Genomic DNA, 56,198 nt, shown 5'->3' on the forward strand with positions numbered 1-56,198 from the left:
GTTCCTGGTCAGGGCATTGCATGCAATGCCCTGACCAGGAACCCCGACCCTATTCACCCAAAAATTTTAGGTAGTCATTGCTCATTTCTTTGACGGCAGCGGCGTAAAATTGCTGGCCATGGTCTGGGGTGGCCAGATCTGGGTTAGATCCCATGCGGCCATCGGTGTAAAACCGGCGAAAGTCCGTAGCGCCATAGATGCGATGGCCAGATGGTGCCACCTGAGGGTCCAAAGGCGCAGATTTGATGTGGTCGGGATAGGCGTATTGGGTCAGGGCCACTTCGCTGGGGGTGGCGTGGGAGCCTTCTTGATCACCGTAAAGTTCTTTGGCTAAGGCATATACGGAGCGACACATAAACCAATTGGCGAGGTGACAGCGCACCTGATCGGCCCCAGGGATCTGGAGTTCCTCCAAGGTGGCATAGGTTTCAGAAAAGGCGGCTTTGAGGGTGGCCATGTTGCCCCCGTGGCCATTGATAAAATAAAACCGGGTAAAACCGGCCCTAGCTAAGGGTTTCAGGTAGTCCTGGATCAGGGCGATCAGGGTACTGGGGCGCAAACTGATGCTGCCGGGAAAGGCGGTGTGGTGTAGGGCCATGCCCACATTGATGGTTGGCCCGACTAAGGCCCCGGTTTGCTCGCCGACGCCTACTGCAATGGTTTCTGCACAAATGGCATCGGTGCCAATCAGCCCGGTGGGGCCATGCTGCTCGGTGGAACCAATGGGGAAAATAATGCCTTGCGATCGCACCAAATAAGCCTCGACTTCAGGCCATGTGCATAGTTGCAGTTTCATAATTGATCTCCATCACCAACAACTGGCTATTTTTGGGTGGTCAAAATCCATGCCCCTCCCTTAAGCTGTTATTTAAGTTATGGCACTAGTGGATAACCATGGATTAACCCCAAGTTATGGCGTTCATCCATGACCTGAAATCCGATGGCTCTAGTGCCACAGTAGTCGCTTAGATGACGGGTAGATTTCTATGCTACATCGCAAGATATACCAACTCTCGTGCGACGGTCGTGAAGTGTGGATATTTTTGAGAGATCAGCACCGCTGGATTGAGCGGGCTCAGATTTTAAATATCGAAGGCGACCTGGTCACCCTACGCTACCAAACCGAAGAAGAGGATGAGTGCTGTGCGTGGGAAGAAATGGTCCGATTGGAGAGTATAGGGTCGATTCAGCAAAAGATCGCCACCGTACCCAAGGGCGATACGGAACTGATGATATCCAACGACTGCCCCACCTCGGAACAAATCCAGTAGGGTCGTTGCCTGCAACGCCCTACCGAACCACAAATTCTGGGCAGTGGCCATCGGGGGCCACTAACCGGCCGAACAGGGGCGACCGAGACTGCTGACAGCTGCGCTGCCGATAAAACCGACAGTTATCACAGACGGCTCGATCGGGAGCTAAACGATTGGTAATATTAGCCAACTCAGACGGGTCCACCCCCCGCAGCACTAAATTTTCGCCCTGCCAACGGGCTTCGATAATGCCGGTTTCAGCGAAGCTTTGCCAACGGACATCAGTGGTCAGGGTGGGCGGCAGCCGGAGGGAAACCTGGTCCAGGGATTCGTTCACGGTGCCTTCAAAGGTGGGTTCACGGGGCGGTGGCGGCGAGGCAAACGCCGTATCTAACCGCAGGGAGAGGGGGTTTCCCGGTAGGGGAATATGCACCTGGTAGCGACTTTGGAGCGAGTCTAAATTTGCCAGGGCAGTGAGGTGGTCCAACTTGCCATGGATCAATACCACGTGACGAGGGCGCAGGTTATGGATCAGTTGGGTGGTGCCATCACCATCGCAATGGTCGTAGAGCTGGTAGGTTTCTAGCTGGACAGTGCCCGAGGGGGTGGCATTCTTAAAGCTATCAAACCAATCATAGGGGGGGCCATGGGGGTTGATCTGGGCCTGCCAGGCTCGGAGGTTGGCCTGCTCTGGCAAAAAGACACTCCAAGAGCCTCGATAGCGCTCACAGTAAAGGGCCACCGGAGTAGCCGGATGGACCAACAGGACCGCCGGAGCCTGCAGCGTTCCGATGGGGCCATCGGCGATGGGCAGCCCATCAGTGGGTAACTGGGGTAAACGCTTAATGGTGGGATAAATCCGATCGTCCCAAAAAATGGACTGGTGCTGGGCAAAATTCTGCACATTGCGCGGAAAAGCTGCGGGCATCTGGTCCAACAGCTCTAGATAGGCATCACAGGTGCGGGCCAGGGCAGGATCTACCCAAATGGTTAAGGGCTGGCCAGTAAATTGATAGTGGCTACGCCAGAGCATGAGCAACTCTTGACCCAGACCGATGAGGGGCACCGGAAATACCACGCAGCGGGATTGGTCTAGGTGCGATCGCAACCGTTCAATCAGCTGGTTTTCCTGCTGTCGTCGGTTGGGATATCGGGCCGTACCCAGGCTCCCCTCCGTGATCAGCACATCTGGATTTAGCCCCCGCAACGCCGCCAGGGGAAAACCCTCCACCAGCCGAGTGCTGGAGAGAAAACAGTCACCCGTGTAAAACAGTCGATAGCGTTTGGCCCCCTGGGTGTAGGTCAGCAAGGCACAGGCCGCCCCGGGCAGATGCCCCGCTGGCCAAAGCTCCAGGGTAAGGTTATCCGCCACCGCCACCGGGATACGCCAAGGCAAGGGACGGATGGAGTTGGCAAGGGACCGATTCGCCATCAGCGCCACGGTGGCTGCGGTGGCATAGATGGGCAGCTGGGGCCACCGTTGCAACAACAGGCTTAAGCCACGCCCATGGTCATCATGGGCGTGGCTATAAAACACAGCAGCGGGCGGGGGACCATGGACTAGGGAGGCTAAGTCTTCTACCCCACAATCGAGCAAAATCCGATGGGGACCAATGGATAGCCCTAAGCTAACCCCCTCTTGGCCATGACCGACACCATAGGGATAACAGACGACGGCTTCTCCATCGGCAATATCGGTTGATCCCAGCGGTGGTAAAACAACATCGGCCCCCATTAGGTCAGTAGGTGCGCCCTTTTAAAGTAAGCACGACCACCCCAATCAGGGTTTAGTGAGCAGAGCCGTTGCCATGGTAATCGTCAGAGTCATAGAAGCCATTTTGGGTGCCGAAGAATAGGCAGGCAATGGAAAATACAACGGCTAGAGCTGGCAAAATTGTCTTGATATCCACGGTGGGTTATTCCTTTGGTTAAATCTCTGGATGGTTTAGCGATGGGTCATTTTGCCCAACCCGTCCATGGATCGTAGCAAGTCCCTTGGGGAATGCAATCATAGACGCCAGGACTGTTACATAACTGTTATTTACTGCAACATTACTTGCCTATCGCCATGGCATTGATGATTAGGGCTGATTGGTGCGATCGCAACCCTCTCCACGTCGCCCCCGACCTCATTGGCTGCAGCCTCATCCGCCAGCTCAACGGCGAAACAGTCAGGGGCATCATCGTCGAAACCGAAGCCTACTGCCCCAATGATCCCGCCTGCCATGCCCATCGTGGTAAAACCCCCAGCAACGCCGCCATGTTTGGACCACCGGGGCACAGCTATATCTACTTTATTTACGGCATGTACCACTGCTTCAACGTGGTCACCGAAGCAGTCGACATCGGCAGTGCCGTCCTCATTCGTGCCCTTGAGCTACCTCACCTGCCCCAAGGGCTGGAGGCCAAGTACAGCCAACAGGGCAAACGGGTGGCAGCCGGTCCCGGCAAGCTATGCCGCACGTTGGAGATCAACCGCAGCCAAAATACGCTGCCCCTGATCCCACAGCATCAGCTATGGCTCGAACATCGGACAGCTGAGTTTCAAAAGCAGTTAGATCAAGGGCAGCAAGCGTTAGTTCAAACCACCCGCATCGGCATTTCCAAAGCCATCGAGCAGCCATGGCGCTGGTATCTAAAAGATAGCCCCAGCGTTTCTAAACCGTAGGTTCTTAGCATCCTGTAAAAACGTTACAGGACAATTTCTGCACCACGGTTGGTAAACTCCACCTTGTCCACTTGCCAGGCAGAATTTTTAGTTAAGGTTTCTTCTAACCCACCAAATAGGCCCTGCTGCTCACAGCTAGTCAGGGACAAAAACTGACGCTCAGAATCTTCCGCTAGACGGAGATCCACAACCGCCTTACTATCCTCAACATTGACCCGGTAGCCCGACAGCTTAAACGCCTCAAACTTATGGCGATCAAGCACCTCACCCACCGCCTCAGTGATCGCCTGATCAGCAGGGACCTTCACCGATTCAGCCTGAAAATTACTACAGCTGTCATCCATTACATAGATGGAAACAGCTACCATTTCAGTATCGGCAGCCCCATCAGCCCCATCAGCCTGGGACGAGACTGGGGGCTTAGCTCCATCCACTGGCTCAGGCTCCACCTCAGGTGTGGCATCCCCACCATCTTCGGTTTCCGCAGCAGGCTTTTCCACCGGTGTCCCAGCAGGGGGTTCAGCCACGTCGGTCGGCCCCGTGCCATTACACCCAGCCAGGGTCAAACCCACAGCTACCAATAAACCTAAGAATACGTTTGGGAACCGAACCATCGGATGAAATACTAAATAAAGTTTGTGCTCATATCCTACAAACTGAAGCTACCCTTTATCCCTAAAGTGTAACAGTTTGCTAAAGCTCCAGTCTGGCGCTGGAGTCTGGCACCGAGTGTGACGGCTTACTCAAGCTCCAGTCTGGCACTGGAGCTTGGCACTGAAAGTGGTAGATTACTTTCCCCCAGCCCCTTATTAAAACTTTGGTCAATCCATGGCCGACAATACCTGGAGTCGTCGACACATCATTTCCCTCGAAGACTTTACCCCTAATGACTATCAAACTATTCTGCAAACGGCGACTAGTTTTCGTGAAGTCCTCTCCCGTCGGACCAAAAAGGTCCCAGCCCTCCAGGGTCAGGTAATCACCAATCTGTTCTTTGAACCCTCCACCCGCACCCGGAGCAGTTTTGAATTAGCCGCCAAACGGCTATCCGCCGATATCCTCAACTTTTCCCCCGGCAGCTCATCCCTGAAAAAAGGAGAAACCATTCTAGATACGGCCAAGACTTACCTGGCTATGGGCACAAACCTGATGGTCATTCGCCATCAAGAGGCTGGAGTCCCCACCATCATTGCCCAGGAAATGGACCGGATTAACTCGGGGGTGGGGATCCTCAATGCCGGGGACGGTCAGCACGCTCACCCATCTCAAGCCCTGCTGGATTTATTCACCATTTGTAATAGTCTCAATCCAGCCAATCCCCACATCGAACAGCTCCAGGGCAAAAAAGTGGTCATCGTGGGGGATATTCTCCATTCGCGGGTGGCCCGGTCCAATATTTGGAGCCTGACCACCTGTGGGGCAGAGGTTCATCTGGTGGCCCCACCCACATTGCTCCCCCAGCATTTTCTAGGGGCATTTAAACAACCCATTCCCCAAGACGACACCGCCGCCGCTCCGCCAGAACGCAAACTCCATCTCCACTGGCAATTAGAGCCAGCCTTAGAAAACGCCGACTTCGTCATGGCCCTGCGGTTACAGCATGAACGCATGAGCCAACATTTACTACCCAGCCTGCGGGAATATCATCAGCAGTTTGGCATCAACCGGGAGCGTCTAAAGCGATGCAAACCCACCGTCAAAATCATGCACCCTGGCCCCACCAATCGCGGTGTGGAACTAACCTCGGACTTAATGGATGATCCCGAATTGAGTCTGGTCTCCATGCAGGTAACCAATGGAGTCGCCACCCGCATGGCACTGCTCTATCTAATTGGCGGCGTCAAGTAACCGCCTCCTCAGAGCCCGTATCCTTCAAAAATTGACGATAGCCATAGAGTTTTGTATCGTCAGAAATTTCTTTGGCCGTGTGAAAGGTAAACCGCCGTTCTTCGCTGGACTCTTGCCAAGCCTGCTGGATTTTTTGGGAGGGAAACGTTCCCTGGACAAGCAGGGTCATCATTTTGGCCCAGCGGGGCTTGAGTTGGTGGGATTCACCCACGTAAAGGCGATATTTACCAATGGTCGCTACAGCAAAGATTCCAGAACTCATAGTCGTTGCAATCGTTATCCGTAATAATTAAGCAGCCCTGTCCTCTAAAGCATGCAAAATTCAGCACATTTTGCTGTTAATTTTCCCCCAGAGCCGTTGCTTTTCACCATATCGTTATGTTTTGCAACGCCCCAGGGACTGCCTACAATGGATAGTAAGCAATTGGCTGAAGGATTTTAGGCGATTGCACCGCCCATAGCTGTTGTTATCTCTATCCGCTAACACTCACCCCTATGACTATTGGCCTCCCATTTAACCTCAATGTTCAGACCCAGACGAATGAAGCTGATAGTTTCTCGATTACCTTTGCACCGCTCTCTCTAGAAGAGGTGTATCGTCTAGCGGAGGATCAGGCCAATGGCGCGATTGTTGTGATGAGTGGCATGGTGCGCAACAACACCGAGGGGAAAGCGGTGGTTGCGCTGGAGTATCAGGCCTATGAGCCCATGGCCGTGGCAGTGTTTAAGCAAATTTCTGCGGAGATTCGTCAGCAGTGGACGGATGTAACCCATGTGGTGATTCACCATCGCACGGGTAAACTCTCTGTGGGAGAGATTAGCGTACTGGTGGCGGTGGGCTGTCCCCACCGGTCGGAGGCATTTGCGGCATGTAAATATGCGATTGATACGTTGAAGCACAATGCGCCGATTTGGAAAAAAGAGATTTGGCAGGATGGTTCCACTAGCTGGGTAAGCATTGGAGCCTGTGAAGATGAAAATGAGCAGTGATCTGTTCAGGAATGTTCTGAAAAAGTTGTTGTTTCCCCACTTTTACCAAAGGCAAAAACAGTATAGGGTTCAACGTAGTCACCTGATTCCATCCCAGGCGAACCCATGGGCATACCGGGTACGGCAATGCCCGCAATATCTGGCTTCTCGGTTAGTAGGCGAGCCACATCCTCTGCGGGGATATGACCTTCCACGACATAACCATTGACAACAGTGGTATGGCATGACGTTAGGTTCTCAGGGACACCGTACTGTTCTTTGACAGCAGCCATGTCTTCGGTGATTTGATCGTTCACCTGAAAGCCTGCGTCACGCATATGCTCGATCCACAGACCGCAACAACCACAGGTAGGGCTGCGAAATACATTGATTTCGCTGGCCAGGGCTACCTGGGATATGGGAGCGGGACCTTGAGCCAGGGTACAACCAGTGAGGATCAGCCCCAGGGTAATGAGGGCAATGCTGCCAATTTTCTTAATGCGATCGATCATGGTTGTTTAACCCGGCAAGATATGACTGAATGGATTTCAGAAGTTGCATACATGGAGATACATGATTCCCCGTTGTCCCCATAATGGCAGACGATAGGGAAATAATGGCTAGTGCTCTGTCACAGCTTAATTTTAGGGTAAATGGAAATCAGCTTGTATCGTGCATCATCGATCTTCAGGCGATCCCATGGCTGGAGGAAAAACCGACCTTGCCCCAAGAGTTGGGGAGCCTATTGGTCATGGGTTACTCCTACTGGGCGATCCGTTTGCCCAGGGTTTAGATGTGATCCCCGGTCAAAGACACCTAGTTTTGAGATGGGCGTTTTGAGGTGGGCCAGCAATCAGAGGGTTTTGCCCTAGAATTTCATCTTGATTTGATATTTCCCTGCCACACTAATCGCTATTAGCATTGAAGGCTTCTCTTCCTAGGACCTTTAATGCTTTGGTGCCGCCCTACTGTTCTCGCAGCATATCCCGATGACTTTTACTTTGAAGTGTGGCGATAAAACTTCCGTGATAGGCATCGGTCTTACCCTGCTATTACTAATGCCTGCGGTAAAAGTCCTAGCCCATGCAGGTCATGGTAACGAGTTCAATCATAGTCAATCTGCCCAGACTAAAGGTGCGATCGCAGTAGACGATACCACCGCAGACCGAATTGGATTGAAAGTTGAGCCGGTCACTCGTCAGTCTCTAGCCTTTGGGGTACAAGCAACAGGGCAAATTGAAACGCCTCCCAGTCGTAGTGTTGAAGTCACAAACCCAGTGGGTGGAACCGTTGTCCGGCTACTGGTGGAACCCGGCGATAGGATTGAGGTCGGACAAGCCCTAGCCGTGATCACCAGTGGCGAACTGGCAGAACTGCGGGTTACAGCCCTAGAAAATGCCGCCGAACGCCAAGGGGATGTACAACAGGCTGAAGCCAACGCACGATTAGCTCAACAGAGCTATGAAAGACAGCAGAAAATTGCCTTGACCGCGATTAACCAGACCAGAACCGAGCTGAGAGTGGCCCAGGAGCAATACGAGCGCGATCGCAATCTCACCGAAAAAGGGGCACTCCCCAGGCGGGAACTTTTGGAATCGGAAGCAAATTTAGCATTGGTCCAGCAAGCTGTGACGGAGGCAGAAAGCCAGTTAGAGGTGTTAGCAGCCCAGACGGAAGTGGAACGCACTCAAACCGCCCTTAAGGTAGCTCAATCCCGGGCCCAACTCAGTACCAGAACGTATCAAACCCGACTAGAACAATTAGGGGCAGAAGCCAATCCAGATGGCACAATTACGATCAAAGCACCGATTTCAGGCACAATCACCAATCGGGCAGTGACCCTCGGACAGTCAGCAGAGGATGCAGGGGAAACCTTGATGACGATTGTGGACGATCGCACGGTGCTAGCCACTGCCAATATTTACGAGAAAGATTTGAATCAGGTGTCTCAAGGTCAGCGAGTAAGAGTTACGACATCAAGCCTGCCGGATCAACTCTTTGAAGGACAAATTACCAACATTGGCTCATTGGTAGAAGGAGAAAATCGAGTCGTCCTCGTCAGAGCAGAGTTGGACAATACAGATGGCACCCTGAAGCCAGGTATGTTTGCCGAATTAGAGGTACTGACCGATCGCACCCCAGAACCTGTTGTGGCGATTCCTCAGTCCGCGATTGTCGAAGCCAATGGTCAGCCGATTGTTTTTGTGCAGAATGGCAATTCGTTTCAACCGGTTGAGGTAACGCTGGGTAGACAGGCTGGAGACTTGGTGGAGGTAGAGAGCGGATTGTTTGAAGGCGATCGTATTGTCACCCAGCGCGCCAATCAACTTTATGCCCAATCCTTACGAGGTGGCTCCGCCGAACCAGAGGAAGCCGAAACAACGGAAGTGACGGAAACAAGCGGTGCTGGTGGAACATTGCCCTGGTGGGTTTTGCTTTCAGGGAGTGGAGCACTGGCGATCGGCACTTTTGCAGCCGGAGCTTTTTGGTCCAATCGACGAAACCGGAAGCAACTCACATCGGCAATGACTGCCCTGGAACGTCTAGAAGATCCCCACAATATGTATCATGCGACACCCGACAATCAGCCTGCTCTGCTACATCCAGCAGACCCGCACCATCGAGATGGTGAAATCCCTGCCCCCCCGCATCAGCACCATTAAGTCGCTGTCTAAAACTATTTCACCCATCGATTATTTGAGAGGAATTAAATCATGAAACTCAGCAAATCTCTTGCGATCGTTCTCATTAGCCTGGGATTCATTTTAGGAGCCTGTGCCAGTGGCGGAGAGCAAACGGCAACTTCAGAAAGTCCTGCTACCTCTCCAGAAACATCTCCTGCTGCTGAATCTCCCGCCAGCCCTACCACATCAGCTCAAGCTGATGCCGCTCACGATACAAGTGTCTCGAAAGGTGGACAGGTCGTTGAAGCAGGTTCTTATCATCTGGAACTGATTACCCTAAAAGAATCCAGTGGCGTACACCTCGATTTCTATCTACAAAAAGGAGATACCCACGCAGCGATTCCAGATGCAACAGTAACGGGTCAAATTCAGCTACCGGACGGAACACAAAAGACGGTCGAATTTGAGTACGACGCTGCCGGAGAACATTACGCTGCGACCTTGCCGGATACAGCAGTCGGAGAGTACAACGTTGCAGTTTTGACCGATATCAATGGTGAGAAGGTAAACGGGCGTTTCAACTTCATCCAGTAGTTGGGCTGGAGAAGCGATCGCCAGTTAAACAGGAACGAACGACATGGTTGAAGTAGTGGTTCAGCAGCAATATGATCACCTTGCCAAAATCTATGATCAACGTTGGCATAGTTACGTTACAAACACCCTCAACTTCTTAAAGCAGTGGGCGCAAATTTCTCCACAGGCGATCGTTCTAGATGTCGCGTGTGGAACAGGGGAGTTTGAGCGATTGCTGTTACAAGACCATCCCAATCAGCAGATTGTGGGGATCGATATTTCAGCAGAAATGCTAACCATGGCGAAAAGAAAACTCCAACCCTATGCTTCTGTTTCCTTTCACCAGGTTAGCGTAACAGCAATTCCCTTTGCCAATGAAGCCTTTGATTATGTCATTTGTGCCAGTTCTTTCCACTATTTTGACACTCCCTTGGATGCATTGGCAGAAATGAAGCGAGTTCTCAAACCAGGGGGAAAACTAATCATTCTAGATTGGTGCAAAGACTTTTGGCTGTGCCGTTTTTGTGATGCTGTACTAAAGGTGTTTGATCCAGCCCACAAACAGTGTTTCACACAACAAGAGTTTCACAATTTTCTAGCTACATCCCAATTTGACATTCAGGCTGCAAAGAAATTGCGGTTTGGATGGGTATGGGGATTGATGGTTGCTACCGCTACTAAACATTAAACTGCTATGCTCGATGCAATTTTGAAGGGGTCGATTGTCCAACGCTGGTTAGTAGTGATTGGAGCGGTAATTGTCACCGTTTTAGGCATCTACAACCTCACCCAAATGCCGCTGGATGTATTTCCTGACTTTGCGCCACCTCAAGTCGAGATCCAAACCGAAGCCCCAGGATTGGCTCCTGAAGAAGTGGAGTCGTTGATTACGCTACCGATCGAAAGTGCAGTGAATGGAACACCTGGGGTGGAAACGGTGCGATCGTCATCTGCGGTCAGCATCTCAGTGGTCAGGGTCATTTTTAATTGGGGAACTGATATTTATCGCGCCAGACAGCTAGTCACAGAACGATTGCAGCAGGTACAAGAGAAGTTACCAGAGGGGGTCGGAACGCCACAGATTTCTCCGGTTTCATCTCCGGTTGGCACGGTCTTAATGTATGCCTTTACCGCAGAAACAACTTCGTTGATGGACGTGCGACGGCTTGTGGATCGAGATGTGACAAACCGGTTGCTGGCGGTTCCAGGAGTGTCTCAAGTGATTGCTTACGGTGGGGATGTGCGGCAGTATCAAGTCTTAGTTGATCCAGCAAAGCTGACTGCTTTCAATGTCTCGCTGCAAGAGGTGACAGAAGCCGCAGAAGCCGCTAACGTCAATGCCGCTGGAGGGTTCTTGACGACTCCCGATCAGGAAATGATCATTCGAGGGGTAGGACGACTGGAATCGATCGATCAGCTAGGAGAATCGGTTGTCACCGCTCGTGATGGACAGCCTATACTACTGCGCGATGTGGCACAGGTGGAAGTCGGAGCTGCTTTAAAGCGGGGCGATGGTAGCTTCGACGGTCAACCTGCCATCATTGTGGTGATCAATAAGCAGCCGATGAATGACACGCCTACCGTTACACGGGCGATCGAACGCGCAATGGCAGAGGTCAAAGCTGGACTTCCTGAAGATGTAACGGTGACCGAAACGTTTCGTCAAGAAAACTTCATTGAAGCCTCGATTGAAAATGTTCTCGGTTCATTACGCGACGGCATCATCATCGTCTCAATTATTTTGCTGCTATTTTTAATGAACTGGCGAACCGCCGTGATTACCCTCAGCGCCATTCCCCTGTCGATTTTGGTGGGGATGCTAATTTTGAATGCCTTTGGTCAGGGTATCAATACGATGACGTTGGGTGGCTTAGCAGTAGCGATCGGGTCAGTGGTGGACGACTCGATTGTGGACATGGAAAATGCCTATCGGGGATTGCGAAAGAACCAGTTAGCAGGCACGCCAGAACACCCGTTTAAGGTGGTCTACGATACCTCTGTGGAAGTGCGGGTCAGCGTCATCTTCTCGACGGTGATCATTGCGGTGGTCTTTGCCCCGATTTTCAGCCTCACAGGTGTCGAAGGGCGCATCTTTGCCCCGATGGGGGTTGCGTATTTAGTGTCAATTTTTGCCTCAACCTTTGTGGCGATGACCCTTTCACCTGCTTTGTGTGCCATCCTGCTGGCAAACCGTCCTCTTCCTAGCGATGAAACCTGGGTCAGTGCCTTTTCTCAGCGGCTCTATCGCCCTGCCCTTGCTTTTGCCATGCGTCGCGCCAAGGTTGTGCTGATGATTGCAGGCGCTTTGTTAGTTGCATCCCTGCTTGTGTTCTCCAGTCTGGGACGAGTGTTTTTGCCAGAATTTCAAGAGCCTTCCTTGGTGAATGCGATGTTGCTCTATCCCGGTGTTTCTCTGGAAGCGACCAATCAATCTGGGCTAGCAATGCAAAATGCACTCAAGGATGATCCACGCTTTGCCACCGTGCAGTTACGCGCCGGACGTGCGCCCGGAGATGCCGATGCAGGTGGGGTGAACCTGGGGCATTTAGATGTGGAACTGAGCCAGGAAGGGTTGAAAGATCGGGAAGCATCGGTTGAAAAAGTCCGCGAGGAATTTGCTCGGATTCCAGGGATTGCGCCAAGTGTCGGTGGTTTTATTTCACATCGGATGGATGAGGTGTTATCAGGAGTGCGGAGTGCGATCGCCGTTAAAATCTTTGGTCCTGATTTAGATGAACTCCGTTCCATTGGTAGCGAGGTCGAAGCGGCTATTCGGGATATCAATGGATTGGTCGATCTGCAACTAGAACCCCAAGTCCCAATTCGGCAGGTACAGATTCAGTTCGATCGCTCAGCCGCCGCTCGGTACGGTCTAACGGTGGGTCAAATTTCTGAGATTATCGAAACAGCGCTTAACGGTCGTGTGGTCTCGCAAGTATTGGAGCAACAACAGCTATTTGACCTGCTGGTATGGCTGGAAGACGGATCTCGGAACAATCTCGATACCATTCGCAATCTGCTAATTGATACCCCCACCGGTCAAAAAATCCCCCTGGTTCAAGTGGCTCAGATTGACTACGGAACCGGACCGAATACGATTAATCGTGAAAATGTCTCTCGTCTCCTTGTGGTGTCTGCAAACGTGGCTGGACGTGATTTAGGATCTGTTGTCAATGAAATCCAGTCCAAGGTAAAAGAAACCATACCGCTGCCCTCTGGATATTTCATTCAGTACGGTGGGCAGTTTGAGTCAGAACAGCGGGCAAGCCAAAATTTGCTGGTGTTTGGTGGATTGGCGATCGTCGTGATTTCCATTCTGATGTATTTTGCTGTGAAATCTGTTGTCGGAATGCTGATGATTATGATTAACCTCCCCCTTGCCTTGGTCGGAGGCATCTTTTCAATCGCATTAGGCAGGGGGATCGTTTCCGTTGCCTCATTGGTGGGCTTTATTACCCTATTTGGAGTTGCCACTCGCAACGGCTTGTTGCTGGTTGACAATTACAACAATAAATTGGCGCAGGGATTACCGCTTCAAGAGGTAATTGTCGAAGGTTCAATGGAGCGATTGGTTGCTATTTTGATGACGGCACTCACCTCAGCCTTGGGCATGATTCCCCTGGTCATTGGTACAGGAGCGGGGAAGGAAATTCTACAACCGTTGGCGATAGTCGTTCTAGGTGGTTTATCTACCTCTACAGCGTTGACGTTGCTGGTATTGCCTGCCCTCTACTCGTTGTTTGGACGATATCTAATTCCCAAAGCAGCAGCAACATCTGTACAAACTGATGTTTTTCAGGGTTATGCGCCTGACAAAGTTCCGATCGCTTAGTACTGCCAATTGTTATTCATCCGTTATTCATCTTAAAAGGTCAAGATTATGAAATTGAATCGACTTTCCTCCGTCATCATTGGTCTGGTTTTCCTATTGGGAGCTTGCGCCAGCAGTGAAAGCCCCACAGCAAGCTCAGAAAGCCCTGCGGCAAGTCTATCTGTCGCTGATTCTCCTGTTGCCGATGCCGCCACATCTCCTGAAACAACCACCACATCCCCTGAAGCAACCGATCATTCTGCTCCTCAGCAAGGCGGACAAGTCGTTGAAGTAGGTAACTACCATCTGGAACTCGTCGCTTTACCAGAAGCCAGCGGAACCCATCTCGATCTGTTTTTGCAAACCGGGGATACCCATGCAGCAATTGAAGGAGCAACGGTCACAGGTCAAGTTCAACTACCCGATGGCGCTCAGAGGCAAGTCGATTTTGAATATGATGCCGAAGGCAAGCACTACGTAGCTTTGTTGCCTGAAACCGCATCCGGTGAGTATAAAGTTGCTATCTTAACGGATATTAATGGCGAAAAAGTGAATGGACGTTTTACTTTTACCAAGTAGTTAGGCTAGATACAATGAGGGTTCTGCTCGTTGAAGATGAACATGACCTGGGGGCAGCTCTAGAGCGATCGCTCAAACGCGAAAAATACGTCGTGGATTGGGTGAAGGATGGTATAGAGGCTTGGCAATTTCTAGAAAACGATTGGAGTCAATACACCGTTGCCATCTTTGATTGGCTACTTCCAGGACTGTCTGGAATTGAGCTGTGTCAACGGCTTCGAGCGAAACAAAACCCTCTTCCAGTCTTGATGCTGACAGCGCGCGATCGCATGGAAGATCGGGTCATGGGACTCGATGCCGGAGCCGATGATTATTTGATTAAGCCCTTTGGCATGGCGGAATTGCTAGCCCGGTTGCGAGCACTCCAGCGGCGATCGCTGCAGATTCAACCACCCCAACTTCAGGTTGGCAATTTGCTTCTAGATTACGCCACATCAACCGTTTCGATTTCCACAAACCCAGGCAACCTGCAAAACATTCCTCTCACTGCTAAGGAATTTCAATTATTGGAATACTTTATGCAGCACCCTAATCAAATTCTGTCGCGTGACCAAATTATTGGTCGTATCTGGCGAGCAGAAGCAGACTTTAGCAGTAATGTGGTTGCAGCTCAAATGCGCCTGTTGCGGCGGAAATTAACCGAGTACGGCTACGATCATCTCATTGAAACCGTTTACGGCATGGGCTACAAGCTCAACGCCAATGAAACATAGCCCATGAAGCATAACAAGGTTTTTCATACCACTCGACTGCGCTTGGCAGGGCTGTATGCTGGCACAATGGGATTTATTCTCACCCTTTGTGCTGTAGGTTTCTATGAAGCGATGGCATATAGTCATGTCTCTGAGTTAAATCATCGAATTGAGTCGGTAGCAGGCACACTGCATGACGGGCTAGAAGCCTCATTGCAGCAACCGGGCAAGCTAGAACCGATCGTGCAAAAGTTTATTCCATCGCTCTGTATTGCTGGGACAACTTGTGCTTACAAATCTACAGCAGCTCACTATTTAGGGGTCTTTCAAGAACATGGTTATTACATTCGCTTTGTCACCTTACCTGGGCAGTTGTTAGCCAGTGCAGGGGAGGCAACAACGGACTTACCTATACGCGTTGAAACCGATCCCTGGCAAATATTAGAAGCTCCTGATGGGACTCGTTATCAGCAATTATCTCTGCTGCTAAAAACAGCTAACCAAGATGCTTGGGGATATATGCAGGTGGGGCGATCGCTCTCTGACATTGATGGACACATGGTTTGGGTGAGGCTAATTTTGCTGATTGGCTTGCCCACGGCGATGATTCTCGTTGTGGTTGCCAGTTGGTGGCTGGCTGGGCAAGCGATGCTGCCCGTATACAGGTCTTACCGCCAGATGCAACAGTTCACGGCTGATGCTGCTCATGAACTCCGAACCCCATTAGCAACAATTCAAGCAAACTTAGAATCTACCCTCATACCGGATGCAACGGATGCCGATGCTTGGGATACCCTTCGTACTGTGGAGCGCCAAAGCGGTCGTCTATCCCGACTTGTCCATGATTTACTGGTTCTTTCCTGCGTGGACTTACAGGGACTTCCTGCCAAACAAGAGTCTTGTCATCTCAATGATTTAGTCAGTGATTTAGTCGAAGAATTTTCGGCCCTAGCAATTGCCTCTAATATTTCACTAACAGCAAACATTCAGGTGACTACGCCGATCAATGTCCTCGGCAGCGAGGAACAACTCTATCGTCTGGTTGCTAATCTCATCACCAATGCAATTCAATACACCCCTGCTGGAGGTAAAGTTACTGTTTACCTCCAGCGAAAAGACCATCATGCTCTGATCCAGGTTCAAGATACAGGAATTGGTATTGCACCCAAAGAACAGACCCGTATTTTTGATCGCTTCTATCGCGTCAACACCGATCGCTCCCGCCATACCGGAGGAGCAGGATTAGGCTTAGCGATCGCAAAGGCGATTGTCCAAGCCCATCAAGGCACCATTCAAGTCCAGAGTGAGCCAAACCAAGGCAGTGTTTTTAGTATTTATTTACCATTAAAGAGCAATCAAAAATAGAGGCCCTTGCAGTCTATAGAATCTATTTCTTCTTATGGCAAAACCCAAGGATGCCAAGCGTGTTCAGTTGAGTGAGCACGCCTGGCATAACGGATAACCGAAATCTTCCCTTAAAAAAAATGAGGTAAAATAGATAGGAGTAAAGTGTTAGAACCCTAAATCAGGTTTAGCTGTTGATGTCGAAGAATTGGGTTGGGTCAAGGTACTTTGTCAGTCGTTCAAAAACGAACCGTGCTATGGCATACTGTCCAACCCAATCTAGAAACTCTAAAATAACAAACATAAGCTGGTTTTAAGCAAGAAGCTGGTTTTAAGCAAGTTCATGACGCTCATTAGCAGATCGAGTGTTTTTATCACGCCTACATCCCAAGCCCTAGCTGATTCCAGGTGCTCTACAGCAATCGCTTACTCCTCACCTTTTCAGACTCCTTTACACCCACACATCCCATCATCATGAATCACAAACATTTTCGCTATAGCTTTCTTAGCTTATGTATAGCCCTCACCACAGCGGGTCTGACAGCAGCTTGCAGTCACATCGGCAAACATTCCAGTCCCCATGGAGACCATGCTAGCCATTCGATACCCGTGACCTCCACGACAGACGGGGCATCAGAAACAGATGGGCAATCCCACGACCACCATAATCACTCTAAACCCGCGACAGACGAGGCATCAAAAGCAGATGGGCAATCCCCAGGCCACAATAATCACTCTGCCCCAACGCCACAGGCCAACAAAACCAAGGCGAAGTTGATTACCTCTGGTCCAGTCGCGCCAAATCAGCTCGCTAGCTTAACGATTGAAATCCAAGATCAGCAGGGGCAAGCTATTCCCAAATTCGATGTCTTTCAAGAAAAGCTGATGCATTTGATTGTAGTCAGTGATAATCTTCAATCCTTCCAACATATTCACCCAGAGTATAAAGAGAATGGCCGTTTCGATGTCGCAGCAGCCTTCCCTGAGAGTGGTACCTACACCCTATTCAGCGACTATAAGCCGGCTGGACAAGCGGAAGAAGTTTCAGCCCTTAAACTCCAAGTGTCAGGTGTAGCGCCTTCTCCTCCCGCCGCCGAGTTCAGTCGGAGTAAGACAATAGGCGATATCCAAGCCAATTTGGATATCTCTCAGCCTCAGGTCAAAGTTGGGGAAGAAGTCACCTTAACGTTCACCTTACAGAGTGCTGAGAGTCTTGAACCCTTGACGGACCTAGAGCCTTATCTAGGTGAACTGGGACATTTAGTGATTGTGAAACAATCTGCTGACCTGTCTAGAGCGGACTATATTCACGCCCATGCGCTTCCAGGGGCGAAGGATGGAACGGTTCAATTCCATACGGTATTCCCTCTAGCAGGTAAATACAAACTCTGGGGACAATTCCAGCGCAACGGTGAGATTGTTACCAGTGATTTTTGGCTTGAGGTTTCTTGAAGCCCAGGTATCGGCCACAGCGCTTCTCGCGGCGGCGGAAGCCAGCGAGTTTGAGCGAGAAGAACAACAGCAGAAAATTATCCACATTTAAGCGGACCTGGTTGATCTCACCCTCAAACGGGATCGCTTTGAGACTCTGACGACAACAGGGGCCACATCCCAATCTGGGTATGCCCAATCTCAGTATGATTTAGCGATATCCCAGGCAAATGCCAAACAGGCCATGGTGGATGGGGCTAAGGCTAAACTGCCCCGTCTGCAATCCAAGGTGGCCAGCGATCAGGCTCAGGTAGAGCGTGCCCATTCGGGGAGCCCTAGCGAACAGGTGCACTAACCGATCTGACTGCGGGTCACGATTCTATTCCATGATTCATGTTGGAATTAACCTCGATCAGTGAGTAGAACTGTAATGTTCGATATGGGGTTGATACATATATGGGATGGATCGTCACTGATATTTATGAGGGTATCGATAAATTTTATAGCGGCTGGATCTGGTGGAACCTATTTCTGGCCTTTATTCCAATGCTAATTAGCTTTAAGCTGTTTCGCCGCAAAGCCATTGCCCCGTTCTGGTTTGCGGTGGCCTGTTTTGGCACTGGCCTAATTGGGCTCGTGGGTCTGGAGTCTAGGCTCCCCAGACTTAGACGGTTTGCGCTAAGTGTGGTGCAGGGTATTCAGACGGCGGATCCGAGCACCTTACTGCAGCTGCTGTGGCTAGCTGGGGTGATGGTGATTGCACTGGGGATTAGCGTTTGGCTATCTAAACACTCCCACACGCGGAAGCTGTGGCTTTGGTGGATAGGTCTGGTGACGTTTATCGCCTTCTTGCCCAATGCGCCCTATATTTTGACTGATATCCTGCACCTGATTCGGGGCACCAGTGCTGGCACGATCAAGATTTGGGTAATTGCTTTTATATTTATTCCGATGCACATGGCGGCAATTATTGTAGGGTTCGAAGCCTATGTGATTGCTCTTTTAAATGTGAATTTCTATTTGCAACAGAAGGGATTGGCGGCGCTCACTGGGCCGGTTGAGCTGGGCATCCATGCCCTATGTGCCTTTGGTGTCTATTTGGGGCGTTTTCTTCGGTTTAATAGTTGGGATGTTGTTGTGGATCCGTCTAGTGTGCTAGCGACTACTCTGAACACGCTGACGTCAAAGCGACCGGTGGCGGCCATTTTCTTTTCATTTATGCTGCTGACGGTGCTCTATTGGATTATGAAGCAGGTAACTTTAGGTCTGAAGCTAAGAATTCACTATATTCGGACAGGGCAGAATGCCCTTGAGTAAACGTGAGTAAACAAAGTTGACGGAGATAGCTGTGTCTCCCAAAAGGGACTCTGAAGGAGAAAAACCAATTTTGGCGGTTTGGTGCAGATCCAAAACAAACGTCGCGAGTTCCTATGGGTGCATCCCCAGTTTGTCGATGAATATTAATGCTCTAGCCAGGGGAGCATTTTTCGTATACGTCATTGATTAAGACATTGTTGGCAATTCTTCAGAAAGTATTGAGCCATAGCAAAGCCAGTTTTCCAAACTTATAATTGTGTAATGCACAATTTAAGCCAAACAAACGCTTTGGTCACACCAGCTTATGCTGGTATAAATTCGTCATTGGAATCAAGGAATGCTTTGCCCATGAAAGTCGTTTATGACCCAGATACAGACATCCTACAGATTGCTTTCGTCTCGACTGTAATTGAGGAAACTACGCAAATCTCGCCTGGATTAATACTTGACTATGACGAAGATGGCCAGGTAGTTGGCCTGGAAATTAGACGGGCATCCATTAGAACAGAGAGCCCTTACGCTATTTCCTTCAATATTGGTCCAGCTAATCTGAATAAGCCGTTAGCTGGTGGCAAAGAGTTGGCAGAAACCAAAGAGTAAGGAGCACTGACAGTCCGATCTAGTCGTAAAATCAAAATGCGATCTGTTTTTTTATGGTTTATTGGATTGGTGATGTCTGGCTACTCCCCTTCCATAAAGCCATTCATTTATTCAGAACAACCTATGCAAAAAACGCATGGTTTAAATTCTGAAATCGGCTAAAAGTCATAGAACTGTGACTTTTCAACCCCTATTTAAGACCATAAAAAACACGTCAGAACAAAAAAATTGTTGTAGCCCCTCAATCATGAATAATTGGGTGACGAGTGTAGAGGTCTCTTCTCCTCACGGATTGTTTTGGCTTTAGGTTCATTTGAGGTGCCCATGACGGAGTCTGTACGAATTTTGATGTGTGCCCCGCAGCACTACGACGTTGATTATGTAATCAATCCGTGGATGGAGGGTAATGTCCATCGCTCGTCGCGCGATCGCGCCCAGGAGCAGTGGAACGGTCTGCATCACATTCTCCAAGACCATGCCACCGTGGACTTAGTGGAACCCCAGCTCGGATGGCCCGATATGGTCTTTACCGCCAATGCCGGACTCGTGCTTGGCAACACTGCTGTGCTCAGCCGCTTTTTCCATCCCGAACGGCAGGGGGAAGAGCCCTATTTTCAAAAGTGGTTTGCAGATCATGGCTACACCGTTCACACATTACCTAAGAGCCTGCCCTTTGAAGGTGCAGGAGATGCCCTGCTGGATCGGGCCAGTGGATGTCTGTGGGCTGGATATGGGTTTCGTTCAGAGCTAGACTCCCATCCCTACCTGGCAAAATGGCTGGAGGTGGAGGTACTTTCCCTCAGACTGATTGATCACCGTTTTTATCACCTGGACACTTGTTTTTGTCCGTTGGCCAATGGGGACCTACTCTATTATCCCCCCGCCTTTGATACCTATTCCAACCACCTGATTGAGCGTCGCATCCCGGCAGAGAAACGGATCGCGGTAAATGAGGTGGATGCGGTACATTTTGCCTGCAATGCGGTGAATGTGGGCCAAACCATTGTCATGAACAGCGCCAGCGATGGTTTACAGGAGGCCCTAGCATCCCGTGGGTTTACTGTGATTGAGACCCCACTGACCGAGTTTTTGAAAGCGGGTGGGGCAGCTAAATGTTTAACGCTAAGGGTCACCGAAGCCCGTCAAGCGTCTCCCCAAGCCTCCTCCATCCAAAGTCGCATAGTGCGATTGGAAGGTCATTTGCTGGATTCGGGTTTGGTGAATCGAGCCTTGGATACGATTGTGTCCGGCGGCGGCAGCTTCCAGGTTTTGAGCTTTGACCTGGGGGAACAGCGGCAGGATATTTCCAAGGCGGAGGTGAAGGTCTCTGCCCCTGACTTGACGGTGATTGAAGACATCCTGGGGCAACTGGTGGATCTGGGGGCCATGATCACCTCGGACGATACGGCGGCGGCCCACCTAGAACCTGTGGTGCAGGCAGGGGTGGCACCGGATGATTTCTATGTGACGGCGATCTATCCCACGGAGGTTTCTGTCAGCGGGCAATGGATTAAGGTCCAGGGCCAACGCATGGATGGGGCCATTGCCATCACCCATACCCCCGACGGTCCAGTGGCTCACTGTAAACTGCTGCGGGAGCTACAGGTGGGGGAATCCGTGGTGGTGGGTAGCGCAGGCATTCGCACCAAACGTACGGCGAGTACTCTACAGAAAAAATCCACGGAAGAGTTTAGCTTTATGGGAGCGGGTGTCTCCAGTGAACGGCGGGTGGAACTGGTGGTGGAACAAATTGCCTGGGATTTACGCCGGATCCGTGACCAGGGTGGCAAAGCAGTGGTCACGGCGGGTCCGGTGGTGATCCATACTGGCGGTAGCGAGCACCTGCAGCATCTGATTCGGGAGGGTTATGTGCATGGGTTACTGGGGGGAAATGCGATCGCAGTCCACGATATTGAGCAATCTATGATGGGCACCTCCCTCGGCATGGACATGAAGCGCGGGGTTTCAGTCCACGGTGGACATCGCCACCACCTCAAGGCCATTAATGCCATTCGCCGCTGCGGCAGCATTGCCAACGCAGTAGACCAGGGCATTTTACAAAGCGGGGTGATGTATGAATGCGTGAAAAACAACGTACCCTTTTCCCTCGCTGGCTCAATTCGGGATGATGGTCCGTTGCCAGATACCCAAATGGACCTGATCCAGGCCCAGGAGGACTATGCCCAATTAATCGCAGGGGCAGACCTGATTTTGATGCTCTCCACCATGCTGCACTCCATTGGCGTAGGAAACATGACTCCCGCGGGGGTAAAAATGGTCTGTGTGGACATTAACCCAGCAGTGGTAACCAAATTGAGCGATCGGGGATCGCTGGAATCCATCGGGGTGGTAACGGATGTGGGGCTGTTTCTCAGTCTGTTGGTTACTCAGCTGAATAAGCTCACGGGGGAATATGCTCGGGTTTAAGGCAAACAACATCCGAGGGGAAAACGGTCGGTGTAGAAGACTGCGATGAAGAAGGCTAATGAATCCCTATAATGAGGACCGTTACTGATTCTGAAAACGCCGAGTTCAGCTGTTTTGAGCCAAATTTATTTATGTCCACGCCTGAGCACGGGTTCCCCAAACAACCATCCCAACCATCTACCATTCGGCCCATTGGTGTCTATGCCCTATCAGGTCTAGCAGCCGATGGGAAGCATCTCTTTTCCATCGATACACTCAGGGGCTATCTAGTAGCCGTTGATCCTGGGACTAACAACACAGTTATTCTCAACCCGCATCAGCTAGAAGATAAAGAATGGATCAATGCAGTGGGTCTCTCCCTCTGGCAGGATACCTTTTGGTTTGCCAGGGACCAGGAGGTGTTTTGGTGCGACAGAGACACCCTAAAAACCACCTTATTCACCCGCCTGCCCTACCCTATAGCCGGTGTAGCCGTTTGGGAAAATACCGTCTACGTCAGCTGTCAAAAATCGGGTTATATCCATCGGTTTGATCGCAGCACGGGGGAGCCCCTAGGGAAATTCCCCCAACCTGGAGTGGGGCCAGAAACCTTAGCCACCAATGAAGACGGTCTGTGGGTATGCGACCAGGCCGAACAAACGGTCTACTGCCTGGATCGCACCACGGGCAATATTCAGCTGAGCACCCTGACGCCCCACAGTTCCCCCACCGGCATCGCATTTTATCAGGCTGACCCAGACCAAGCAGCCATCTGCTACATCGTGTATGCCTACGAAGAACCCTACATTCGCGATAATCCCAACAATGCCGAGTCGCCCCATGAACTGACATTTCGCGATCTCACCTTCATCCATCCCCTATATCTACACCCAAACCCGACCGAGCAGTACACCCTCTCCAACGGGTACCTGGTGGAGATGTCCTATGTAGAAGAGCTAGTCCCCCTAGAAGCCGTCACCCTCAACAACGTAGAGTGGCGCATGGCCCTACCCGCCAATACCCTGCGTCAGCGCGTTCGCCAGGTGGAACCCATCGGCCATCCCTTCACCATCGAAGAACAAAATGGGCAACAGGTAGCTGTCTTCCAGTTCGATCAGATTCAGCCCTTCCAGGGGGGGCTGTTTGGCTGGAAGGCCCTGGTCGAAATGTACAGCATCAAGTATTACCTGACCCCCGACGATGTTGATGGGGAGCAAACCCTACCCACCGAACTCCAGCACTACCTGATCGATGACGATGAGCTGGATATGGACAAGGCCGCTATCCAACAGGCCGCCCGCGAAGGTGCAGGCACCGAGACCAACGGGTTACGAAAAATGCTCAGGATTCGCAACTATGTTTACGATCGCCTCTCCTATGGCATTCAGCCCACCATCGACACCCCGGAAGTTGCCCTGGTCAGGGGCACAGGTTCCTGTGGTGAGTATGTGGGACTCTTGCTGGCCCTCGCCCGACTCAACGGCATTGCCTGCCGTACCATTGGTCGTTACAAATGTCCCCCCCATCCTGAATTTCGCCATCTCCCCCTGGAGCCGGACTTTAACCATGTGTGGCTAGAGTTTTATATTCCTGGCATCGGCTGGCTACCCATGGAATCCAATGTGGACGACGTGATTGAGCGTGGTCCCTATCCCCAGCGTTTTTTCATGGGGTTGTCCTGGTATCACATGGAAATTGGCAAGGAGATTCCCTTCGCCAAAATGCGCGCTGACGACAAACCTGACAATTTCTCCATGCGCGATTTGGCCATCAACCACATTCGCTTTCGCATACTCGATGAGTTAAATCCCGCCAAAACAACTGTCAACCCTGAGTAAGTCCCCATTCCTAATCAGTTGGAAAAACGGTAGTCCACAAAGAGATAAGTTAGAAAATCACATTGGCGCTATCGGGTACTGTATCCACCACTAACTCGAAACCTGGAGTTTCCCTCACCCTAAATCCCTCTCCCGAGGGGAGAGGGACTTTGACGCTTTTCTGGCTCCCCGTCTCCTCTGGAGACGCTTCGCGAACGCCCTCCGGAAAGAGTAGGGGCTGGGGGTGTAGCTTGCTTCCCGCAGGGTGGACCAGAACTAGGGTTCTCAACCTGGACTTGGTTTATGTACTGCATACTCGAAACCTGGAGTTTCCCTCACCCTAAATCCCTCTCCCGAGGGGAGAGGGACTTTGACGCTTTTCTGGCTTCTCGTCTCCTCTGGATCTTAAAGGGTGACAAGGAACTTAAAGTCTATATTTGGCAATGATTTGAGAAAATAGGAAGGCAAAAAAATAGGGGACTAAGCATCCCCCACAAAAAATAAAATGTTGCCTTCAGTATACCAAACCATCTGCCGTAAGCATTTAAGCGAGTCACAGTATCTAACGCTAGAGCTGGTGTTACTTTTGATACAAGCTCATCGTCAAGTCACGCTCGCGACCTTAGCCAGCCTATTTCCTCAACCGATCAAATATGCGAGTCGTAAACGGAATCTGCAACGATTTTTAGTCCTCCCTCGTCTGAGCGTTAAAGTGCTGTGGTTTCCGTTGGTCAAATATTGGATTCGCCAAGCTCAAACCGGTCATTGTCTCAATCGAGATCAGCGTCGTCGGTTAAAAAAAAGCTCATCAGAAGTATGGATATTGGTTGATTGCGATAGATCGAACGCAATGGAAAGGGCGTAACCTGTTTATGGTGACCCTGGTATGGGGCACCCATGCATTACCCCTATATTGGGAGCTATTAGATCATGTCGGCAACAGTAATCTGAGAACCCAAAAACGAGTCTTAACACTCGCTCTGAAATTATTGAAACACTATCCAACGTTGGTGATAGGAGACCGAGAATTTCATAGTCCCAAATTGGCTGAATGGCTCGACGAAAAAGGGGTATACTTTGCCTTGCGTCAGAAAAAAGACTTCCACTTCCAACACCATCCTGGTGACGAGTACCAAGTCCTCAAAGACCAAGGATTCAAGCCGGGCATGTCTCAATTTTATGTCGGCATTAGAGGGAATAAAGGAGACGGATTAGGTCCCTTTAATCTGGCGGTTTATTGGAAACGTAAGTACCGCAAGAAAGGTCCGAAAGACCCCTGGTATATCCTGACAAATCTCCCCACCCTCAAGCAAACCTTAAAGATTTACCGTTGTCGCTGGGGGATAGAACAATTTTTTAAAGATTGTAAAACCGGGGGCTATCACCTGGAGGATACCCAGGTGAACGACCGTCGCTTTTTAGCCTTGGTGGTGGTCATTGTGCTCGCCTATAGTTTGGCTACGATGCACGGACAACGCATGCAAGCATTACGGATAGACGAGTACGCTGGCTGTATCAAAAAGCACTCAGGCAAGGCTCCCTATCACAGTGATTTTAGCTTGGGTTTGTATGGGCAACGATGGATATATGCCATGGATATATGGGCGGATTCGGCCTTGAAGTTGATCGCTCTCAAACCGAATAAACGACTCTATTTTCATCGTGGTTTTCTCGCTCTATCCCTTATGGAACATGCTTTATAGCTACGCTGTCACCCTTTAAGTCTGGCTTATGATCGTGGCGATACCCTTGGAATTGCGTCCTGTTCGTCCTCCCTCAAGCCTACAATGCCTAGCTTCTTTGTAAGTTACAACAGCGCTGATAAAGCCATCGCTGAGTGGATTGATTGGACCCTAGAATCGGATGAACTGAACAGAGCAAAGTGGCGACCTCACAGCAAGCTCAGACCCCTGTTGCTCTTGCTGCTTTCTTATCTCTAAATAATCCTCAGGGGTCAAGTGCTCGGCGGTACCTGAGAGGATTTGGTCGATTAAGGCATCTGGAGTCACTTATTCATCTAGGTCATAGGCTACAGGCCAGTATCCGCAGCAGGTGATCTTTCAATCATTAAGGCTTAGTTTGGTGATCTCGTGTTTGCTGATCCTGAGATTCTTGAGACTCTTTCATTGCTATGGCCGCCAAATGTGCCAGCAGATTGGGGACTGTGCGAGTCTCGTCAGCGGCCCTTTTTTCTAGATAGTCATAAACGTCATCTTCAATAGTGACGGTCACACGCTTAACCACTGGTTCGACTTTTTGGGAGACAGTTACGCACATAATCCTAAGCTTTATTACTACTGTTGAAATGGATTAACACAATATTATGCTAATCACATATTTTTATGTTAGCGTTCTATTGTGCCGCTGAATTTAGTCCAATTGGTTGACTTTTTCGTCCACATTTCCCAAACCGAAACCGATATGGCCAAAGTTTCCATCCGCGATCGCGTCTACAGCGACTTGTTAACCAGATACCCGGATCGGAATCTATCCGAGGCCGTTAGTTCTGCCTTAGCAGAGCTGCAAACCCTAGAGCGCCTGCTCAGGGAACTGCAATTCGTTCCTAGCTGCGATCGTTCACAAAACCTGTCCTAGCAGCCCCCACCGCTAGCCATGCTTCGCTCTATCCCTGCTTATCTCCTAATCGCCATTCTTTCCGGCGCTCCCTGCCTCTGGCTTGGCTGGAAAGCTCGGGCACACACCGATCCACTGATGGACGCTAAAGCGTGCGCTGATATCGTCACCACCTCAGTTATCGATACCCTCCAATTTTGGAAATAACGGCCACCCTCACCCCTGAGGTCAAACCCATGACGTCCCCTAACTCCCAAAACCCTGACCGCATCTCGCAGCTGGCCACGAGCATTCGCCGGATTCAACGGCGAATGCAGCCAGATGAAGAGGAGCTAACAAGCAATATCGTTTCCCATCCAGCCCTGGGGACCCAGGCAGCCCATGGCGATCCCCTCGCAGCCATAGCCCTGCTCCAGGGTCAGCAGCGAGACCTCCACATCGACCTACAAACCACAAACCGGGTCACCCACCGGATGTACAGCGATGTGCTCGGGCGTCTGATGGAGCTAGAACAGCTCCTGCCAGAAATCGATAGTGACCTCAAACGCAATCATCACAACATTCATCTGTTGGTCAACCAGCTTGAACAGATTCTCGCTGAAAACCAGGGACTACGCGCTGAAGTTGACCTCCTCACCCAAAAGCAAGCGATCACATCGGAGGCAGTCGAAGGCACGAGCGCCACACTCAAACGCCTAGCACAAAAGCGACTCACCATTTCTCAGCTGATCGGGATTACTGGAGCCTCCCTCGTACTGATCCTGCTTGGAGTGGGGCAGTTCCGACAGGGTGGCCTCGTAAAACAGCTCAACACTATACAAAACGATATTCAAGTTCTCTATGGGAACGACCACATCCTCAGAAACGAACTCCATGGGAGGTGATGCAGCACTCCTCAAAACTCTCCTTGTCCTCTACCCACATACACATCTATGGCATTTGGACTTACCGAAGATATCCGCTCTAGCCTCTCCGCTAAAGACGGGCTGGCCGATGGCACCGTCAACCCAGCCAATCTCGAACAGATAGGCTTTCAACCAGGGATTACCATCCCCGATAACCTCCTAGTCTACAAAAACCAGACAGCTGCCGATGCAGCCATTGACCAAATCACAGAACAAGCCACACTCTATGCCCAAAGCACCCGAGTTGTAGAAGAGTACACCCACCTTGTAGAAGCCGCCGAGAAATACCACAAGGCAACCCGCAAACTGCGAACGAAGGTGGCTGCGCTGGAAATCACGATCGAGCAGGCCTTCAGCGAATGGCAAACCCTCAAGCACGAGGTCAATACCGCCAAACGTCAAAGTGGACTCCTGCACGCTTCTCATGTGGAAGAAGCCAATATCGGCTTCGCCAAGTTCCAACGGGGCCTCACCCTGAAGCTGCGAGGCATGACCGATGAGTCACGCAGCGGCACAGAAGCAGGCTCTGTCAAACGTGGGCACCTGCGGCTGGTGTCCTAACTGTTGTTTCGTCAGCGGGGCCACAGTGCCCCGCAAACCAGGCTCCCTATGGTATTCACCCATCGTTCTATCGCTAAACTCTCCCGCTATCTGCTGCTCTCTCTTCTCAGCAGTAGCCTGGTGCAACTCACCGCGATGTGGAGACCCGTTGTGTGGTGTCTCATTGCTATCGGCTGCGTCGGGCTGCTGATCCTACTCATGCTCAGCGTCCAGTACTACGGTCTGTTTACCAGCAGGGCATGGGCAAAAGACCTTGAGATCCACAGGCTCAACCAGGGCCTGATTCAATTCATGATTGTTCTTCTTTTTGCCATTATCGGTGGGGTGCCAACATGGTACGCATTCTTCAGCTAAACATGCTCGATAACGACGATCGTAGATGGCTGGGCGGGCAGACTGCGCAGCTAATGCTCGCACTCTTCAGGGCAGCGCCGAAACGAGCCCTCATCCTCTACGGTGGAACACTGATAGCACTGCTTCTGTGGCTTGTCCCCATTCGCCACAAGGTACGACCCACCGTCACCCTGTCTCTCACCCTCACCGCCGCTGGCATCCTTGCTGCCACCCAAAGTGAGTTAGAGCGATGGCAAAAACAAATAGAGGCCGCTGAGGCCGATGCCGACTACCAAACAGCACTCCACAGACAAGCCACCGAGGCCGTACTAACCACACAGCAATACGCCAACGTTACCGCTGCCCGGCTTAATGCCTCCCAAGTTCTGCCTGAGTATCTAATAGAACCAGACCTCCAAGACCCAAAGCTGACCCAGGCAGCTGAGTTTGAAGAATTTAAACGGATGATCGGGGCTGCTGACTCAGAAGACTCCTCTGGACAACCAACAGCACTGCTCAAAGGTGACACCAATAGCGATGGCATTATCGATGTCCAGCAGGGCAAGTACCGCTTTTACCCTCGTAAAAATCCTCAAACTGGTCAGAAAGAACGCTGTGTAGACCTGACAGGCCATACCCACTACGCCGGACTGCCCATCGTAGATTTAGCCTCAGAGATGGCACGGGAGTCCCGTGGGTGTCTGGGGGTGGGTCCCACTGGCACCGGTAAAACACAACTGATTAAACAAGCGATCGCAGCTCAGTTTTGTTGCGATCGCACCACCGATTTCACCGTCTTTGCCCACAAGTCAGCCAATACGGCTCGGGGTGAAAAGCTGGATTACTGTGGCTTAGAAAACTCAGAAGACCTCTACTTACTCACCGCCTCGATGAGCGGTGGAGTCCTCGAAGAGGCCGCCTACAGGCTCTACTGTCGGCTCAGGGTACTCCAAGGCATCATGGAGCGGGGCTCGAAAGTACCCAGTGTGGTTGTCATCGACCAAATCAATCAGGGGCTGGTTGCGGCCAACAAAGCTGAGCGGTACGCCCTGCGAGACGACGATGGGGAGATACTTTTCCCATACCTAGAACAAACCTATAAAGATGACCTGGCCACCCTCCTGGTCGATGGCCGTGAAAAATGCGTTAAAGCCTGGGTGTTTGGTCACGCCAACACAAACGAAGCGCTGGGGCTCTCCCATCAAATCAAAGAAAATGTCTTTTACGTGGGCCTTGGCCGTGATGGCATCTATAGCGCTGTCACCAACCCCCTCAAAGATGATCGGTTTATTGCCGTACCCTCTGTCCGTAAGGCACTGGTAGCAAATCTGCAAGCCTACTTCAAAGCCCATGAAGAGTACGGCAACCCGGTGAACGTCGTACTGGCCATCACAAACTGTGGCAGTCAAGGGTGGAGACTGGTGATCCTGCCACAACTCCCTGACCCTGACCCCATAGAACTGGGTGTCACCAACCCTCCCGCCACAACTCCCCAGGCAAAGCCAGCGCGGCCCAAACCACAGCCAGAAATTGAGTCGGTGCGCGACCGGCTCGAAATACAACTTGGCTCTGACCTGGGCCAGCACTACACCGCCGCCCAAAAAACGACCGCAACAGCATTTATCCGCTGGATAAAACAGCGACGCCACGACTTCATCGACGCTCAAGGGCTCCTCGATCCAGAGATGGTTTCCTATGGCTTTGATGGAGTAAACAGCGTTGAAGAGATGGAACTGATCCTGCAACTCATCAGTGAACTTGGCTACGGTTCCTTTGAGGAACATCCCCACACAGGGCTGATAGCCTGGCGACTCAAAGGAGCAACCCCTATCGGTGCCGACCCATGGCTCCTCAGAGCACCTACACCTCTGCCACCGCCTGAAAAGCTACTGGCAGAAGCGGGAACACCAGAATTAGCCCCCTTACCCGATGGCATAACCCCCGAAATCTTCAAAACCATCCTCTTTTATTTGGATCAAAAACAGCCTGGCATCCTGCTTACCCCCAATGGCTTTCTAACAGGTTCCTACAGACTGATAGACAAAGACAGCCCAGAAAAAATCAACACAGCCCAGATGCGAACAGCACTCAAATATCTTGACTCCCTTGGCGTTGTATCCTTTCCCAATCTCGAAGACAAACAGTTTAGATTCCTCGGTTTCCCTGAAAAGCCTCATACAAAAAACATCCCAGAGGATATCTCTTAAGTAGGTAAAAATAACGTCCCCCAGAACCTCATATCCACCTATGAGTTTTCACTATGAGCTATACCCCAAAAGCAATACACACCATGAGATCCGCATGATCCGCAAAACACGTATGAGGCATTCTCATACACGTATGAGACAACTATGAGACAACTATGAGAAGCAGAGAAAACAAATTCAAGTGATGCTAAAGCGTTCGCAGAAATCGACCTAGAACACTTACCATGGGCCTCGCCGTAACCCCAAACTGAATGCCATTAGAGATCACCGAGTACGCTGGGTCTTAGGCCGGCGTTCCGGCCCTAACCAGAGGGTTTGGGGAACTCGGAGAGACCCCAAGCAACATCTTTAAACTCCACACCAACCGCTCAGATCATTCGCAGACCACCCCTTAATCAAAACAGTAATGAAACCACCCGACTTCTTGTTGCCTTATTTAAGCCTCACAGAAAGACCACCTTAAGGATGCCTCATCTCTGCCTTAATGCCGTTCGCAACATTCATGTACCCTACCGAATCTACTGCAATGACTTCCTTTCGACGCAACAACATCCAGGGCATCATTGACCTTGGCAATGCCGACATCAAGTTCCTCTACCGCATCGGTGATGACTCAGACGACTGGCACAGACATAAATTTGAATCGGTTGTCTCCACCAGCCCCCTAGTCAATAACCATCCCGCCCGAGTCCTCCTGGGTGAACAGTCGTATCTGATCGGTGAAGAAGCCACCGCTGTACAGTGCGATCGCACCGGCAACACCGACAGCGGCAAGGTCTTAAATGCGCTGCCATTGACCATCCACGCCCTGATCAAAGCAGCAGGCATGGGGAAACCACTCTCAGCAGACCTGATATTTACCTGCCCTAGCGTAAAAGCCTACGGCGCAGACATCCAGGCAAAGCTTGTGGGTGAGCACAAAGTCACCCTACCTCCCGACAATGCCGCCCTCATCGATGAGCAAAAACAGACCATCCGCATCGACTCAGCCATACCGCAGCTGGAAGGCTATCAAGCCTACAGACTGGTCAAGTCCGAGTGCCCACACGGGGCAGTCATGGTGGATATCGGCAGCCGCACCATCCTGGTCACCGCCGTGGATGCCCAGGGTCGCATCCTTAACCGCTTTGCCAAAGACGATTGTGGCTGTCACCGCATAGCAGAGCGAGTCTACCAGTCAGAGTGTCTCATTGGTCTGAAGGGCATGACTCAACGCCTCCCCAATGCAGACCAGGTGATGGCGTTCCTGCTTGACACCACAACGAACAAATCCCTCCGTCAGCAGCAAGCAACACGCATAGAACCCCACGTCCTGGCCTGTGTGCAAGACGCTCAAACCTTTGTCAGCCAATATGGAGACAAGCCAGTCTATCTGATGGGTGGCGGCTCCATGCTGCCAGGAATGGTAGACGCCTTTAGCAACAGCCAGCAAAAAGCCCAGACCATGCCTGAGGCCACCTGGGCCACCCTAATTGGGCTATCAACCGTTGCTGACAGACTTTTCCCCCAGAACTAAATCATGGGCGATCGCAAACAGATCCGAGTGTATGTCGATGTAGACCAGTGGACTGCGCTCAAACCAGACGACAGCACGCTAGAAACCGACACCGACACCCTCAAACGACTCCTGGCTGAACTAGCGCAGCTGCGGAGTTTAGTTGGCCAGTTAGCCGATCAAGATGTAGTACAACTCAGCACCATGGTGGCAATCCTCTCGGATATTCATGCCAATCCACTGATCGCCCTCGGCATGTGTCTGGAAAGGTACCGACAAACCGAAGTCCAGCCAGTGCTTCAGTCCAGTGGCCACAAATCCCGAGCCGTCATCGCCACCCCTGACAACTTTGTCGATAACTCAGGAGATTTCTAATCAAGCCGCCATGTTCAAACAATATGCAGTGATCGACAATTACGTTTTGCGTCAATTCTGGACCCCTCACAGAAAATCGCTGGGAATTTACCCCTCAAATCAGCGATCTCAGGCGAGGCCTAGTAAGTTCTTGGGCGTCACGAAAGGAGGAGTATCGATGAACTAACAACGTCCAGACACTAAAAAACCTTCTGAACTTGACGGGAACGAAGGCTTTCTAGGTATTTAACTTATCCACTAGACGCGGCGTCTTAACAGCAGGCTGACAACCAAGCTAAGACGGCGACAGGGCTTTCATGCGAAATTTTAGCGAGAATTAGACATTCTTGCAACCCATTGCTCAATCCCTTTCTGTCTGGTGGTTTTGCCCCTTACTAACCACCAAACCAATGGCAGTTGCATCCACTTTGCAGCAGCCCAGATTTGTTCAGGAACTCGACGATCAGTTCCTGGCACTGTGGCCGCATCGTTTTGACTACCTATATTCTCCCCACCCTGACCCTGGCACCAAACCCCAGTGGCAAACAGAGACCCGACATCCGCTCTCAGACAGACTGATCAATCAAGGCACCTATCTCTACGGCGTCAGGTTTGGATCTGTCACCCAGTACGCCATGCTCGATATCGACTCGGGCAGTCCTTATCATCCCCGGCGTGACCCACTGGCTATATCACGGATGTGTGAAACCCTTGAACCACTAGGACTCCTCCAACACCTGATCCTGACCAGTTCAGACAGTGGCGGTCTCCACATCTATTTCCCATTTGAAACACCGCTTACCTCCTGGAAAGTCGGTATTGCGATCGCAACACACCTTGAGAACAAAGGCTTCAAAGTCATGCCTGGCTGGTTAGAGGTCTTCCCCAATGCCAAAGCCTACAATCCAGCCGGAAACAGCCTCTATAACGGCCACAGACTACCGCTACAGCAGGGTAGCTATCTACTCAATAAGGATCTAGAGCCAATAGCAAGCAGTGGGCTTCACTTTCTCCATAATTGGGCGACGGCCACCGCCCACAACGACATCACCAGCGAAACCTTAGAGCGAGTCATTGCACAGGCCCAGCGCAAAATCTATCGGGTCTCCCACAAAGCGGAAAAGTTTCTCAACGATCTCAATGCTGAAATTGCAGTGGGATGGACTGGCCACAGCCAAACCAACCGGCTGCTGGGAAGAATCACCATGCGGGCTTACATTTTCGGCCATATCCTCGGAGCACCAGAGCCCCTGACCGGCGAGGCCCTAGTAGAAAATGTAGTAGAAACCGCTCAGAGCCTACCTGGGTTCACCCTCTGGTGTCGCCACCAAAAGGATCTCAAAACCAAAGTGAAAGAATGGGTAAGGTGCATTGAAGCCAGTCACTATTTTCCTTATGGCTCAGACAAACTCCCTGGGAACGCGGCACCAGCCGGACCATCCTGGAATGAAAAACAACAAACAGAAGTCCAAAAACGAATCACAAAAGCCGTTATCGACCTACAGTCAGCCAACAACTGGCCAGGTGGCATCACAGAACGCTTTGACAGACTGACTACCCAGGGCATCAGTGGCAGCTCCCTCTACAAATACAAACATCTCTGGCACCCACGCTTTACCGAGACAGCTGCTGCTGTCACCCCAATCAATATCCCCCCAGACCCCCCGATTTCTCAAGGGGATGCGTTGGGGAACGAAACCCCAACGCAATCCTTACAAGCTTATTGGGAAACTGATTGTAAGGAGCCTGACGACAATGGTTTCAGCGCAATTCAGACAGATGAAAACAGTAGCCCAGGGTGTAAGACTAAGGTTCCATTAAAGCGGCCACAGCTTCAGCAACTGCGGCTCGAAATAGAACAGGCCATAGCGTCAGCCCAAAAGGCTCAGGCAAAGCGCCAGCGCTCCTATATTGATGACTACCTTGACCAAGCACAACGAGACTACAGAACCCAGCTAGAACAGTGGGCCGCATCCGGCGATCCCATCCTCATGACTGAGGCAAAATCGCGACTAGCGGCCATGGATGAGACCAATGGTTTTTGAGACACCATTCAGCCATAAGACTCCTAGAACGTCTACAGTATTGATGTCACGAATGCATGTAGCTGAACAGGTAGCCCACGGTGGAGACAATATTGGGATTTGAGTAGTAGTGGATACTGTTGGCGAAGTCGAAACACGGTGTCCGTGCCAGAATTGAGCTAATAATTTCCATTACTACTCAAACCCCTTAAGGGTTTCAGCCTATGATACCTTTTCGTCAGGATCCAGGCCGGCCCCCTAGTTGCGCGCGCAGGCAACTAGGCAAAACCATTCTTCAAAGATTTGCCTCAGAAAATTGCCAGAGGGCAAGAGGGAAAAAGGGTAAAGGGTTATGTCCTCGCGCCGCCGCACACCACCCGAAAACCAACGTCGTAGCCGAAGTCGTCGGGCGCGTACCTGAAACGGAACGCCGACCGGCAGACCGCGGGAATGTTGATCCAGGAACCGCCCCGCAGCACGCGTTTTTCTTCAGCATCGTCCTCATGGTCTAGCCAGGCGCTGCCGTCTGCGGGGGCTCTCTCATAGCTCTCATGCCACCAGTCCTGGCACCATTCCCACACGTTGCCGTGCATGTCATAGAGGCCAAAGGCGTTAGCCACTTTAAAGCTACCCACGTCTGTCGTCTCTTCTCGATACTCACCGTGGGGACCATCGCCGTAGGCTCCTGAGTAAGTTTTACCTTCGTGTTCAAAATCAGTGCCCCGGTAGTTGGCCAGATCGGTAGTGATCGAGTCACCAAAGTGAAACGGAGTGGTGGTACCCGCTCGACATGCATATTCCCACTCGGCCTCGCTGGGCAGGCGGTAGGGGCGGCCCGTAGCTTTTTCTAAACGACGGCAAAACTCAACTGCATCCAGCCAAGAAATTTGTTCTACCGGGCGATTATCCCCATCAACCTGGGATGGCTCTGGATTGAGTTCGCGCTCTACCTGCGGCATTGCAGCCACCCCTCGCCACTGAGACTGGGTGATGGGGTGCTTGGCCATGAAGAAGGGCTGAGCAATCGTTACTGGGTGTTGGGAGCCTTCATCCTTGTATCTACCTCGCTCATCCTCTGGAGAGCCCATCAAGAAGCTGCCAGGGGGAATATAGACCATATCTAGCGGTGTGTGCCCCGTCGATAGCTCCAGTTTGTCTTCGGTGAAGAACTGGGCGGTGCGTTCTCGATACTGAATGAGGGGCTCTGGTTTAGCTGTCGAAGATGCTGCCATAGAAACCTAGGAAAAAGGGGTGGGCTGAGCAACCGTTCAGCTAGGCTTACCAGGCTACCCAGCCCTGTTTTCTATTCGGATGCCGTCACCAGCATCACCGGACCAGGTCTGGACTCCTCTTCGCACGCCCGGCAGATTCCCACCTGCCAGTTCTGGCCCAGAAGAGTACTCGCGCCGCCGCACACCACCCGAAAACCAACGTTGTTGTTGATGTTGTCGGGCGCGTTCCTGTTACGGTTCGCCGACCGGCAGTTCGCGGGATTGTTGTTCCAGGAACCGCCCCGCAGTCGGGGTGCCTGCCCCGTCTTCACCGTCTCGCAAAAACGAGATCGGCGAATAGCTGTTTGCGTAGTTGCCAGGTGTCCCCGTGGCTCAGATGAGCCAACCAACTTTGCATAGACCGATCTAACTCCTGAAACCCAATCTTACCGCTACCATAGTCAGCTTGGAGCTGTTTGAGCCTGCGCTTTCCCCGGCGCAAGTTTTCCCGCCGCACTCGAATCCGCACGTCCTTTGGATAGGTTTCTCCCAGGGGTATGACTCGAAACCCCAGGAAATTAGACCCATAGCGCGTTTCAAACAGCTGGCTTTTGACAGGGTGGATTCTCAGGCGTAGCCCTGTCAGGTAGTCTTCTAACGCTAGTCGAGCCTCAACCAAAACACCGTGGTCATCACTGAAGAGGGCAAAGTCATCCACGTAGCGGAGGTACTTTTGAACCTTGAGCTGCTCCTTGACGAAGTGGTCAAAGCCGTTGAGATATACATTGGCAAAAAACTGGCTGGTGAGATTGCCAATAGGCAGCCCCCTCCTGCGCTCCAGCACCGTCAGCAGGCCATCACCGGGGAACAGCTCATGGACAGGGATTTGCTCGTTGCTGTGGTCAATAATGCAGTCAATCAGCCAGAGGGTATCTGGGCATTTGATTTTACGGTGTATCAAACCTTTGAGGATTTCAAGATCAATACTGGGAAAATATTTCTGGATGTCGCACTGGAGCACGTAAGGAGTGGTGCGCATGAAGCCGATGTATCGACGCAAGGCCCGGTGGGTGCCATAGCCAGTGCGGTTAGCGTAGGAGTCGTCAATAAAGGTGCGATCAAAGATGGGTTGGATCACGTTGCAAAGGGCGTGATGCACCACCCGATCGCGGTAAGGAGCCGCCGAAATTAGGCGACACTTCGGGTCGTAGATCTCAAACGTGGTGTAGCCCCGTGGCTTGTAGGTCTTTGCTATAAGCTCTGCCTGTAGGGCCAGCAGCTCGGTTTCAAGGTGATAGTTGAACTGCAAGACACTGGCCTGCATTCGCTTGCCCTTCTGGGCATTACGAGCCGCCAAAAGCAAGTTTTCAAAGTCAATGATCTGGGGCCAGAGGTTACCATGTCGCTTAACCATAGCTAGGCGTTGGCGACAGCCTTTTGGTGCTGCTGCCGCATCCAGCCGCCTAGCTCTTGGCCAATGCCGTCGATCAACTGGCTGACGTACTTGTACCGCTCAGCCGACATCAGCTCAAATTCAAACAGCAGCCGGGTTTGGTGACGCAACAGATCGAGGCGACCATTGAGGGCTTTAAGCCGAGGCAGCTTTTCGCTGCTGTAGCGAGCCAAAATAAGCCCCTCTAGGAGGTCGTAGAGGCCGGTGATGATGCGATCTCCCAGCAAAAACTTATGGTCACGCGGCAGCTTGTTGAGAATGGGCACGTACCACTTCACCAGGTCATAGGTTTTTTGAACAATCGGCAAATCTCGTTTCATAGCCTTGAACCATAAAGAACGTTTGTACCATCAAGCCGCCAAAGGGCAAGAGGGAAAAAGGGTAAAGGGTTATGTCCTCGCGCCGCCGCACACCACCCGAAAACCAACGAAGTCGAAGATGATGTCGTCGGGCGCGCCCCAGTTACGGTCCGCCGACCGGCAGAACGCGGGATCGTCGGACCAGGAACCGCCCCGCAGCACGCGTTTTTCTTCAGCATCGTCCTCATGGTCTAGCCAGGCGCTGCCGTCCGCAGGGGCTCCCTCATAGCTCTCATGCCACCAGTCCTGGCACCACTCCAAAACGTTCCCGTGCATGTCGTACAAGCCAAAGGCATTGGCGGGGAAGCTACCTACATCAGTGGTTTGTTGTCGATACTCCCCTGCAGGGCCAACACCATAGGTGCTAGTGCCTCGATAGTTAGCCAGATTTGAGGCGATCGTCGCCCCAAAGTGGAATGGGGTAGTCGTACCTGCCCGGCAGGCATATTCCCACTCGGCCTCGGTCGGCAGGCGATAGTCTCGCCCCGTGTGCTGACTCAGCCGAGCGCAAAACTCCACAGCATCCAGCCAAGAAACCACCGCCACAGGGCGATTATCCCTTTTGAAGTTGGCAGGATCTTGGTCTAGCTCACGCTCCACTTGTGGCATTGCAGCCACCACCCGCCACTGGGCCTGGGTGATGGGGTACTTACCCATAAAGAACGGCTCTGCAATCGTTACAGGGTGCTGTGGCCCTTCATCGTCTGAACGGTCTTCTTCCCCTTCAGGGGCACCCATAGTGAAGGAGCCTGCCTGGATACAAACCATCGCTAGCTCAACACCACTGCCTAAATTTTCGACATATTGCCAGGCTTGCCGGGTAGAACGGCGAATGGTCAATTCTGTTTCGCCCGTCTGTTTAGTCCATCGCGTTAAAACGTCGCGGGCATTGCTCTTATTGATTTTTTCACCCAGTGCTTCTGATAGCATCTGCCAGAGCTGATACCCCATCGTCCTGATCGTAGCTCCGGAGTAGTTGTTGCGACCGGCGATCTCGTCATAGCTCTGCCCTTCCCAGGTGCCTCGCAAAATAGTCCTTTGCACCGACTTCAATCGTTGAGGAGGGATTTGGCTACCTCGCAAATGATCCAATTCCGTCAGGACTGTCTCAACATCGTCTATAAATCCCACTACAGGAAGACGTGATCCAATCGAGGCTGTTTCAAACTCGACCAGCTCTGGCCGCACTCCCTCACCCAAAGCCTCAATGAACTGCTGCTCGATCGTTACATCACATTCTGGTAGTGCGTCAGGCTGACTTTCAAAAACCAGGGTGGCTTCCCTAAAGGTATAGGTTTGCAGCAGGGGGTAGCGGTCATCAGGGTCGGGGGGAGGCGGTGGCGGCGTGACCTTAGGCGTAGACCCTAACTGCTCAGCAAACTCGGCATACTCGCCCCCCATGCGCTGCAAAGTAGGGATTGCAATCTCAGCAAAGGGCAACACCAGATCTTGCGCCGAGGGATCGCCCTGAAAATCAAACCGCAGCAGGGCCTCAAAGCTTCTGGTATTCAGCCCCAGGCGCTCTGAGATGTACCGCGATACGGCATCCAGCACCGACTCTGTCTTCGTTCTAGAGAGGGCATCGGTCAAAATGGTTCGCACCCCTGGGGCAAAGTCATACTCCAGGGCCGTGCTGTCCCCTTCCGCAGCCTCCAACTCACGGGCCTCCATCAGGCCTCCCATGTAGACCTCCGCCACATGCACCGGCTCTGCCCCCCGCAACAAGGTCTGACGAATTAAATCGACAATTGGCGGGCTCACCGGGGCTGCGGCCATCAGCTCCGCCAGGCGCTGGGCCATCAACGAAGCCGTAGTTCTAAAGCGCTGCACCCGCTCTGCTGCGGAGGGTGTAGCCGGTGCTGGGGGGCTGGCCTCGGCGGTTGTGAAGGCAGCCGGGTCAAACTGTACCCCCAAGGTTTGGCTGTCGCCGGCCCCGGCCACCACCCTGGCCCACTGCTTAAGGGGCTCCACCTCTAGGGTCACGATGGGTACCGTTACTCCCCGCATGGGCTGAGCCTCGGTCAAAGCCAGCAGCTGCTGGAGCAGGGGCACCCGAGGCCGAGAGGTGAGCTTGGCGCTGACGGTACCCGGCTCTAGGGCGCTCAATCGCATTGAGGTGCCCTGGGCCAGCGCACTCTGGGACCAGAGCCGTTCAGGCAAAAGCTGCACTACAGCCGTGGGGGCCTGGTGGCCATTTTTTTCTAACCACCGCACCATCGAGCCGTTATACCAGGCCTCAGAGGTGCAATCGCTCACCAGCAAAATCAATCGTCGTCCAGCGGCATCCCACAGGTGATTGGGCCGGCGAGGATTTTGACGCTGGGGTGGGCGCTGCCAGTGGGGAAAGAGCTGGGGCTTACCCCCGGCATCAGTCTCTAGCCGCCAGGTGGTCACCCGCCGAAAGGCCCCCTGCCGCTCTAGTAGGGTTTGAAACTCACCAATGGTCTCGTGCCACAGGGATAACGAGGCCGTGGCTTCGACCACCAGGGCCACCTCTAACCAGCGCTCTTGCACCGGCTTTAGCAACGGAAACCAGACCTGCTGGTCGGCGATCTGATCGAGGGTGGCGGCTTCGTCAAACTCTAGCTGGCCGGGGGAGGGCACCTGGCGGCGTAGGGGCCGCAGGGCGCGGGCCAGATCTAACCGAATGCGCAGGGCCGGAGCAGCCGGAGCCTTGATGGCAATCCCCGACTTGGACTGGCTACCACCCCTACCCTGGCCCTGACGGGTGGGCAACGATATCTGGGCGCGCCCAGACTCGTCGTCGGTGTCGTCATCAACAAACTCCTCTCGGATGTCGAGTTGGGTCCCCCTGTTGCCCGAGTCGCTTTGCTGTTTGGGGGCTATCCCAGAGAGGTCGCCCATATGCCCAGCTAGCCATAGGGCATCGGCCACATCTTCAGCGCCAAAGTCTACCCCCGCCTCCTTTAGCAGCGTGGCCAGGCCATCGATGTCTTCAACCTTCGGCTTACCGGGCCTCATGCATCCTCGCTACTGGAGAGGTATTTCAGCAAAGACTCGACCAGCTTATCTTTGGTCTTTTTCTCAGGTACTCGCTCGCGGGTGACAAAGTAGATGGCGTTGAGCAGCTGATCGGTGGATAGATCACCGTTCTTGCTGCGAGTACAGAACTGCTCAATCAGTTTAGTGGCCTCGGCTACCTTGACTTTACTGTTCAAATCGTCTTGCAGGTGAGCTTCCACAATGCGCTTGAGGCGATCGGGTTTGGGTTCACCCATATTCAGCCGCAGGCAGCGCCGCAAGAAAGCGGGCGGAAAGTCGCGTTCGCCGTTGCTGGTCATCACTACAAAGGGAAAGGCCCCACAGCGAAAGCGTCCCGTCTCTGTTTCCACCCACTGCTTTTCATCGGCTTCGGTGTAGGCCGTGCGAATGCGAACCGGCTGCTCAGACTGTTTAATCTCTTCCGCCAGCCGCACCACCTCAGGAATTTCAAATTCCCCATCTTCAAACAGGTGGAGCAGATCATTTGGCAGGTCGATATCGCTCTTGTCGATCTCATCAATGAGCAACACTCGTGGGCGCTTGGCATGGTCGGTGGGTAACAGCGCCGTTCCCAGAGGGCCAAGGGTGATGTAGCTGCCAATGTCCTTTTCTTTTTGGAGTTGGGCATCTCGCAGACGGGCGATCGCATCGTAGCCATAGAGGCCATCTTTACGGGTGGTGCGGGTCGTGATCGGCCAGTACAGCACCTCCCCCAGGTTGAGCTCGTAGGCCACGGCGTAGGCTAGAGAAGTTTTGCCCGTGCCTGGTTTACCCGTGATCAGCAGGGGGCGGCGCAGGTACAGGGCCGCATTGACCATATCGATCTCATCGTCGGTGGCCTGAAAGGTTGCTCCCCGCTGCTGTTTTTTTAGGTTAGCGACGGTTTCGTGGGCCGCCAACTCGGTACCAAAGGGTCGCCAGCTGGGCGGGTCGGGTAGTCGTTCTACCACATAGTCTTTATTCGCGTGGGGAGTGTGAGTCCCCTGAAAAATTCGCCAGTCTGGGTTGGTCATAGCTGAGGCATAGCAAGGGACAGTTGAGTGCTGGGGGGAACCAGATTAGGGTCATCCCACAGAAAAGACAGGTGATGACCAATATGGGCGTCTTCGGCCAACGCCAGGGCATCAGAACGGCATTGCTTGATGGCTTCGGGCAACGTAGAGATTCTACAGTTGAGCAACCCGTCTAGATCGGTCGCAGCAGAAACCGTATTGGCAAACTGATCAGATCGCAGCCACAGGGCAGCAGGGGTGCCGGTGGCGATCAGGGTGGCAAACAGCTTTGGATACTGGCTCTCGTCATAGACAGTTGAGAGCTTAAGACCAACGCTGATCGTTGGACTCAGCTTGGCTCTGAGTTCTCGCCCCGGCGTCACTCCATCGCCTGGGACAAAGGCTGTACAGAGATCACTGCGCTTCAGAGACTCAAGCTGTTTCCATTTGTCTTGCCAGGGTTCTCGAAACATCTTGAGCATGTCAGGGTTGAGCCGCTCAGTAATGCGAACCGCACAGCAAAAACGTTCCCCAATGCGGATTTCGTCATCTAGTAGCTCCAGCACCCCACTGCTGGAGCAATTCATCAACGGCCAGCGATCGCAGGACTGGTGGAGCCACGCCAAGGGCAAGATCAGATGCAGCATTAACCGCTGCGGAGATTTATCCAACACCTCAGACAAACAAGCCTGAACCAGATCTGGCAGGGTGTCACGGGTGACCCTTTCATGAAAGGGGGCTAAGCCAGGGGCCTGTATCGGTTCTCCACCCATGCCAGAGCTAATCGTGTACTGGCTGGCGTCTCGCACAAACAGGGCAGAGACAGAACGAGCCGCCGCCGATTCATCTTTGACGTAGATCAGCAGGTGGGAGGGGGCATCGGTGGCCTGGGCATTCTGGTGCTGGTTCAACAGACGCTGAGCCTCATCCAGTAGCTGTTGAACATCCTCAACTCGCGGCTGCACCCAGCTCCGTAGGCTTTCCCTGAGGTCAGCATCAGGGGTTAAGTCGGGCAGACTCAGTAACCCCACAAACTGATCAATGGCCTCAAAGGGGCGATCGCCCCGCTTCACATCCTGAAGACTGGCCAATTTGTCTGCCAGGCTCTCGGGCATCTCCCAGCTTTGAGGACAACAGAGTTGATAGGCAAGCTTGATCGCATCGGTCAGGACCTCTGCAACGTCGCTCAATAGGGCCAACAACCCCAGGCTCTCCAACTCACGGCGCACTGCCAAAAGCCGTCGGCCAGTAACCATAAAGCCGATTTTGGCCTCGGGCTGATCTTTTTCACGGGCTACCACCATGCCCACCACCGCCCCAACAGCCTCATCCCAGACAGGAGTACCGCTAAACCCAGGTAAAATCGCAACCCCCTCGGCCTTGGTGTCTTCCATCTGCACCAGGCCATTGGGCAATTCTTCTAGCAATTGGCCATAGGAACCAAGACCTTTGGCATGCCCCTTGGGAAAACCCAATACCTGGTATGGGCTATGAAGTTGATAGCTGCCTACAACCCGAGTAGGAAATACCCCAGCAGGTAGTGACTCCAAAACCCTCAATCCGGCTATGTCGTCATCAGGCGTGTCTTCGCTTTTGTCGTAGCTGTAGAGCAGCACCTCAGCGGTTAGTTTCTGGCTCAAAGACACATAGGGAAAATTGATTGTTACCGTTCGCCCCAGAGCTGACTCTTCCGCCTTGAGGACCAAAGCATCGCGAATGACATGGGCGCAGGTGAGTAGATAACCGCCCTCCATCCAAAAGCCAGCCCCAACCACCGTATTGCCTTTGTAGATGCGGGCGATCGCAGTCTTGCCTGGTGTATTAGGCTTGACGCTGAAGTCAGCCATACCCGTTACTCAGCCCCTTTGCCGGTCCACTTGAGAGTAACTTCAAAATTTACGCCACCACCTACGGTGGAAATGATAACACCAGACTCTACGCTCAAATCCAGCCCAAATTTGACTTCCACCTCATCGGCGGCTCCCTTCTTCAGACTCGACATCACCGAGGTCGCAATATCAGATGCCTTAGTTAAGGCAGATTTAATGCTCTGCTCGCTCTTGTAGAGGGTTTCATCCAGGATCGAAACTTCTTCTACAGCACTACTATCTAGAGGCCGGGGTACCTCAACCCGGACGGCGGTACCGTCCTCCAAGAGAAACTCAGCCAATACCCTGTCTTCGCTCATGCTGTTCTACCTATCCACATAGTTGCAATATTGCTACTTTTACAAGGCCTCTGGCCGAAATACGTTATTTTCTATCACAGTAGCCTGTAAACCGCATTCTACCGCAGAAAATATGCCCTAATTAGGGCTTGCTGAAAAAGTCTAATCTGCTTTTTCAGCAAGCCCTAACTACATCGATTGCTAGTAATGTTCTGAAGTTCTTGATTTTCAGAAAGGACATAGTTGCGTCGCTTAGCAACGGTTCTAGATTCTACCGCTCCATATCCACCCCCACATGCCGTTGTTGTTGACGTGAATGCATTCTCTGTTGCATGACTGCATTCACCTGCTGCTTCACATAATCCACAGCAGCAGTCCGACCCTCTTGCTGTCGTAGCTGTCGGGCCAATGGACCTTGAAACAAAATACGCGCAGCCTGCCGCAGCTGCGCCTGGGTGGGCTGACCTTGAGAACCGCATTGCTCCTGGAGATACTGATGGGCAATCATCTGGTCCTGAAGATGCGGCTGTTCTAAGGGTTGTTGCGCGGTATAGTGGTCATACCATTGTCGGTCTTGCTGGGTTAGAAGCCACTGCTGGCGTCGTTGCCGAAGGGCAGCTGCAAACTGTCGAGTAAGCTCTGGAAGTGTTGAGCCTGACGACTGTCGAGGTGTTGAATTAGCGTGATAACCTGCGTCAAGGCTTGCTGTGAGGCGGTCTGTGCTTCGAGTAAGGCGGCTAGCCGGGTCTTTAAGTCCGCTATCTCGGCGTATAGCGGCTGTAAGCTGGCGAGCAAGGCGCTCTCCAATGCGCCTTCCGTCATCTCGACGGTCAGGGGTTGAAGCTGGGGTTTGCGGGGTCTGGCCATGGGGGGTTACCTGGTAGAGGGACAAATAATCGCTGACGTTTTGGTTCGCTCGACTGCGTTGGGCAGCGCGGAGTAGATCGTCTTTGTTGGGGGTGTAAATGGTCAGGTGGCGTTTGGCTCGGGAAACGCCAACGTAAAAGGCTTCCTGGGTGAGGGTGCTGTCGGCAGCCACCAGGACGCGCTCAGCGGTTTTGCCCTGGCTACTGTAGGTGGTGCTCACCAAGCCATAGTCAATATAGTGATGGCCTCTGAGATTGAGGCTGCGGGTAGTACCATCGTCGGTGAGAATCTGGGCCTGCCCCTGGGCATTGAGGGCGGTGATGGTGAACTGCTGTCCGTTGCGGATACCCAGATCGCGGTCATTGCGCGTCCATCGCAGTTGATCGCCGACGGCAATGGGGAGCTGCTGAATGCGGTAGCTGGTTTTCTTGGCACAGTGGGCAGGGTTGAAGGTGAGGGTTTGGCCATTGGTCGCTTGGAGAATCAGGTGATTATGGGTGGGGTCAATGGCGGTGACGGTATAGCGCTGGTGACGCTCCAGACCATGGCGCGGGTAGTTTCTCACGGGGACGAGCACATCGCCGATGGCATAGTGGCTGACGTAGCGGGCCTGGGCCTGGGTCAGGTCTTTGGGACGTAGGGATTGCAAGGTAACGCGATCGCACTCTAATCGCCCTTCTTGTTGCAGGGCATGACGGAGTTTTTGGGTGATGGCCAGGCGGCCGTCATTGGTGCCGCTGAGGATGAGTGTTTTTTGGCGTTGGGCAGGGGTGAGGCTGAGGTAGTCCTGGGCCAAGGCGCTAACGAGACCATCCAGAGACACGGTTTGGATCAATCCGGCTTCGTCTAACTGCTGAATACCGTTCACCATATCGCCCTGGGCAATATGGTGAACGGCGGTCTTGAGGGCCTCGGTTTGTTGGCGGCGGGACTGGTTGAGGATGGCGGTTTGGATGCCTGCTTCTTGGAGGGATTTGAAAGGGTTTCCCGCTTCAACGGCAGACAGTTGGCGGGTGTCTCCCACCAGAACAACGCGGGCCTGGTGGGTCTCCGCTTTTTGCAGCAGGGCATGGGCATCTTTAGCGCTCAGCAGTCCGGCTTCGTCCACGATCCAGATGGGGGATTTTCTAGATGAACGGTTGAGTTTAGAGGGATCTGGATCTGGGGTATGGAGCAGGTGGGCGACGGTATCAGTGGGGATGCCAGTGTCCTGGTGGAGACCATTGGCGGCCTGGGCGCTGGGAGCATAGCCGGTAACGTCATGCCCCTGGTCCTGGGCGATGCGGGCGTAGATATGGAGGCTATGGGTTTTACCAGAACCAGCGACGCCTTGCCAGGCGATGACAGAATCCCGCGTAGTCGCCGACAACAAAATAGCCTCACACTGACCAGAGGTAAGACTCAAGGCATCACTCAGTTGCTGATTAACCTCGTCCGATGTAGCAATCGGGTTCACCTGCCCCTGGCCGCCCACCATCATCTGAATCGTTTCTCGTTCTCGGTCCAGGGCGGTATAGGTAGTGAGCCGTTGGTCATCAATAACAACGCGGTTGGGATGGTGCTGCAAGGCCTGGTGGAGATCGGCAAAACATTGCTGACCGAGGCCATGTTCCAGGGCAAATCGTTCGGCTTTGGCCTGCTTAAAAACGCTCTCCCGTTCGGCAGCATGATCCAAACCCAGGGTGGCAGCAGCATGGGCAGCCGTTTGACTGGTTTGGCTCAGGTCAATATCCTGGGTGGGTACCTCCGGCAGGGTCAACCCTTGGGCCTGGATCGTCTCGGCCCAACCGGTGAGTAACACGGAACGGGGCACGGTGGTTTTACGACGGCGGGTGTCGAGAGTAGCCTGTTTTTGTTGACTGCGGTGGAGGGGAGCACCACCGGTTTCGATTAGCTTCTGTTCCCACTTTTCCAGGTACGTTTCGATCTGCTGGGTACGGGTGGAAAAGGTACTGAGTAGCTTGGAACCGTAGCCGGTTAATTCAAACTGACCGGTGGCCGTCGGGGTGATGTCATAGCCATACTGACGCAGCTGAAAGGCCAGCTCATTTTGGTAAATTTCCCCCAGCAGTTTTTGGTAGCCCACAATCACTTCATTACTCAGGCTGCGCCACTGGCCAGTGTCCAACTGGGTGGCATTGATCAGCACACAATGACTGTGGAGTTGGGGGTCCTGTTCGCGACTGGTTTCATGGCGAAAAATGGCAGCAACCACATTGCCCGTGGTCACCCGTTCCCGTTCTGCTTGGGGCCGACGCATCCGGGTTTGGGCATAGCGAGTTTCGAGAATCGATAGGGCCATTCTGACCGCCTGATCATGGGCCGTGAGCACACGGGTATCGCCTTGAATCAGTGCAGCAATGGAGACACTTTTGGGTGCAGAAAAGGTACAGTCAGTGGCCGCCCGGTGATGGTCTGGATCGATCTTGCGGGCATGAAGGGATTCTCCATTCGGACCTTTGCCATGGAGCAATTGTTGGAAGGTGGATTGGTTAAAGTCATCGGTTAACCCGAGGACCGTTGCCCCATTGCCATACCAGGTGGCACTGGGGTTAGGGGTGCCGGTATCGGCATCATCCTTATCTAAATTTCGGGTGTAATAGTCGTCAGCTTCGTAGTAATTTTCGGCCTGGGCCGCTGACACATTAGCGATGGACAGCATGGCGCGGTAGATGGAAAAACGACAACAATAGGATTTGGAAGGATTTTCAGGTTTTGAATCGTTAAAGCGCTTAACCGGTCAGGGTTTGATGGGATTTTCTACGTTCGGGCCTGCCCAGCCTGGGCGTAATGTCTGAACCGCGTAGCTCCGTCCATCGTTAATTCGGCGTGAATCCTACACTGCCCTGGACGGGGCGCAGCTCCCATGGCTTCCTACTAATTCCATAGAAACCATCAGGAGATTTCAACAGAGTTGCTACATTCGTTTACACGACAATAGATTTAGACGAGAAACGTTACACCCGTCGTAAATCCTGGCGTGAATAGATACTAACTACGAACATTCTCAAAACAGGTCTTATATCGCATCAATAAACGGCTAACCAAGGATTCTGATAGTTAATCCATGGTTTATCAGTGAAGCCATCAACCAGAATCTCTACAGAGAGTTTTCAATGGTGCTGTCTCGAAAACAATTTAGGAAACACGAACGGTAATTATCAGGAAATAGCATCGTTAATCGTCGAGTGAATGATTTGGAAACACTCTAGAAACAACGATGTGAACACAACAAGCTGGCAGGTTCTAGAGAACAAATATCGTGGCAACTAAAGTTAATTCAATAATTAAGGGATTCCGTACTTTTACGGAGCAATCCGAGAATGCCGATCACCCTAGAAAAAGCTCTGGTTATCTCCCGCCATGTCCGATACTGTTTACTCTGCTGACACCATTGCGGATTGCCAACAGGAACTCGCGGCCCTTGCCAAAGAACCCCGCACCCACTTCAACAAGCGTGAAGCGGTGGCGGTGCTCTTTGATGACATTGAAGCCGCCCTGGCAAACCACACCTACAGTGAAGTGGCAAAACGGTTAGGAAAATCGGGTATTGATATCTCAGCAGGGAGTTTGAAGCAATACATGCTCAAGCTCAAGCGAGAACGCCAGGGGTCTACCAAAAAAACGTCAGGGTCATCTAAACGAAACCGTAGAAATAGCCAACCAAAACCTACGGTGGAAAAATCCTTTAGCAATACACCACCGTCTCAGACGGTAACTAGAAAACGGGTATTGCCAGAACCATTTGATGAGGTGAAAACCGCATACTAGGGGGATAACGATGACTATCACCACAGGTAAACTTACAAAATCATCAACGAATACATCTGCCGATAACGCCAACGGAAATAGTGAGGGTAACGATGGCGTTAATTCAACTGTGAACGCTGAAGTGAATCCCAGCGTGAATCGTCGGGTTAATCATCGGATTCATTTTGCCGATGGCAATAAGGGGGGCGTAGGTAAAAGTGTTCTCTGCCGTACTCTCTATCAGTGGTTCCTGGATCAGCAACAGCCGGTAATCGGGGTGGAAGCCGATGTGAATAGCCCAGACTTTAAGGGCATTTACGCCGATGTCATGGTGGCCCAGTTCTCTGAGGATGAAACTCTGGGGGCCAGGGCCAATGCCATTGTGAACGCCGTCGTTGATGCCCAGAAGTCAGCCGTCGTAAATCTACCAGCCACGGTCTATGAAGCCTTTCGGCTATGGCTGCGGGATTATGACATTCTCACCCTGGCCACCGACAACCACATCGAGCTGGTGAAATGGTTTGTGGTCACTGGCGAGTTTGACAGCCTCAAGAGTTTAGAGATTTCCCTATCCTCCTTTGACCGGCGCATTCCCCATGTGGTGGTGAAAAACCTCAAGTATGGCGATTGGACCTTTTTTGAGGAGTCCGATGACCTCCAGGCATTGATTCGTGAAACCCAAACGCCTGTGATCGAGCTGCCTAAGTTACCGGTGCGGGTGGCCAGTACGGTCCTGCAGCAGCGGCTCACCTATGCCGACAGTCTGCGTCATCGGGGCAAGGGCTTTGGCGTAGTGGAGCAGGCCGCCGTTAAAAGCTATCTGCGCTCCGCCTATGCCGCCTTTGAGTCCACCGGATATTTGCCTAGCCTGTAGGGAGCCATGACACCATGAATACCATTACCGACGAGCAGCGACGCTTAGCCGGGGCCATGGGTGTGGACCCCGATGATCCGTTGATTACTGTACTCAAGCCCGTGGCCGACCTGGCCGAGGAGATGAAGGCATGGAAAGACATAGACATCGAACTGCTGAAGTTTCTACGGTCCACCAGTCAGGGGGTGGAGCAGACGGCGGCCAATTACGCCAAGCTCGCCAACTACTACAGGACATTGGTCGAGCTATCCAAGGAATCTTCGACGCAAATGCAAGCGGAGACCAGGAAATTAGTCATGCTGATGCAGGACTCGATCAGACAAATGCAGTCCGACTTACCCAGCAAACAAGAGCTGAAATCCGACCTCAGCCATCTCAAGACCGAAATTCAACAGACCAAGGCCTTGAGTGCTGATCGCCCCTTAGTGCAATGGGTGACGCTGGTGATAGCACTTCTCTACAGTAGCGGAATGGCCTGCTTAGGCTGGTCTCTAGGACGGTTAAATGGCTTGGAAAAAGGAAAATTGCAAAATATAAGTCTCTTCGGAGGCCAGAGCAATATGATCTACTGGTCCCATCTGCGACAACAGAATAAAGATGAGATTAGGAGTTGCCGAGAGAAAGAACAGGAAACCTGTGTGATTAAATTGCCATAGAGGATAGCTTCGTCTTGGTTCAGAAACTCATGCTATAACTACCGCGCCCTCAGGCGCAGCAGTCCTAATGAAACCTACTCTGCGCATTGTGGATAGTGGGATGCATTGGGGTGAGGTGGGTGCGATCGCAAAGTCTAGAAGGGCTTAAATCGCTGCGCGCGGTGCAACTAATCAAATTGAAGCGTAACGGTGCCCATCACCCGCTGCAAAAACCTTTCAGACTCAACTAGCAACCTCTCAACGGTCGGGTGCATGGGCGTTGTTCTGCGATTACAGCAGTAATTTGATGGATTGCGTCAGTGTACGCAGTTCCGCTGGAACATATTCTGGCAGATCATATGTTTTAAAGTCATCATCCTCCAGCCGATCGGCCCAGTAGGTGTAGAAGTCTTGATGGGCAAGGGTTGCTAACACTGTGGTGTCAAACCAGATTTGGTACATCTCGCGTAAGTAATCAATTGCTTGTTTCCCGTCACAATCGCGATATTGCCGATCGGCCCCAGCCTCAACCAGCAACCGCAAGGATGCCGCCGCATCAGCATCAAAGTAAATTCCTTTTGCCGTCGCGATCAGGGGCGTTTCGGCCAAATGATTCGGACAATTGATATCCGCACCCCGTTGTAGCAATGCGGCAACTAATCGGGGTGAACTGCCATCACTACTCGCACAACCATAGGATTGCGATGCGGCAGTATGGGGTGCTACGAGCGTAGCTGCAACGAAGTGCCATAAGGGTAAAGGCGAAGCCTGAAACAACGTAAACTCGTTAAGCGCACAGGAAAATTCTGAATTCTTTTCAGAAAAGTAGTTCAAAAGAACTAACCTGAAGCCCTTATGTAGTAGTGCTTTTGAGCTTATGGCACTTTATAGCAGCTATGCTTGCACTACCCCGACGACGGCGACTGTTTTCAGCCGTCAGTGTAGTGATTCAGGATGGTGGAGCCCCCTGGACAAGTACCTTGGACAATTTTGGCGGTGTGGCGCTTTTGAATCAATCCCCGTTTCTCAACCTGTTTGAGAATCTGAGCACCCGCGCCATTGCCCCTAGCCCCCTGTTTGGCATTCCCCTCACCTTGACAGTGCCTGCAGATGCCGGTCAATCAGCCGATTTGGCACAATTAGCCCGCAGCCTGGCCAGCGAAACCCAACCCCGTCAGGGACCAAGGTTCCCCACCCAGGCCCGGTTCGAAACCATTCTGGCCCTGGGCACGGCCTCCGCGTCCGAGACTCCACTCGACTGGAAAGCGGTCCTCACCGGTGCCCGCTGGACCTGGGAAAGCCGCTGCTCTCGCCCCGAGCTGGGCAACCCCGGCAACCCCGCCGGACCAGATGTCCACGCCACCGGCATTCGCTGCGATGGGCGACTGGCCTACGACCTAGCCAGCCATGCTCTGAAGCGAGCCCAGGCGATTGTTCCCACCGCCGAAAATTCCCTCGGTTGGATAGTAACTGCTGGGGGCAGAAACTGGAACGAACCCCCAGCTGACACAGCAGGTACCGTCGCCGCCGCCATGCTGGAAACCATTGCCCCCGCTACCGATACCCCCGAACTGAGTTTTGTCCGGACTCCTGATGCAATGGACAGTTTAGATACTGCCCTTACGGATGTATATACAGCACTGGGACTGAACCCTAACAATGTCCCTGTCGCCATCGACGTAGACAACGAAGAAGCGATTCGTTTTCGAGTGCAGCAGGAAATCGTTAACTCTAAATTTGGCAAGCGAGATGCCCTATGGACCCTGCGGCGAGCCCTGGGCCAGGCGCGGGAGCTGATTTACATCGAAAGCCCCATGTTTGCCGTCACAGCCAGATCTCCTGCGAGTGCCGACTTTAATTTGGTAGAGGTCATCCGTCAGCAACTGGCTGAGAACCCCCGCCTCAAGGTTATTCTCTGCCTGCCTCGCATGCCCGACTTTGACCTAGCCAGAGCAAATTGGGTCCGAGCCGCTCTAAACTACCGCCAGGAGGCCATCGCCACCCTCACTACTGAATACCGCCAGCGGGTCGCGGCCTTTCACCCCATTGGCTTCCCCGGACGATCCGCCGTCATTCGCTCAACCACCGTGGTTGTGGATGATGTCTGGTGCTTGGTGGGTACCAGCCACTTCCGGCGGCGGGGCATGACCTTCGACGGAGGGGTGGATGTGGTCAGCCTGGATCGATCGATTCATGAGGGCTACTCCGAAAGAATTGCCCAATTTCGACGAGAACTGATGGCTACTAAGTTGGGGATAGACATGGCCACTGCCCCTGAAAACGCCTCAGCGCTGTGGATACGCCTACATCAGTTAGAATCTGCCTTTGACGCGATTGCCGATCTGCTTCGGCAGGGAGGCCTGGGGCGCTGTACTCCAATCTGGGCAGGCCCTAACGATGAGTGGGGAATTCCGGCAGAGACTGACTCTGCCGACCCGGATGGGGTGAATCTCAGCCTCATAACCCTAGCCGGACTGTTGGGGGAGGAAACATTTTCTGCGTTGCTGGATTGAGGTAGGGGCAACTTCCATCATCGAAGCGGGAGAAAAAGACTAGTCTCTCCTAATCTAATGGATGATTAGCTTTGTTGTGAAATAGTGCTCAGTCAGCTTTTTCAAAGGCTGCCTCCCTCCTCCCTCTGCTAAGCCGCCATCAGACAAAAGGGCTCTGTTGCAAGAACTTGATGAAGATAGAATAACTCCCTAATTGTGCTCCTGATTAAGCCACTACTCCGAAGATTTCGTTGAAAAAGGAGATGTCATGGGACAGATCTCTTTCATCAACGAAATCTTCGGAGTAGCCGTATAATCAGCGGGGTGTCGATAGGGAGATTCTCTCCTCGTTAACTTTTTGCAACAGAACCCTTGATAGTCCATGGCACCTACCTTCCCTGATCCGTGCTCACCCATACTTCCTGCGTCTCGTAAAAACTGCCACGCTGCTCTAGCAAAAAACCGCCGAGCAGCGCCGCAATCCATACCTCGATCAGCGGCATTTTCATCTGCCGCTGCACATCTACTAGTCGCTGCGGGGCTGCCGTCTGCTGAGCCGCTAAAGACTTCACCCAGTCCGATACATTTTCAGCATGAGAAACGGCTAAAGCCTGACTTTTTAGAGCCGCATCATCTAGCGCATTAATCATATCCAACACAGACTGCTGCTCTACCATGCCTGCAACAGAATCCTCATCGGCTTTCTCTTCGTTCAGATGCCCACTGCTCGTCCGATAAGAACGGTTGACCAAATCTGAAAAGTCTAGCTCCTGCGTCTGCCGAGTTAAGCCTTGCAGCCAGTCGCCATCCATCACCGGCCCATCGGCATTGTACGCATCCTGCCAATCGTCCCAGAGCACTTCAGCTTTGGCCTTGCAGAGTCCTGATAACTGCAAGAGTATATCGCCCGCTATTCGAAGGTGATCGTGCAGCGCTAATCCGGTCAACTCCCCTTCAAACTGAGCCCAAAGACTTAGCACATCTGCCTGCTCTGGCACCTCAGCTGCTGTTTCCAGGGCAACTTCTAAATTCAGCTCTAACTGACGCACACTAACCATGAGCTACCTCCTCCGAGTGATCGGCATGGTTTTCTGGCGGTGGGACTAGGCGGTCGTGCCAGGGACATCCTTTGATGGGGCACTCCATCGGCTCTAGCCTGATCTCATCGGCGAAGAAGGTAATGCCAAACCTTGCGTTCAGATAGCCCATGACATCCTTTTGAACGTATTGCTCTAGCTGCCGCTTCCGATAGCCCGCGCAGTGAATCGGCGCCACTTCTAGCACTTTGGCACCATTTTCAAATACAGAGACTGCGATCGCATGAATCGGCGCATCCTTCCGCTTCTCACGCCAGATATACAGATTGGCGTAAGGCAATGACTCTCCGGCCACCGGCAGCGTCACCGTTTCCACCGCCCCCTGTGCTGACACCGCGCCATCAACCTGCTGCTGATACTTCAACCGCCGCTGTTCATTTAGCACCTGGCGATGGCGATAGTGAGATCGTCTGCGCGGACAGCGCTTTTCACTCCAGCAACCGTCCCCCTGCTTTCCATGCAGCTGCTGTGCCTGAGCCGCACTCATCTGGGCGCATTCTATACACTTTTTGTTCACTCGACGAGGCATGTCTACAAAAAAAGAATAAGAGCTTAGAGACAGTATCGGTCGCATTGTCACTACCCGTACCCCTCCATGCAAGTTGAGTTAGTTGCATGGTCGCCTAAGCATTAACCGATTCCAATGACATCCTTAGCAGCCTCAAAAAATGACTAAGGTGCTGTCTTGCCCTCTGTCGGTATTGAAATCTGACAAGCCTTTCAGCATCCGAGAAGCTTTTCTCTACCGTGGCAATACATCATCTAATCGTAGCTGTAAATCAGGGACTAGATATGATTCGATTAATTCCCCTAATCGATATTTCTTTTGGTAATACTCGTCACCGTCTAAACAACACACGGTTAGTGTCGGTTGCTTAGGCTTACCAATAAACGCAATTCCTCCCAAGCCTCGAAAATCAGCGATCCAATATTCAGGAATGCCTAAAAGCGCATATTCTTCTACCTTCCGGGCGTAATCCGTTTCCCAATTCGTACTGACGACTTCCACGACAAGCTTGACGGAACGTCCCAATGTAATCACAGGCTCTCGCTCCCATAGGGGCTCATCCACTAGAACCGTTTCATCTAAAACCACCACATCAGGACGACGGGCCGTTACAGCATCACTGGCCGGACGAATAAGGCAGGTGCGCGGAATGACCCAGGGGAGCTGTGCCTGGGCAATGGCCATACCAATTTTGACGGCTAACTTACCACCGACGGCTTCGTGGGGACCTGTCGGTTCCATATCAATTAGCTCTCCATCAGCCAGTTCATATCGAGCATCATTGCCATATTGGGCAACAAATTCTTCGAAGGTCAGATATTGAGAAAGAGTGTAAGTCATAGCACTGGTGTTAACGCTGTAGACACCTATCGGCCCAATATAAACTATGCACAGCTTAGCAGACCCAATAGGAAAGGCTATTGCATCCGTTACAAGCTGTTGAAATCCTTGGTCAGACGGTGTCTACAAGGTCAAATCGGCTGTGTTGCAAAAAAGCGGCACCTTTTGCGATTTCAGGATAGTCTGAGGTGTCATCGATCGCAGCTGCCAATAATTCATGCCTCCCTCAGCCCCGTTTAAGTGGCGTCATTTCCAATCAGACTTAATCTTGCTGACTGTGAGGTGGTATCTGCGCTATAGCCTAAGCTACCGGGATTGGGAAGAAATGATGCTGGAGCGCGGCGTCAAAGTAGACCACAGCCCTGTCGCCAAGAGCCGCCTACCTACCGGCCTTCCAGCGGCTCCCCGTTTCAACGCCCCGGACGAACAGACTACTGCTTTAGCCTTGGTGGCTTCCGGGTTTTGCAGTTTTGGCCCATGGGTTTAGGCACTCCAATTCTCAAACGCTAGATTACAGATATTGCTGGGCTAGCCTCATCACCGCAGCCCGCACAGTTTGATAGCTAGGACCATTAATGCCACTCCAGAATTGGCGATCGTCGGCTGAGGCGGCATAACCGTGTAGCATGATGTTCCGAAGTCCAATTAGCAGCTTGCAAGCTATGGCAACATCTCCAGTGAACCAGTCAGGGGCCAAACCCGGTTCGCTAGGAGTTCCTATGATATTCCTCGCCCCCTCGGCGATAACCGACACATAGTAAATCATCTGCGAGCGCAGTTCATCCGGTAGCCGGTGCTCAGGGTTGACCCGCATCGTTTCCAGGTCAGCTGCGGTAACCTTTGCCATCACAGCTTCTAGCCTGCTGATATTGGCTACCATCGCCTCTAGATGAGCTTCTGCTTTCTTGATACTCATAGCGGTACCATCTCAGAACGAATCTGAGGGCCTAGAAAGCGATTCCGCAGTATCGAGGGTGTAACAACATCTACAGGCCGCCCCAAGTGAGCTTCTAAGGCACACTGCAAGTTCACTGGGTATACATCTAACTCTTTGCTGTAGTCAGGCTCGCACAGAAAATCTACATCACTGTCAGCAGTCGCCTCACCTCTGGCAACTGAACCGAAGACATAAACATTTGAGCTGTGAAACTTGGCAAAAATAGCCAACAATTGCTCTCTATCTTGCTGAAGCTGGCTTAGAGTAATACTTTCCATCACTCTCAATTCTAGGTTGCATCTCTATTTTAGGCGTGGTGCAAAACGAGGTGACACTTTTTTGCCAATTTCAGTCATGCGTCCCTCCCCACTTGATTGCCTGAGGGGGAGCACGTCAACCGTTAGCCAGAGAAAAAATATCCTAGAAGGTATCGTTTCTATCCGGTCATAGCGATGACACCCGACAGCCGTCAGCAACTCGATTCCCATGTGCGCGCCATCGCGCAGATTCTCCATGAGGACGCTCAAGCCCAGGGGTTGCCGATGAATAGCCTGGCAGACATTGAGCAAACCGTTCGTGCTCAGCTTCAAGCCCATGTCTCCCCGGGGTTAGGAAATTTTTTATCCAA

Annotated in this window: 51 protein-coding genes and 3 pseudogenes; 32 read left to right on the forward strand and 22 right to left on the reverse strand. The window is 52.3% G+C overall.

Going from position 1 to position 56,198, the window contains the following annotated elements:
• Positions 1-49: 49 nt before the first annotated feature.
• Positions 50-796 carry a creatininase family protein gene (locus VB741_RS07590; RefSeq protein WP_323364558.1) on the reverse strand — a complete coding sequence of 249 codons (747 nt, stop codon included), beginning with the start codon at positions 794-796 and terminating at the stop codon, positions 50-52.
• 190 nt (positions 797-986) lie between these two features.
• Here VB741_RS07590 and VB741_RS07595 point away from each other — a divergent pair, with 190 nt between their 5' ends.
• Positions 987-1,271, forward strand: a complete 285-nt coding sequence (locus VB741_RS07595; RefSeq protein ID WP_323364559.1) for a DUF6679 family protein — start codon at positions 987-989, stop codon at positions 1,269-1,271.
• A gap of 19 nt (positions 1,272-1,290) precedes the next feature.
• On the opposite strand, the gene VB741_RS07600 is transcribed toward VB741_RS07595, so the two are convergent.
• Both VB741_RS07600 and VB741_RS07605 read right to left on the reverse strand, forming a co-directional pair.
• Positions 1,291-2,988: an MBL fold metallo-hydrolase gene (locus VB741_RS07600; RefSeq protein WP_323364560.1), complete on the reverse strand. Its 1,698-nt coding sequence runs from the start codon at positions 2,986-2,988 to the stop codon at positions 1,291-1,293.
• A 52-nt stretch (positions 2,989-3,040) separates the two neighbouring features.
• Positions 3,041-3,163 carry a hypothetical protein gene (locus VB741_RS07605; protein ID WP_323364561.1) on the reverse strand — a complete coding sequence of 41 codons (123 nt, stop codon included), beginning with the start codon at positions 3,161-3,163 and terminating at the stop codon, positions 3,041-3,043.
• A 167-nt stretch (positions 3,164-3,330) separates the two neighbouring features.
• On the opposite strand from VB741_RS07605, the gene VB741_RS07610 reads away from it, so the two are divergent.
• Positions 3,331-3,921 carry a DNA-3-methyladenine glycosylase gene (locus VB741_RS07610; protein ID WP_442786317.1) on the forward strand — a complete coding sequence of 197 codons (591 nt, stop codon included), beginning with the start codon at positions 3,331-3,333 and terminating at the stop codon, positions 3,919-3,921.
• 23 nt (positions 3,922-3,944) lie between these two features.
• Here VB741_RS07610 and VB741_RS07615 read toward each other — a convergent pair whose 3' ends face one another.
• Entirely contained in the window at positions 3,945-4,535 is a 591-nt protein-coding gene (locus tag VB741_RS07615; protein WP_323364563.1) for a hypothetical protein, read from the reverse strand.
• Positions 4,536-4,749: 214 nt separating this feature from the next.
• On the opposite strand from VB741_RS07615, the gene VB741_RS07620 reads away from it, so the two are divergent.
• Entirely contained in the window at positions 4,750-5,769 is a 1,020-nt protein-coding gene (locus VB741_RS07620) for an aspartate carbamoyltransferase catalytic subunit (RefSeq protein WP_323364564.1), read from the forward strand.
• On the opposite strand, the gene VB741_RS07625 is transcribed toward VB741_RS07620, so the two are convergent.
• Positions 5,762-6,031 carry a hypothetical protein gene (locus tag VB741_RS07625; RefSeq protein WP_323364565.1) on the reverse strand — a complete coding sequence of 90 codons (270 nt, stop codon included), beginning with the start codon at positions 6,029-6,031 and terminating at the stop codon, positions 5,762-5,764. The genes VB741_RS07620 and VB741_RS07625 overlap by 8 nt on opposite strands.
• A 233-nt stretch (positions 6,032-6,264) precedes the next feature.
• On the opposite strand from VB741_RS07625, the gene VB741_RS07630 reads away from it, so the two are divergent.
• Positions 6,265-6,759: a molybdenum cofactor biosynthesis protein MoaE gene (locus tag VB741_RS07630; protein ID WP_323364566.1), complete on the forward strand. Its 495-nt coding sequence runs from the start codon at positions 6,265-6,267 to the stop codon at positions 6,757-6,759.
• A 5-nt stretch (positions 6,760-6,764) separates the two neighbouring features.
• On the opposite strand, the gene VB741_RS07635 is transcribed toward VB741_RS07630, so the two are convergent.
• Positions 6,765-7,250: a DUF411 domain-containing protein gene (locus VB741_RS07635; RefSeq protein WP_323364567.1), complete on the reverse strand. Its 486-nt coding sequence runs from the start codon at positions 7,248-7,250 to the stop codon at positions 6,765-6,767.
• Positions 7,251-7,727: 477 nt separating this feature from the next.
• On the opposite strand from VB741_RS07635, the gene VB741_RS07640 reads away from it, so the two are divergent.
• The 13 genes and pseudogenes from VB741_RS07640 (at position 7,728) to VB741_RS07700 (ending at position 25,635) form a co-directional block, all read left to right on the forward strand.
• Positions 7,728-9,401 (forward strand): efflux RND transporter periplasmic adaptor subunit, encoded by a 1,674-nt coding sequence (locus VB741_RS07640; RefSeq protein ID WP_323364568.1) that lies wholly within the window; start codon positions 7,728-7,730, stop codon positions 9,399-9,401.
• 51 nt (positions 9,402-9,452) lie between these two features.
• Positions 9,453-9,956, forward strand: a complete 504-nt coding sequence (locus VB741_RS07645) for a hypothetical protein (protein WP_323364569.1) — start codon at positions 9,453-9,455, stop codon at positions 9,954-9,956.
• Between the two features lie 43 nt (positions 9,957-9,999).
• Positions 10,000-10,623, forward strand: coding sequence for a class I SAM-dependent methyltransferase (locus VB741_RS07650; RefSeq protein WP_323364570.1), 624 nt, complete (start codon positions 10,000-10,002; stop codon positions 10,621-10,623).
• A 6-nt stretch (positions 10,624-10,629) separates the two neighbouring features.
• Entirely contained in the window at positions 10,630-13,767 is a 3,138-nt protein-coding gene (locus tag VB741_RS07655; protein WP_323364571.1) for an efflux RND transporter permease subunit, read from the forward strand.
• A gap of 48 nt (positions 13,768-13,815) precedes the next feature.
• Positions 13,816-14,325 (forward strand): hypothetical protein, encoded by a 510-nt coding sequence (locus tag VB741_RS07660; RefSeq protein WP_323364572.1) that lies wholly within the window; start codon positions 13,816-13,818, stop codon positions 14,323-14,325.
• 14 nt (positions 14,326-14,339) lie between these two features.
• On the forward strand, positions 14,340-15,038 hold the full coding sequence (gene rppA, locus VB741_RS07665) for a two-component system response regulator RppA (RefSeq protein WP_323364573.1): 699 nt from the start codon (positions 14,340-14,342) through the stop codon (positions 15,036-15,038).
• Positions 15,039-15,041: 3 nt separating this feature from the next.
• Positions 15,042-16,382: a two-component system sensor histidine kinase RppB gene (rppB, locus tag VB741_RS07670; protein WP_323364574.1), complete on the forward strand. Its 1,341-nt coding sequence runs from the start codon at positions 15,042-15,044 to the stop codon at positions 16,380-16,382.
• A 453-nt stretch (positions 16,383-16,835) separates the two neighbouring features.
• A complete protein-coding gene (locus VB741_RS07675) occupies positions 16,836-17,813 on the forward strand; it encodes a hypothetical protein (RefSeq protein ID WP_323364575.1) in 978 nt (325 codons plus the stop codon).
• 435 nt (positions 17,814-18,248) lie between these two features.
• On the forward strand, positions 18,249-19,109 hold the full coding sequence (locus VB741_RS07680) for a DUF1361 domain-containing protein (protein ID WP_323364576.1): 861 nt from the start codon (positions 18,249-18,251) through the stop codon (positions 19,107-19,109).
• Between the two features lie 348 nt (positions 19,110-19,457).
• Positions 19,458-19,709 carry a DUF2283 domain-containing protein gene (locus tag VB741_RS07685; protein ID WP_323364577.1) on the forward strand — a complete coding sequence of 84 codons (252 nt, stop codon included), beginning with the start codon at positions 19,458-19,460 and terminating at the stop codon, positions 19,707-19,709.
• Positions 19,710-20,033: 324 nt separating this feature from the next.
• Positions 20,034-22,136, forward strand: coding sequence for a bifunctional arginine dihydrolase/ornithine cyclodeaminase (gene argZ, locus VB741_RS07690; RefSeq protein WP_323364578.1), 2,103 nt, complete (start codon positions 20,034-20,036; stop codon positions 22,134-22,136).
• Positions 22,137-22,267: 131 nt separating this feature from the next.
• Complete coding sequence (locus tag VB741_RS07695) at positions 22,268-23,953, forward strand: transglutaminase domain-containing protein (RefSeq protein ID WP_323364579.1); 1,686 nt, start codon at positions 22,268-22,270, stop codon at positions 23,951-23,953.
• 484 nt (positions 23,954-24,437) lie between these two features.
• A pseudogene (locus VB741_RS07700) lies at positions 24,438-25,635 on the forward strand (IS4 family transposase).
• Between the two features lie 364 nt (positions 25,636-25,999).
• Here the strand turns inward: VB741_RS07700 and VB741_RS07705 are convergent.
• On the reverse strand, positions 26,000-26,164 hold the full coding sequence (locus tag VB741_RS07705; RefSeq protein ID WP_323364580.1) for a ribbon-helix-helix domain-containing protein: 165 nt from the start codon (positions 26,162-26,164) through the stop codon (positions 26,000-26,002).
• A 126-nt stretch (positions 26,165-26,290) separates the two neighbouring features.
• On the opposite strand from VB741_RS07705, the gene VB741_RS07710 reads away from it, so the two are divergent.
• From VB741_RS07710 to VB741_RS07750, 9 genes are all read left to right on the forward strand, one after another.
• The gene (locus tag VB741_RS07710) at positions 26,291-26,527 is read left to right on the forward strand and encodes a hypothetical protein (protein ID WP_323364581.1); all 237 of its coding nucleotides are present in this window, start codon (positions 26,291-26,293) and stop codon (positions 26,525-26,527) included.
• 18 nt (positions 26,528-26,545) lie between these two features.
• The gene (locus VB741_RS07715; RefSeq protein WP_323364582.1) at positions 26,546-26,713 is read left to right on the forward strand and encodes a hypothetical protein; all 168 of its coding nucleotides are present in this window, start codon (positions 26,546-26,548) and stop codon (positions 26,711-26,713) included.
• A gap of 29 nt (positions 26,714-26,742) precedes the next feature.
• Positions 26,743-27,390, forward strand: a complete 648-nt coding sequence (locus VB741_RS07720) for a hypothetical protein (RefSeq protein WP_323364583.1) — start codon at positions 26,743-26,745, stop codon at positions 27,388-27,390.
• A gap of 48 nt (positions 27,391-27,438) precedes the next feature.
• Positions 27,439-27,972, forward strand: a complete 534-nt coding sequence (locus tag VB741_RS07725; RefSeq protein ID WP_323364584.1) for a hypothetical protein — start codon at positions 27,439-27,441, stop codon at positions 27,970-27,972.
• A 48-nt stretch (positions 27,973-28,020) separates the two neighbouring features.
• A complete protein-coding gene (locus tag VB741_RS07730) occupies positions 28,021-28,326 on the forward strand; it encodes a hypothetical protein (protein ID WP_323364585.1) in 306 nt (101 codons plus the stop codon).
• Positions 28,305-30,512 (forward strand): hypothetical protein, encoded by a 2,208-nt coding sequence (locus tag VB741_RS07735; protein ID WP_323364586.1) that lies wholly within the window; start codon positions 28,305-28,307, stop codon positions 30,510-30,512. Before VB741_RS07730 ends, VB741_RS07735 begins: the two co-directional genes overlap by 22 nt.
• Positions 30,513-31,038: 526 nt before the next feature.
• Positions 31,039-32,028 carry a hypothetical protein gene (locus tag VB741_RS07740; RefSeq protein WP_323364587.1) on the forward strand — a complete coding sequence of 330 codons (990 nt, stop codon included), beginning with the start codon at positions 31,039-31,041 and terminating at the stop codon, positions 32,026-32,028.
• A gap of 3 nt (positions 32,029-32,031) precedes the next feature.
• Complete coding sequence (locus VB741_RS07745) at positions 32,032-32,382, forward strand: hypothetical protein (RefSeq protein ID WP_323364588.1); 351 nt, start codon at positions 32,032-32,034, stop codon at positions 32,380-32,382.
• A gap of 389 nt (positions 32,383-32,771) precedes the next feature.
• On the forward strand, positions 32,772-34,406 hold the full coding sequence (locus VB741_RS07750; RefSeq protein ID WP_323364589.1) for a hypothetical protein: 1,635 nt from the start codon (positions 32,772-32,774) through the stop codon (positions 34,404-34,406).
• A 329-nt stretch (positions 34,407-34,735) separates the two neighbouring features.
• Here VB741_RS07750 and VB741_RS07755 read toward each other — a convergent pair whose 3' ends face one another.
• From VB741_RS07755 to mobF, 9 genes are all read right to left on the reverse strand, one after another.
• The gene (locus tag VB741_RS07755; RefSeq protein WP_323364590.1) at positions 34,736-35,617 is read right to left on the reverse strand and encodes a formylglycine-generating enzyme family protein; all 882 of its coding nucleotides are present in this window, start codon (positions 35,615-35,617) and stop codon (positions 34,736-34,738) included.
• A 71-nt stretch (positions 35,618-35,688) separates the two neighbouring features.
• Positions 35,689-35,928, reverse strand: a complete 240-nt coding sequence (locus tag VB741_RS26265) for an SUMF1/EgtB/PvdO family nonheme iron enzyme (protein ID WP_323364591.1) — start codon at positions 35,926-35,928, stop codon at positions 35,689-35,691.
• The gene (locus VB741_RS07765; RefSeq protein WP_323364592.1) at positions 35,925-37,010 is read right to left on the reverse strand and encodes a reverse transcriptase domain-containing protein; all 1,086 of its coding nucleotides are present in this window, start codon (positions 37,008-37,010) and stop codon (positions 35,925-35,927) included. Before VB741_RS07765 ends, VB741_RS26265 begins: the two co-directional genes overlap by 4 nt.
• Positions 37,011-37,012: 2 nt before the next feature.
• Positions 37,013-37,369 carry a diversity-generating retroelement protein Avd gene (gene avd, locus VB741_RS07770; protein ID WP_323364593.1) on the reverse strand — a complete coding sequence of 119 codons (357 nt, stop codon included), beginning with the start codon at positions 37,367-37,369 and terminating at the stop codon, positions 37,013-37,015.
• Positions 37,370-37,438: 69 nt separating this feature from the next.
• Entirely contained in the window at positions 37,439-40,390 is a 2,952-nt protein-coding gene (locus VB741_RS07775) for a formylglycine-generating enzyme family protein (protein ID WP_323364594.1), read from the reverse strand.
• Positions 40,387-41,424 (reverse strand): AAA family ATPase, encoded by a 1,038-nt coding sequence (locus VB741_RS07780; RefSeq protein WP_323364595.1) that lies wholly within the window; start codon positions 41,422-41,424, stop codon positions 40,387-40,389. Before VB741_RS07780 ends, VB741_RS07775 begins: the two co-directional genes overlap by 4 nt.
• On the reverse strand, positions 41,421-43,250 hold the full coding sequence (locus VB741_RS07785) for a VMAP-C domain-containing protein (protein WP_323364596.1): 1,830 nt from the start codon (positions 43,248-43,250) through the stop codon (positions 41,421-41,423). The genes VB741_RS07780 and VB741_RS07785 overlap by 4 nt, the downstream gene beginning before the upstream one ends.
• A gap of 5 nt (positions 43,251-43,255) precedes the next feature.
• On the reverse strand, positions 43,256-43,591 hold the full coding sequence (locus VB741_RS07790; RefSeq protein WP_323364597.1) for a CU044_2847 family protein: 336 nt from the start codon (positions 43,589-43,591) through the stop codon (positions 43,256-43,258).
• 250 nt (positions 43,592-43,841) lie between these two features.
• Positions 43,842-47,099 (reverse strand): MobF family relaxase, encoded by a 3,258-nt coding sequence (gene mobF / locus VB741_RS07795; protein ID WP_323364598.1) that lies wholly within the window; start codon positions 47,097-47,099, stop codon positions 43,842-43,844.
• Between the two features lie 701 nt (positions 47,100-47,800).
• Here mobF and VB741_RS07800 point away from each other — a divergent pair.
• Genes VB741_RS07800 through VB741_RS07810 form a run of 3 tightly spaced genes read left to right on the forward strand, consistent with a single transcriptional unit; the run spans position 47,801 to position 49,717 of the window.
• On the forward strand, positions 47,801-48,208 hold the full coding sequence (locus VB741_RS07800) for a hypothetical protein (protein ID WP_323364599.1): 408 nt from the start codon (positions 47,801-47,803) through the stop codon (positions 48,206-48,208).
• Positions 48,209-48,218: 10 nt separating this feature from the next.
• On the forward strand, positions 48,219-49,061 hold the full coding sequence (locus VB741_RS07805) for a hypothetical protein (RefSeq protein ID WP_323364600.1): 843 nt from the start codon (positions 48,219-48,221) through the stop codon (positions 49,059-49,061).
• Between the two features lie 14 nt (positions 49,062-49,075).
• A complete protein-coding gene (locus tag VB741_RS07810; protein ID WP_323364601.1) occupies positions 49,076-49,717 on the forward strand; it encodes a hypothetical protein in 642 nt (213 codons plus the stop codon).
• A 270-nt stretch (positions 49,718-49,987) separates the two neighbouring features.
• Here VB741_RS07810 and VB741_RS07815 read toward each other — a convergent pair whose 3' ends face one another.
• Positions 49,988-50,530: a hypothetical protein gene (locus tag VB741_RS07815; protein ID WP_323364602.1), complete on the reverse strand. Its 543-nt coding sequence runs from the start codon at positions 50,528-50,530 to the stop codon at positions 49,988-49,990.
• 62 nt (positions 50,531-50,592) lie between these two features.
• Between VB741_RS07815 and VB741_RS07820 the strand changes: the two genes are divergently transcribed.
• The gene (locus VB741_RS07820; protein WP_323364603.1) at positions 50,593-52,209 is read left to right on the forward strand and encodes a hypothetical protein; all 1,617 of its coding nucleotides are present in this window, start codon (positions 50,593-50,595) and stop codon (positions 52,207-52,209) included.
• 368 nt (positions 52,210-52,577) lie between these two features.
• On the opposite strand, the gene VB741_RS07825 is transcribed toward VB741_RS07820, so the two are convergent.
• The 3 genes from VB741_RS07825 to VB741_RS07835 form a co-directional block, all read right to left on the reverse strand.
• Complete coding sequence (locus VB741_RS07825; RefSeq protein ID WP_323364604.1) at positions 52,578-53,246, reverse strand: hypothetical protein; 669 nt, start codon at positions 53,244-53,246, stop codon at positions 52,578-52,580.
• Complete coding sequence (locus tag VB741_RS07830) at positions 53,239-53,814, reverse strand: hypothetical protein (protein WP_323364605.1); 576 nt, start codon at positions 53,812-53,814, stop codon at positions 53,239-53,241. Before VB741_RS07830 ends, VB741_RS07825 begins: the two co-directional genes overlap by 8 nt.
• A 213-nt stretch (positions 53,815-54,027) precedes the next feature.
• Positions 54,028-54,633 (reverse strand): Uma2 family endonuclease, encoded by a 606-nt coding sequence (locus VB741_RS07835; protein ID WP_323364606.1) that lies wholly within the window; start codon positions 54,631-54,633, stop codon positions 54,028-54,030.
• Positions 54,634-54,850: 217 nt separating this feature from the next.
• Between VB741_RS07835 and VB741_RS07840 the strand changes: the two are divergent.
• Positions 54,851-55,000: pseudogene (locus tag VB741_RS07840) on the forward strand (IS6 family transposase); the annotation flags it as partial.
• Between the two features lie 144 nt (positions 55,001-55,144).
• On the opposite strand, the gene VB741_RS07845 reads toward VB741_RS07840, so the two are convergent.
• A complete protein-coding gene (locus VB741_RS07845) occupies positions 55,145-55,549 on the reverse strand; it encodes a hypothetical protein (protein WP_323364607.1) in 405 nt (134 codons plus the stop codon).
• The gene (locus tag VB741_RS26270) at positions 55,546-55,848 is read right to left on the reverse strand and encodes a nucleotidyltransferase domain-containing protein (RefSeq protein ID WP_323364608.1); all 303 of its coding nucleotides are present in this window, start codon (positions 55,846-55,848) and stop codon (positions 55,546-55,548) included. The genes VB741_RS07845 and VB741_RS26270 overlap by 4 nt, the downstream gene beginning before the upstream one ends.
• Positions 55,849-56,022: 174 nt before the next feature.
• Between VB741_RS26270 and VB741_RS07855 the strand changes: the two are divergent.
• Positions 56,023-56,198, forward strand: a pseudogene (locus tag VB741_RS07855) (ISKra4-like element ISLesp1 family transposase); the annotation flags it as partial.

The organism is Leptothoe sp. PORK10 BA2, from assembly GCF_034932105.1.
Lineage (GTDB): Bacteria > Cyanobacteriota > Cyanobacteriia > Phormidesmidales > Phormidesmidaceae > Leptothoe.

Coding starts and splice junctions, on each gene's coding strand:
- VB741_RS07590 (WP_323364558.1), bottom strand. CDS start 796: ATGAAACTGCAACTATGCACATGGCCTGAAGTCGAGGCTTATTTGGTG.
- VB741_RS07595 (WP_323364559.1), top strand. CDS start 987: ATGCTACATCGCAAGATATACCAACTCTCGTGCGACGGTCGTGAAGTG.
- VB741_RS07600 (WP_323364560.1), bottom strand. CDS start 2,988: ATGGGGGCCGATGTTGTTTTACCACCGCTGGGATCAACCGATATTGCC.
- VB741_RS07610 (WP_442786317.1), top strand. CDS start 3,331: ATGATTAGGGCTGATTGGTGCGATCGCAACCCTCTCCACGTCGCCCCC.
- VB741_RS07615 (WP_323364563.1), bottom strand. CDS start 4,535: ATGGTTCGGTTCCCAAACGTATTCTTAGGTTTATTGGTAGCTGTGGGT.
- VB741_RS07620 (WP_323364564.1), top strand. CDS start 4,750: ATGGCCGACAATACCTGGAGTCGTCGACACATCATTTCCCTCGAAGAC.
- VB741_RS07625 (WP_323364565.1), bottom strand. CDS start 6,031: ATGAGTTCTGGAATCTTTGCTGTAGCGACCATTGGTAAATATCGCCTT.
- VB741_RS07630 (WP_323364566.1), top strand. CDS start 6,265: ATGACTATTGGCCTCCCATTTAACCTCAATGTTCAGACCCAGACGAAT.
- VB741_RS07635 (WP_323364567.1), bottom strand. CDS start 7,250: ATGATCGATCGCATTAAGAAAATTGGCAGCATTGCCCTCATTACCCTG.
- VB741_RS07640 (WP_323364568.1), top strand. CDS start 7,728: ATGACTTTTACTTTGAAGTGTGGCGATAAAACTTCCGTGATAGGCATC.
- VB741_RS07645 (WP_323364569.1), top strand. CDS start 9,453: ATGAAACTCAGCAAATCTCTTGCGATCGTTCTCATTAGCCTGGGATTC.
- VB741_RS07650 (WP_323364570.1), top strand. CDS start 10,000: ATGGTTGAAGTAGTGGTTCAGCAGCAATATGATCACCTTGCCAAAATC.
- VB741_RS07655 (WP_323364571.1), top strand. CDS start 10,630: ATGCTCGATGCAATTTTGAAGGGGTCGATTGTCCAACGCTGGTTAGTA.
- VB741_RS07660 (WP_323364572.1), top strand. CDS start 13,816: ATGAAATTGAATCGACTTTCCTCCGTCATCATTGGTCTGGTTTTCCTA.
- rppA (WP_323364573.1), top strand. CDS start 14,340: ATGAGGGTTCTGCTCGTTGAAGATGAACATGACCTGGGGGCAGCTCTA.
- rppB (WP_323364574.1), top strand. CDS start 15,042: ATGAAGCATAACAAGGTTTTTCATACCACTCGACTGCGCTTGGCAGGG.
- VB741_RS07675 (WP_323364575.1), top strand. CDS start 16,836: ATGAATCACAAACATTTTCGCTATAGCTTTCTTAGCTTATGTATAGCC.
- VB741_RS07680 (WP_323364576.1), top strand. CDS start 18,249: ATGGGATGGATCGTCACTGATATTTATGAGGGTATCGATAAATTTTAT.
- VB741_RS07685 (WP_323364577.1), top strand. CDS start 19,458: ATGAAAGTCGTTTATGACCCAGATACAGACATCCTACAGATTGCTTTC.
- argZ (WP_323364578.1), top strand. CDS start 20,034: ATGACGGAGTCTGTACGAATTTTGATGTGTGCCCCGCAGCACTACGAC.
- VB741_RS07695 (WP_323364579.1), top strand. CDS start 22,268: ATGTCCACGCCTGAGCACGGGTTCCCCAAACAACCATCCCAACCATCT.
- VB741_RS07715 (WP_323364582.1), top strand. CDS start 26,546: ATGCTTCGCTCTATCCCTGCTTATCTCCTAATCGCCATTCTTTCCGGC.
- VB741_RS07720 (WP_323364583.1), top strand. CDS start 26,743: ATGACGTCCCCTAACTCCCAAAACCCTGACCGCATCTCGCAGCTGGCC.
- VB741_RS07725 (WP_323364584.1), top strand. CDS start 27,439: ATGGCATTTGGACTTACCGAAGATATCCGCTCTAGCCTCTCCGCTAAA.
- VB741_RS07730 (WP_323364585.1), top strand. CDS start 28,021: ATGGTATTCACCCATCGTTCTATCGCTAAACTCTCCCGCTATCTGCTG.
- VB741_RS07735 (WP_323364586.1), top strand. CDS start 28,305: ATGGTACGCATTCTTCAGCTAAACATGCTCGATAACGACGATCGTAGA.
- VB741_RS07740 (WP_323364587.1), top strand. CDS start 31,039: ATGACTTCCTTTCGACGCAACAACATCCAGGGCATCATTGACCTTGGC.
- VB741_RS07745 (WP_323364588.1), top strand. CDS start 32,032: ATGGGCGATCGCAAACAGATCCGAGTGTATGTCGATGTAGACCAGTGG.
- VB741_RS07750 (WP_323364589.1), top strand. CDS start 32,772: ATGGCAGTTGCATCCACTTTGCAGCAGCCCAGATTTGTTCAGGAACTC.
- VB741_RS07755 (WP_323364590.1), bottom strand. CDS start 35,617: ATGGCAGCATCTTCGACAGCTAAACCAGAGCCCCTCATTCAGTATCGA.
- VB741_RS07765 (WP_323364592.1), bottom strand. CDS start 37,010: ATGGTTAAGCGACATGGTAACCTCTGGCCCCAGATCATTGACTTTGAA.
- avd (WP_323364593.1), bottom strand. CDS start 37,369: ATGAAACGAGATTTGCCGATTGTTCAAAAAACCTATGACCTGGTGAAG.
- VB741_RS07775 (WP_323364594.1), bottom strand. CDS start 40,390: ATGAGGCCCGGTAAGCCGAAGGTTGAAGACATCGATGGCCTGGCCACG.
- VB741_RS07780 (WP_323364595.1), bottom strand. CDS start 41,424: ATGACCAACCCAGACTGGCGAATTTTTCAGGGGACTCACACTCCCCAC.
- VB741_RS07785 (WP_323364596.1), bottom strand. CDS start 43,250: ATGGCTGACTTCAGCGTCAAGCCTAATACACCAGGCAAGACTGCGATC.
- VB741_RS07790 (WP_323364597.1), bottom strand. CDS start 43,591: ATGAGCGAAGACAGGGTATTGGCTGAGTTTCTCTTGGAGGACGGTACC.
- mobF (WP_323364598.1), bottom strand. CDS start 47,099: ATGCTGTCCATCGCTAATGTGTCAGCGGCCCAGGCCGAAAATTACTAC.
- VB741_RS07800 (WP_323364599.1), top strand. CDS start 47,801: ATGTCCGATACTGTTTACTCTGCTGACACCATTGCGGATTGCCAACAG.
- VB741_RS07805 (WP_323364600.1), top strand. CDS start 48,219: ATGACTATCACCACAGGTAAACTTACAAAATCATCAACGAATACATCT.
- VB741_RS07810 (WP_323364601.1), top strand. CDS start 49,076: ATGAATACCATTACCGACGAGCAGCGACGCTTAGCCGGGGCCATGGGT.
- VB741_RS07820 (WP_323364603.1), top strand. CDS start 50,593: ATGCTTGCACTACCCCGACGACGGCGACTGTTTTCAGCCGTCAGTGTA.
- VB741_RS07825 (WP_323364604.1), bottom strand. CDS start 53,246: ATGGTTAGTGTGCGTCAGTTAGAGCTGAATTTAGAAGTTGCCCTGGAA.
- VB741_RS07830 (WP_323364605.1), bottom strand. CDS start 53,814: ATGCCTCGTCGAGTGAACAAAAAGTGTATAGAATGCGCCCAGATGAGT.
- VB741_RS07835 (WP_323364606.1), bottom strand. CDS start 54,633: ATGACTTACACTCTTTCTCAATATCTGACCTTCGAAGAATTTGTTGCC.
- VB741_RS07845 (WP_323364607.1), bottom strand. CDS start 55,549: ATGAGTATCAAGAAAGCAGAAGCTCATCTAGAGGCGATGGTAGCCAAT.
- VB741_RS26270 (WP_323364608.1), bottom strand. CDS start 55,848: ATGGAAAGTATTACTCTAAGCCAGCTTCAGCAAGATAGAGAGCAATTG.